The sequence below is a fragment of the Staphylococcus sp. HMSC055C03 genome, assembly GCF_001809385.1.
In the GTDB taxonomy this organism is placed as follows: domain Bacteria; phylum Bacillota; class Bacilli; order Staphylococcales; family Staphylococcaceae; genus Staphylococcus; species Staphylococcus simulans.
In genome coordinates this window covers 1-57,671 of the sequence record NZ_KV797494.1, presented here as the reverse complement: position 1 = coordinate 57,671, position 57,671 = coordinate 1, and the positions used below count along the sequence as shown (strand labels likewise).

Below are 57,671 nucleotides of genomic sequence, written 5' to 3'. Positions count from 1 at the left end.
CCAAAAACGGCAACCTTACTCATATACTTCATCCTTTCAATACTAATTTCGCTTTCTTGGAATTATTTTGATTGGTGTTCCTTCGAAACCAAATGCATCTCGAATCTGATTTTCTAAGTAGCGTTTATATGAGAAGTGCATTAGTTCTTCATCGTTAACAAATACCACAAATGTTGGTGGTTCAATAGCAACTTGTGTTGCATAGAACACTTTTAATCTGCGACCTTTATCAGTCGGTGTTGGATTCATTGCGATAGCATCTGTGATGACTTCATTCAATGTTGAGCTTTGAACACGTTTTTTATGGTTTTCGCTCGCTTCATTGATTAATGGGAACAATGTACGTAAACGTTGTTTTTCTTTCGCAGAAACAAATGCGATTGGTGCATAATCTAAGAATTGGAAGTTTTTACGAACTTCGTCTTCGAATTTTTTCATGGTTTTACTGTCTTTTTCAAGCGTATCCCATTTATTTACTACTATAACAATAGCTTTACCCTCTTCGTGTGCATAGCCTGCAACACGCTTGTCTTGTTCAATAATACCTTCTTCGGCATCTAAGACAACAAGTACGACATTAGAGCGTTCTATGGCCTTTAATGCGCGTAATACAGAGTATTTCTCTGTTGATTCATATACTTTACCTTTTTTACGCATACCTGCTGTATCAATTAAGACATAATCTTGTCCTTCATAAGAATATTCTGTGTCAATGGCATCGCGTGTTGTTCCGGCAATATTAGAAACAATAACACGATCTTCCCCAAGAATTGCATTGACTAAGCTGGATTTACCAACATTAGGACGTCCGATTAAAGATAATCTGATAGTGTCTTCATCATAAAGATCGTCGCCTTCATCTTTGAAGTGTTTAGCTACTTCATCTAACAAATCCCCTAAACCAAGTCCATGTGAACCTGAAATTGGGAATGGTTCTCCGAAACCAAGTGCATAGAAATCATAAATGTCTGCTCTCATTTCTGGATTATCAACTTTGTTGACAGCTAAAACGACAGGTTTATTTGTTTTATAAAGCATCTGCGCAATCATTTCGTCAGTTTGTGTTAATCCTTCACGTTGGTTAACCATGAAAATAATAACATCTGCTTCATCAATTGCGACTTCAGCTTGTGCTCTGATTTGTGTTTGGAATGGTGCATCAGATAATTCAATACCGCCTGTATCAATAATATTGAAGTCATGTGTCAACCATTCACCGCTAGAATAGATGCGGTCTCTTGTAACGCCGGGTGTATCTTCTACAATCGATACACGCTCTCCGACAATTCTATTGAATATTGTGGATTTACCGACATTCGGTCGACCTACAATAGCAATAACAGGTTTAGTCATAAGCTAACTTCCTCTCTTTCATATATCTAGTTAATTTTATCACATGGCTTATTTAAAGCAAAAGAAATTTAGGCAATAAAAAAGTCAAGACTGTAAAGTGTGAAGTTAGGACACTTACTACAGTCTTGACTGATGTTAGCGAATTACTTATTAAAATTTAAGGTTTTTCAATTTGTCGCCGAACATTTCACCTAATGTTGGGTTATCATTGTCTTCTTCTTCATGTTTACCTTCAACATAGTCACGTGATTCGTCATCGTCGATTTGAAGTACTTCTTCTTCAGCTGGTACAGCTGCTTTGATAGAAAGTGAAATTCTTTCATTTTCTTCATCAACGCTTAGTACTTTCACAGTAACTGTTTGGTTAGGTGCTAGTACATCGCTAGGTTTAGCGATATGTTTGCGACTGATTTCTGAAATATGAACAAGTCCTTGAACGCCAGCAGCAATTTCTACAAATGCGCCGAAGTCAGTTAATCTTACCACGCGACCTTCAATTACTGAATCCGCATGGATTTCACCTTTAATACTTTCGAATGGGCTTGGTAAAGTATCTTTAATTGAAAGTGAGATTCTTTCTGAGTCTCTTTCAACAGATTTTACTTTTACGTTAACTTTTTCGCCCACTGAAACAACGTCTTCTGGTTTATCGACGTGTTCGTGAGAAAGTTCAGATACGTGAACTAAACCATCAACACCGCCGATATCTACGAAAGCACCAAAGTTAGTTAAACGTGCGATTGTACCTTCAATTACATCGCCTTCATTAAGAGATTCTAGTAATTCAGCTTTTTTAGCTTCATTACGCTCTTGTTCAACTGCTTTACGGCTAAGGATGACGCGATTATTTTCTGGATCAAGTTCTTCAACACGTAGTTCTAAAACTTGTCCATCAAAGCTTGAAAAGTCTTCAATGAAATCAGTAGAAATTAATGAAGCTGGGACAAACCCTCTTTGTCCTACGTCTACAACTAAACCGCCTTTAACGACTTCAGTTACTTTTGCTTCGATAATTTCGTTATTTTCTTGTTTCTCTTGTAAATATTGATAAGACTTCTCTTGTTCTAATTGACGAATTGAAAGGATATATGCACCTGTTTCATTTTCTTCGTCATTTTCTACCTTAGTCACATAAGCTTCTACCGCATCTCCTTCTTTGACAACCTCATTTGGGCTATCAATATGATGAGTAGATAATTGACTAATCGGTACAATACCGCTAAATTTGCCACCGTCGACATCAACAATCACTTGTTTTTCTTCGACTTTTTGGACTTGTCCAGAGATTTTATCTCCTTCTTTAATTTCATTAATCATTGATTCATTGAATTCTTCAGTCATCTTGTATGCCTCCTTGTACACTACATAATTATAACATCTTACAAACTGACAGAATTGTCAAGAAATTCACCTCTATTCACAAAAAGTGAAGAATTCTCTCAAGTTCTGCAGTAAAAAAGTATTATTTTTACGTTCCAATGTACGTATTTATTCTCACTATAATATATACCACAAAAACTCATTTATTATTCACAGTATGGCATAATTATTTGAATCTGTTAGCATCGCCATAGAATGATTATGAATTTTTATAATCAAATTAATATAATTAACATCAGCCTAACATCTTAAATTATGACTGCTTGTTTTGTGTTTCACTGATAAGTTGATTAATTACTTCAGCTACTTCTTCGATAGATTTTCCAGTTGTGTTCACAGTAATTGCATCATCTGCTTGACGTAATGGAGATATTTCACGAGACATGTCGTATTCATCACGTGCTTTGATTTCTTTTTTTAATTGATCTAAAGAGGAAGGAATTCCGCTTGCTTCATTTTCTTTTTGTCTGCGTTCAGCACGTTCATCAACAGATGCAATCATATATACTTTTAATTCAGCATCTGGTAACACTACTGTGCCAATGTCACGTCCATCCATCACAATCCCTTTCTCAGCAGCTAATTGTTGCTGTACTTCAACCGCAAATGTTCTAACTGGTTCTTTAGATGCTACGTAAGAAACATTTTGTGTGACTTCGTTAGAACGTAAGAAATCTGTAATATCTTCATCGTTTAACAACACACGTTGACCTTTCACATCATCATAAACCAATTTTAATGTTACATTTTCAATAAGAGATTGAAAGTCTTCTGGTTTACCTTCTTTTAAATATTTATAGGTAATTGCACGATACATCGCGCCTGTATCTACATAGATCATAGAATGGCTTTCAGCAACCTTTCGTGCAATGGTACTCTTGCCCGCTGCTGCAGGGCCATCAATAGCTATATTAATTAAACTCATATCTAGAAAACCTTCCCTTGTCGTTTATTCATATTTATTTTATCATAAAAACGTATTATAGAGATAGGAGCGATGACATTGAAAAAGATTTTAGTCATGCATACCGGTGGTACAATCAGTATGTCTGAAGATGAAAGCAATAAAGTAGTAGAAAATGAAGAAAATCCCATTTCAAAGCACCATGATATTATCAAACAATATGCAGACGTTACTGAGATTAACACTATTAATCTGCCGTCTCCCCATGTGACAATTGCAGATGTTGTTAAGCTCAGGGATGTTATTGAAGAAAACAGCAAGCATGATCAATACGATGGTTTTGTAATTACACATGGTACAGATACTTTAGAAGAAACAGCATACTTATTAGATTTAATTACACAAACTGACAAACCTATTGTAATCACAGGTGCAATGCGCTCCTCTAACGAAATCGGTTCAGATGGATTGTATAATTTCATTTCAGCACTTCGTGTGGCTGCTTCAGATGATTCATCTGATAAAGGTGTAATGGTTGTATTTAATGATGAAATTCACACTGCGCGAAATGTAACTAAAACACATACATCAAATACGAATACTTTCCAAAGTCCTAACCATGGACCATTAGGTGTATTAACAAAAACGAGTGTACAGTTTCACCATAAACCGTACAGACATAAAATTTTAGATAAAATCAATCCGAAATTAGATGTACCTATTGTTAAAGCTTATATGGATATGCCGAGTGATATTTTCTTGTTTTACAGTGAAAGAGCAGTTGACGGTATTGTAGTTGAAGCCCTTGGACAAGGTAATTTACCCCCTACTGCTTTAAAAGGATTAATGGCTTGTTTAGATAAAGGTATTCCTGTAATCCTGGTATCAAGATCATTTAACGGTATTGTTGGTCCTATCTATGCTTACGAAGGTGGCGGATACGATTTAGCACAAAGAGGCGTCATCTTTTCAAATGGTTTGAATGGTCAAAAAGCACGTCTTAAGCTCCTTGTTGCGATGAGCAATCATTATGATAAAGAACAACTTAAAGCATACTTTGATGCACAAGTATAATTGGATATAACTAAAAACCGAGAAGCAGCTAGTACTGTTTCTCGGTTTTTTGAGTATTGAATTAAGATTCAAGCGGTGTTTGTTTTTTAGAAACAATATTTTGTGCAATAATGCCACCGTGGAACTTGCCATTTTCAATGAAAATAGTATTTGCATCATTACCAGCTGCAATAACACCTGCAATATAGCAATTTTCTACATTTGTTTCGTACGTTTCTCTATCATACACAGGTGCAGTACCGAATTCATTTGTATTAATATCGATACCAATCGTTTGTAAGAAGTCATAGTCTGGATGATAACCGATCATCGCAAAGACATAATCGTTAGGAATTGTATATGATTCGCCTTCTTGTTCAAATGTTAGGCTATCCTCATCAATCTTAGTCACGTTTGCATTAAAATGCATATCGATTTTTTCATGTCTTACTAATGATTCGAAGTTAGGTAAAATCCATGGTTTGATTGCTGATGAATAATCTGAGCCACGGTAAAGTACTGTCACATTTGCACCTGCTTTTTCTAGTTCAAGCGCCGCATCAACTGCTGAGTTTTTACCTCCAATAATCACAACGTTTTGGTCAAAATAAGGATGTGCTTCTTTGAAGTAATGGAAGACTTTTGGCAATTTAGCACCCTCTACTTCCAATTCGTTATGTTGACCGTAATAGCCTGTCGCAACAGTCAAGAAACGACATTGATACGTATCTTTAGTTGTTGTAATTGTGAAGCGTTTACCCATTTTTTTAACTGTAAGCACTTCTTCAAATGCATGAATATTTAATTGATGATACTTAACAACTTCTCTATAGTACACCAACGCTTGATTTCTTCTTGGTTTATACTCTTCAACGATGAATGGTACATCGCCGATACTTAATTTATCACTAGAAGAAAAGAATGTTTGATGCGTAGGGTAATTATAAATAGACTCTACAACATTCCCTTTTTCTATTACTAATGTTTCAATTCCTTTTTTCTTTTGTTCAATCGCAGCACTTAACCCACAAGGTCCGCCGCCGATAATGATACTTTCTACTGTTTGCATACAGTTGACCTCCTTCTTCACACCCCTAATATTATATCAGTCATACAAATTTTTAAAAGGTATTCATCTTTTTTCATCTAAGAAAGATTAGAAATTGTGAAGCATTAATGAAAGAAAAAACCTCACTACCATTTTGTAGTGAGGCTAATATTATTATTGTGGAATAACTAGTTGTTGTCCATTTGAAATATTATTGTTGCTTAAACCATTTGCACGTTTGATTTTTTCAACATTTTCTGGTGTACCTTCACCATAGTATTGGATTGCAATTCTATATAAGTTTTCTTTACCATATACTGTATGTGTTTGGCCACCTTGATTATGTTGTTGTGCTTGTTGCGCTTGTTGGTTTTGGTTGTATTGATTGTTTTGTTGACCTTGCTGATTTTGATTATATTGACCGTTTTGGTTTTGTGCAGCGTTTTGTTGTTGATCATAAGCATTTTGGTCTTGATCTTGTGCTTGTGATTCGTCAGTTGCTTCTGAATCTGAAGCGGCATGATGTTTAGAATGATCGTGTTTTGCTTTATCAGATTTTTTATCTTTGTTTTTGTCTGCTGCTTTTTTATCTTTATCTTCATTTTTATCTTTAGCTGCATCTTTATTTTTGTCTTTATCCGATTTTTGTGCAACTTTGTTGTCGTCTTGTGCTTTATGACTACCTTGTTCTGTTAATGCTAAACCAGCAAAAATTGCGATAGCTGCGATTAATAATAAACCTAAAAGTAAAGGAAGTAATTTTTTTAATCCGCCTTTATTCTTTTTAGGAGGTTCTCCGTCATTGCCAGCACTGCCGTTTCCGGAACTACCATTGCCAGAACCGCCATTACCTGCGCCTCCGTTTCCAGAACCTGCATGCGCTGATTTGCTTGCAGCAGCGCCTCCAGCTACACCGGCAGCACCGGCAGCAGCAGCTTTTTTACCAGAGTTGTCTTTTTTCGCAGTGTCTTTCTCTTTAGGTTGTTCATCAGCTTTTTGTTTTTCGGCCTTTTTCTTATCAGAATGTTTTTGAGCGGCTTTACCAGCAGCAGCGCCTCCAGCTACACCAGCTGCACCAGCAGCTGCAGCTTTTTTACCAGAGTTGTCTTTTTCAGTATTTGTGGGTTCTTCTTTTTTGATATCTTTATCTTTCTTATCATCTTTAGATTCAGAAGCTTTTTCATGATTTTTTTCTAGATCTTTACCGATAATACCGCCGCCAACACTGCCTGCTGCTGTACCTGCAGCTTTTTTCTTGCCGTTTTGTTGACCTTTTACAGTTTCAGAAATATGACCTTTTGACTCTTTTTTCGTTGGTTCTTCTTCTTGGCTATGTAAGTCATTTGGTTTTTCTGTCTTTTCTTCACGTTGATGTGTTGCAGTAGCACGTCTTCTTTGACGTCTTTTATGCGCATTTCTCGGTGGGAAATGTTGTTCCTGCTTTTCTTTTATAGGTTCTTCTTGATGATTTGTTTCTGTGTCAACTGACTCGTCTAAATGATCAGGCTTTTTATGAGATGGTTTGGGATCAATCGATTGACGGTTGCGTTCAAAATCATCTTTGAAATTGTTGTTTGACAACGTCATCATCCTTTCTATATTAAAAATATTTTTATTTACATATGTAGTGTTCATACCCTAAATGAAGAGGTTGAAAAACACATCTTGTAAGTTAATTATAACTTGCAATACATACTAAGCAAAGAGAATTATACCCTATCTGCAACTTGTTTTTCAAAATAAAGTATCCATTTAACTACGTTGTCACAAGTTTATATTATTTCTACTAATATCTCTAGGATGTAAGTGGTTATTCACTAACCATAACATTAAATCAAAGGATAATGATTAATATTAAGTAAATATTTGGTTTAATTTTTCTAAATAATCCATTTTTCTTGCGACTTTCTTTTTATTCAATACATTTATAGGTTGAATTGTATTATCATTGTCACAACATTTTTCTGTCGGAGTGATCGTTTCTCCGAAATATGACATTAAATAATGACGTCTGCAAGTTGTTAAGTTTTTGTATCCCATCATGGTTAATAACCCTTCTTTTTTGCGTTGTTCTGAGATTGAGAAAATCGTTTTTATTTGTTCGATTGTATATTGAGTTGCTAAAACATCAAGAATTTCTGCCTTTTGTTCAGGTAAGTTGGCACCTTGATCAAATGCATCAATATCAGCTTCAGTTATGATATCCGCAAAAAGAATAGTTTCTAATAAGAAATAGTCGTCTGGTTGATAAAGACTGATAGCTTGGCTAAGTTGTCCATCCCTTCCGGCACGACCAATTTCTTGAAGGTAACTTGAAGGGCTGACCGGTAAATGATAATGAATGACTGTGCGGATATCAGGTTTGTTAATTCCCATGCCAAATGCACTTGTTGCGACAATCATAGGAATTTTATTTTGTATGAATTGTTGTTGTACAGTTTGTCTTTCTTGATATGATAAATCACCATGGTATATGCCGGTAAGGTAACCTTCATCATAAATCATTTGCGCTAGTTCCCTACACTTTTTCTTTGAAGATACATAAATAATAGTTGGTCCTGAATGTTCTATGAAAGATTTTAACCATTCATTTTTCTCGGCGTTATTTTCAAAGTTTAGATGAGATAACATAATATTATCTCTGCTCATTTTGGTTTTGACCACCTTCAATTTTGTCTGTACGATATCTTCTATATCCTCTTGTAAATGTAATGGTGCAGTTGCAGTCAGTGCGAGCAATGTCGCTTTTGGAAATTTTTTAGTGATCCTGCCAATTAACGCGTAATGCGGTCTGAAATCATAACCCCACTCTGTAATACAGTGTGCTTCATCAAGCACAATCATACCCAAATCTATCGAATCAATCCATTTAATATTATCTTGATGCAAGATAAATTCAGGACTTAAAAAGATAAACTTTGATGATTTCAATTGTTTTAAATTCTTCATCTTTTCTTCATAACTCATACCAGAGTGAATGTAACTGACAGAACGTTCTCCGTTCTTTCGCATCTGCATAACTTGATCATCCATTAATGAAATTAGAGGAGAAATGATAAGTGTGGGTTTTTGTTTAATATAAGTCGGCAGTTGATAGCACAAACTTTTACCACTACCAGTAGGTAAAATGCCTAAAGTGTGCTGATGATTCAATACATTTTCGATAATAGGTTTTTGACCTTCTTTAAATGAATCAAAGCCAAACCATTTTTTTAAAGCTTCTTCCAGCATCAAATCCCCTCCCTCGCTAATATGGTAATCGCAAGTTTAATTTCGAAATAGCTCATATTAGGAAACGCTGCCTTAAAATTTCGTAATCGTTCTTCTTGGCGGTCAATATAAAATGTTTTAAATTCATTTAAATCTTCCTTATCCAAATACAAGCTGTAATCAGTAAAATATCCTTTAACATATAGCTCAATGATATGGTCTTCAATTGTATTTAATTTTACGCCTTCTTTTTGTGCAATTGCTTCTAACGATAAACCGTTATTTACTAACTTTAATGTATCTTTAGTATTGATAGAAAGCGCAGGTAAGATAATAGCTTGGTGCAAGGTAGGAAAAGTCTCTTGATCTTCCAATAAATGCATCATCTCGACTAAATCATTCATTTTAATGATGGCTAACTCTGACATTTTTAAATTTTCGATTAAGCTGACTTGTTGGTTCGTATACATGACTTCATCATAACCTTGTAAGAAATAATGCAATATAGAACGCGGCTGTGCTTGGTTTAATAGTTCGAAAAGCTGATATATCTCTGTTTTAAATGCATCTAAGCTTTGCTGTGCTTCAAGCTTAAAATAAATAGTTTTTACTCGCTTTTGTACTTTACTGATTTCTGAAACGGGTATAAAAGAAAGCGTGTGATGTTGTTTGAATGAAATGGTTTGTATTAACAACTGCAAAACTTGAAAAGTCTGTTGGATACTTTCAAAGGTATAATGTGTTGAAACTTTTAACGGAATTGATGATAAATCTTCGTTATTCTGATGATAGATTCGTTCGAATGACGTATATTTTAAATCAGGTTGACTATGATATAATGATAAAAGTTGTTGGCTACATGCATCAAAGTAGGTTTGATGCGTTTTAGCACCAATCAGTATATTGTAGATACTTTTGTCAGTTTTATAATGAAATGCATGTTTTTTTATGTATTGAATTATTTCGTTCAAATCCATCATCACCTATGACTTATAGTATTGAAAAAAGATAAACTGGTGTTAAAATATAAATTACGTTATCAGTGTAGCATTTTTAGAGAAGGAGGCGAAGTAAATTGGCTAAATATACGATTGTAGATATGGATACATGCATTGCTTGCGGCGCATGTGGTGCTGCAGCACCTGACATTTATGATTATGATGATGAAGGTATTGCATATGTTATCTTAGATGATAATGAAGGGACAGCGCCTGTTCCAGAAGAATTATACGAAGACTTAGAAGATGCAGACGAAGGTTGCCCAACAGATTCTATTAAAATTGCAGACGAACCGTTTGATAGTGATGCATTAAAATTCGAATAGTATCAATCGTGAGACCAGTTGGCTGTCTTCGCTTAACATAGATTGATAAAACAAGACAGATGATGTCTTAAAAAATCCCCCGGAAAAATATTTCCGGGGGTTTCTTTAGTTTGTTATTAATAACGCAGTGCTTTCTTTAATCGTTTATATAACAATAAGAAAACAATAGATACTACGATACCTTTAATAATATTGAACGGTATAATACCAGATACTATTATGATTTTTAAGTTTTTCATGACATCGCTTAAGTTCATAATCATACCGTAAAGCGGTAATAATACGAAGTAGTTTAAAACACTTAATACCAATGTCATGACGATTGTACCTACAATGAGGCCAATGATGATATTGAAGCGGCTTTTAACTGCTTTGCTGACATAGTACGCAGTTAATAATAAACTTACTGCTGCTACAAAGTTTGCTAAAGGCCCAATAGGATCTCCCATGTTAAATAAGAAATTCAATAAGTTTTTAATCAATTCGATGATGATGCCTGCTATAGGTCCAAAAATAAAGGTTGCTAATAAAGCAGGTACATCACTAAAATCTAAAGTTAAGTACGGAGGCAAAAATGGTAAAGGAAATTTGATAAACATCAAAATAAAAGCAATTGCACTCAACATACTTATGACGATGAAACGTTTGTTGTTTTGTTGATTCATAAAGGCTCCTTCCATTCATCTACGTGAATAGGAGGATTTCATTGCACAACAAATAAACCCTCCATCTTCTCCCATCCAGACTATACTGTCGGCTCTAGAATCTCACTAGATCAGCCATATCTATCAATCGATAAATACAGGTCGCAGGCTTAAATTACTGCCGGTTGGGAATTGCACCCGACCCCGAAGATGAATTTCATTAATATTTTATTTTCCTATTTATTGTAGCCGATTTATCTTAAAAGTTCAATCCGATTGCTTAACTAGGAAAATAAAAAAACTTGGGCGAAACGCCCAAGTTAAATGATTATGCTTCATGATGATGTGGTTTTGGTAATTTAATAATGAAAGTCGTGCCTTTACCTAATTCACTCGTTAAATTAATTGTACCTTCTTGTGCTTCAATAATCATACGACTGATGAATAGACCAAGTCCTGTTCCCTCTTTGCCGCGTTTTCTAGAAGCATCTACTTTATAGAATCTATCGAAAACTAATTCTACATGTTCAGGTGCAATACCACTGCCAGTATCTGAGATATATAAAATATCGTAATTATCATCTTCGCCAGTTGTGATTTTAATGGAATCTCCAGGACCAGTATATCTTGTCGCATTATCGACTAGGTTTGTAAGTACTTGTTCCATTCGATCCGAATCATAGAACCATAATTGGTTGTGTGTCTCTGGCGCGAGATCTATATCAATTTCTAATTCACTTGCTTGTTGACGATATTTCAACTGCATGCGATCAAGCAATTGGCTGATAGGTTGCACTTCTTTGTGAATAGATAAGCCTTCAGCATCCATTCTCGCAACATTTAACAACTCATTGACTAATCGATTCAAACGTTGTGTCTCATCTAAGACAATAGAAAGCGAATCTCTAATTTCTTCAGGTTCTGAAACTACACCGTCTACAATCGATTCCGTATAACCTTGCAATAAGGCAATTGGTGTTCTGAGTTCATGTGAAACTGTCGCAATAAAGTCTTTTTTCATTTGATCCAGTTTGTGTTCATTTGTCATATCTCGAATGATTGCGACAATACCACTGCTGCCGTTTGGTTGGAATTGATCAATATAACTCATAATTACCACATAATAACGGTTATTGACTTCATATTCTTCAAACTGTGTTTCCTTATCTGTGAAAGTATTATTCATTTGTTCAACGAATAATGCTTTGTTTTCTCCATCAAGCTCATTTTCCATTTGCTGAGCGAGTTGGTTAGATAGGATGATTTCCCTTTTCTCATTAATACCCAATACACCTTCAACCATCGAATTGATTAAACTTTCTCTAATATTTTTAGAGGCTGAGATTTCATCAATATGACGTTGGATTTCGTTGCTCATCAGGTTGAATGAGTGTGCGAGTTCACCTATTTCATCTTTTGTATGAATATCGTTCACTAAAGAATAATTGCCTTTAGAAACGCCGGTTGCTTGGGTTCTGAGTTGGCGAAGCGGTTTTGTGATTCGTGATGATAAGAAGAATGCGAATACAGTGGTCACGATTAAGAAAATAACCGCTGTAACAAGTATGATAATGGTAATAACATTATTTGTATCATCGATGCTTTTTAGGTCTTGGTAAATAAAGACTGCACCATTAGGATGTGTGTTATCAACTTTTGTTGGATATCCTACTAAAACATACGTATGTTTTTGACCATCAACAGTCATTTTAATATGTTCAGATGCTTTTTGTTTATTGTCGAATACTTGCGCAAAGTCTTTATCTTTTTGAATCACATCCATCATTTGTTCTTTGAATTTTGAATGTGAGTTATAATATTCATCCTTTTTATTTTTCATTATAATCAAACCGCTTGGGCCTTCGATAAGCATTTTACTATGTTTGATAGCTAATGATTTATTATCTGACTCCTCTAGCAGATTACTGATACGATGTGCATCGTTGACTAAAGAATGTTCAGTATCTTGCGTATAATACTGTTGGATGAATGTGATTAATGCAGCACTAAGTAAAATTAAAACTGTCGTTACTATTAAAATAATAGTTAACCACAGTTTTATGACGACATTATTGAGTCGTTTCATCGTTGTTGTCGACCTCAAATTTATAACCAACGCCCCATACAGTTTGAATCATTTGAGCTGCATCTTTTGAGACACGGTTTAATTTTTCTCTGAGTCGTTTAACATGAGTATCTACAGTACGCAAGTCTCCATAGAACTCATAATGCCAAACATCTTTTAATAATTGTTCACGGTCGAATACTTTGTTAGGTGTTTTCGCTAAGAAAATTAATAATTCGTATTCTTTAGGTGTTAAATTGACTTGTGTACCATCTGCAAGTACACGGTGTGCATCATTATCAATAACCAAATGCTTAAATTCGATTAAATCTCTAGCATGTGGTTCATTTTGATCTGAAGTTGCTGTTAGCGTGCGTCGTAATAAAGCTTTTACTCTAAGTACGACTTCTCTTGGAGAGAATGGTTTGACGATATAATCATCTGCACCTGATTCAAATCCTTCTACACGGTTCGTTTCTTCCCCTTTTGCAGTTAACATAATGATTGGAGTTTCTTTGTACTCTCTCAAACGGTTTGCAACTTCAATACCATCGATTTCGGGAAGCATCAAGTCTAACAAGATACAAGCATAGTCATGATTTAAAGCTAAATCTAATGCTTCTTTGCCGTCTCGAGCTTCTTCGATATCAAAAGATTCTCGTTCTAAATATAATTTTAATAGTCTGCGAATTCTTTCTTCATCATCAACGACAAGAATTTTTGTCATAATTTTATGTACCTCCCATATGAGCATTCAACAATAGTTGTCCAATAAGATAGACAGACAAGTCCTAAAACATCATAAACATCATGAATGATTTCCTGTATTGATAAAATATCTGTCATAACTTTCTCGGATTTAATAATTTGAGTATCGTCTTCGTATTTTTATTATATATAAAGGTTGTAAAAAAAGACGATTTTTCACTACAAAGCATATTATAACATAAGCATATATCAACAAGTTAATTGTAACCTTGTGAATAAAAATAGATTAACATAATTTGTGCATAATTTCACAAACTTTTATGCTGTTGCTACAAGTTTTAACCATTTGCGGCTAAATTGCGAAGTTTTTTTACTTCATGTGGCGTTAAGACACGTCCTTCTCCAGCGTTCAAGCCTTTTAATGTCAGACCACCCATTTCAATACGCGTCAATTTTGTTACTTCATGACCGAAATGTTCGAACATACGACGTACTTGTCGATTTCTACCTTCTGAAATTGTAATTTCAACAAGTGTTGTATTTTTTTCTTTATCTTGATTTTTAATTTTAACTTCTGCTGGATGTGTTTTTCCGTCTTCTAATTGAATTCCTTTTTCAAGTTGTTTCACTTCATCGCGCATCAAATAACCTTTTAATTTAGCTACATATTTCTTTTTAATTTTATAACGAGGATGTGTCATTAAGTTTGTAAACTCGCCATCATTAGTTAAGATAAGCAATCCAGATGTATCGTAGTCTAAACGGCCAACTGGATAGATACGTGTTTCTAAATCCTCGAAATAATCAGTTACGACTGTTCTACCTCGATCATCAGATACACTTGTGATAACTTGTGCTGGTTTGTAGAATAAAATATAAAGTTTGTCTTCTTGTTCTAATTTAACGCCTTCAACTTCAACATTATCTGAAGGTTTTACTTTAGTACCTAATTCAGTTACAGTTTCCCCGTTCACTTTAACTTTACCTTCTGTAATTAATGTTTCTGCTTTTCTTCTAGACGTATAACCGCTATTTGCGATACGTTTTTGTAATCTCTCTAATTCTTTACTCATTATTATCTCCTTTTTGGTTAATTAAATTGTTGAAGAATGATTCTATTTCTTCTTCCTCTTCTTCGGTCGTTGGTAATTCATCTATATTTTTCATGCCGAATACATTTAAGAATAACGGCGTAGTATATAATTGTTGGCTTCTTGAATTGTCTTCATCTTTAGCTTCGATTAACCCTCTAGCAATCAATGTTTTGGCAGCACCATCAGAATTAATTCCTCGTATGACTTCAATATCACTTCTTGTGACAGGTTGGTTGTAAGCAATGATTGAAAGGACTTCCATGGCTGCTTGAGACAGTTTCATATTAGATTGTTGCTTCACAAGTTGTTCGATATAATCAGCTAATGCTTGTTTAGTTGTCAGAACTAATGTGTTTCCATATTGATGAATCATGAGTCCGGGTGATTCATAGTCAGCTACTAATGCAATCAATTCTTCCTCAGAGACATTTAATATGTCTTGCAGCTGAGTTATTTCTAACCCCTCATCCCCTGCTGTATATAATAAACCTTCTAATATTCCGATTTGCTTAAGCGCCATAATTTACACCTCGAGTTATATTAATGTCTGCGAATTCTTTATCTTGTGTAATTTGAATAATGCCTGATTTAGACAATTCTAAAATTGCTAGAAAATGTGTAACGACATGCTCTGTTGTCTCTTTAAAAGTGAACAAACTGAAGAAATTAAATGACGTTGCTTTTGCCAAACGTTCAGACACTTGTGTTGACGCTTGTTCAATCGTAAATGTTTCTTTTTGGATAGTAACTTGTCTCGGCGTGTCAAATGAAGCTCTAGTCTTGATACGTTGATACGCCATAATTAATTCAGTAAGGTCAATCGTATGGTTTTCATCCCATAATTCTGCAGTTTCTAAATGACTTAAGTCAGTTGGATGTTTACTATAGTACTGTTCTCTTTGAACTTTCATTTCATTTAGAAATTCAGTATATTCTTTGTAGTTTTGATATTCTATTAATCTTCCTACTAGATCTTCACGAGGATCGTCTAAATCTTCATCTTCTAGATCTGGTTGTTGCGGCAATAACATTTTGCTTTTAATCATAAGCAGCTCTGATGCTACAACTAGGTATTCACTTGCAATATTAATTTCTAATTGTTTCATCGCATGAATATAATTCATATATTGTTCGGTTAAAGCTTTCATGGGAATATCATAAATATCAATTTCATATTTATGTATCAAGTGTAATAATAAATCGAGCGGCCCATTAAAAGCATCTAGTTTAACTTCGTACATCCATTTGTATCTCCTTTAATTGCAAGTCGCATTTGTCATTCAGTACAATATTATACATCAATCATTATAAGAATTAAACGAGAAACAAGGAGCGCTTAACAGATGAAACAAGCATTAATCGAGTTTTACTATCAGTTCCACACTAAACAACATTATTTTTTGTGCCATGATATTTTAGAAGACGCATGGAAAGCTCAATCTCATTTCACGAAACAAGACGCTGTAGTGAGTTTAATTTTGTGTGCGACCGGATGCTATCACTATAGACGCGCAAATTATAAAGGTGCACATACATTATTTAATCGTGCTTATCGAGCAGCTCATGCGAATTATGCTAAATTAGATCAATTAGGATTAGAAAGCAGAAGTTATCTAATGTTATTACGTGAGTTAATTGAAAGTACTAATCAGGAGCTACTATTTAAACCAGTAGAATTACCTTTACTCTCAACAATGAAAAAACAAATCAAACGCATTTATCCTGATTATGCAATCATGCATCAAATTAATACACTTCCTTATATCTGCGACCATCACATGTTAAGAGATCGTCATGAAGTTGAACAAGCAAGATTAGAAGCATTAAAACAAAACCAATTGAAACATAAAAAATAGTGCATGAACCAAATGATCATGGCTCATGCACGTGGGTGGAATTCGTTGTACATTTTTCTGATTTGAGATTTCGAAACATGCGTATAAAGTTGTGTAGTTGAAATATCAGAATGTCCTAACATCTCTTGAACTGCTCTTAAATCTGCCCCATTTTCTAGTAAATGTGTCGCAAATGAATGACGTAATGAATGGGGTGTCAGCTTTTTAGATATATTGGCTTGGACACCATATTGTTTAATGAGTTTCCATATTCCTTGTCGTGATAAAGGTTTGCCGTGCATATTTAAAAAGAGTACGTCCGTAACTGTACGCTTTAATAATTGCGGACGAACAGTTTCGATATACTTTTTCAAATAATCAATCACCGTTTCACCTAAAGGGATAATCCGCTCTTTGCTTCCTTTACCGAATACGCGGACAAAGCCCATAATCAGATTGACATCCTCGACTCTGACATGAATCAACTCTGTTACACGCATGCCCGTTGCATAAAGCAACTCTAGAATAGTTCTGTCACGATAGCCGTTGTTTTTTCCTAAATTCGGCGTTTCTAACAACGCTAAAACATCATCGACATCTAACACATCTGGTAATCTGCGTTCATATTTCGGAGTTTCAATTAAAACTGTCGGGTCTTTTGCGGCATAGCGTTCTCTGAGCGCAAATTGATGGAAGCTTCGAACAGTGGAGATAAAGCGTGCGATTGATTTTGCGGAATGACCCTCATCGTGTAAATATCCTAAACATTGTTGAATCGTTTCTCTATCAATAAAATCTATATGTTTAACCTTTTTTAATTCTAAATAGGCTTTATATTTATTTAAATCACGACGATAGGCCCCAATGGTGTTAACACTTAAACCTTTTTCAATTTGGATGAACTTTAAATATTCCTCAATAATATTTTGAAAATTCGTTTCCAATCCGTTCACCTTCTAACCTAAACTAACTCTCTTTTTTCTTTTGTTGGCACTCACGACAAATACCATGAAATGTCAAACGGTGGTCTAAAATTTTGAAATGAAATTCAGATTCTACTCTTTCTTCGACTTTTGGCAATAAGTCTTCGACAATTTCTTCAACTTTACCACATTCCATACATACAAGATGGTGATGGAAGTGCTTTTCGCCTTCTTTTTTCAAGTCGAAACGTGAAACGCCATCGCCAAAGTTGATTTTATCGACGATTTTAAGTTCAGCAAGCAGTTCTAAAGTACGATAGACAGTTGCTAAACCAATTTCTGGTGCTTTGTCTTTTACTTTTAAATAGACATCTTCTGCACTGAGATGATCTTCTTCGTTTTCAATAAGCACTCTTAACGTTGCTTCACGTTGTGGAGTTAATTTGTAGGATGATTTTTGTAACTGTTGCTTCACGCGTTTTAAACGTTCTTCCACGGAAGCCTCACTCCTCTACTAATAATTATTATCATTGTAATGTAACTTAATGACTCATCTATAAATTACCAGTATTTGAGGCAAATTGCAACACATTCTCATTTGTTATTTAGAATGATTATAATGTGATAATACGTGTTGTAACGCGATTAAAGTTTTGGCATCTTCAATTTTATGATTTTGTACTAAATCATTGATTTCATCGAGACTCAACTCTACTTGTTCAACAAATTCATCTGGGTCTAGATGGACCTCGCCTTTTACTAAATCGTCAGTGAAATAAATAGCGATTTTCTCATTTGCGAATCCAGGAGAGGTATAAATATCAGCAATCAATTCTAAACTATTCGCTTTATAACCTGTTTCTTCCTCTAATTCTCGTAAAGCTGCTGATTTTGGTTCTTCCCCTTTTTCTAACTTGCCTGCTGGGATTTCTAACAATACTTGTTCAATCGGTTTACGATATTGTTTAACGAAAACTACTTTGTTTTCGTTAGTTAATGCACATACTGCAACTGCACCTGTGTGATTAACAATTTCACGTTTTGAAGTCTTGCCATTTGGTAATTGTACTTCATCTACATCTACTTCAATAATTTTACCTTTGTAGATAGTTTGTTTATTTAATGTTTTCTCTGTTAAATCCATTTGAATCACGTTCCTTTTAACTATATTGAAATACTGATAAACTAGCAGTGTTAGACAATTAAAGTGTATCGAAAGGAGTCACAACATGCAAAAGAATGTTTTGAATAGCGGTTTAGAGATTTCTGAATTAGGTTTAGGGTGTATGAGTCTTGGTACAGAAAAGAAACATGCACAAGCCATTATCGAACGTGCCATTGAATTAGGAATAACATATTTTGATACAGCAGACATGTATGACAAAGGCATCAATGAAAAGTTAGTAGGAGAAATTTTGAAACCGTATCAAAACTCAGAAGATATCGTTATCGGAACCAAAGTCGGTAATCACCTTCAACCAGATGGTACGACATTTTGGGATCCTTCTAAGAAACACATCAAAGAAAGTGTCAAACAATCATTAAAAAACTTAGGTGTCGATCAAATAGATTTATATCAATTACATGGCGGAACAATTGAAGATCCGCTTGATGAAACAATCAGTGCTTTTGACGAATTAAAACAAGAAGGATTAATTCGTGCCTATGGTATCTCTTCTATTCGCCCTAATGTTATTAAATATTATTTAGAGCACAGTCAAATTGACACTTGGATGGCACAGTATAATTTGATTGATAATCGTCCTGAAGATTTAATTCAACAAGCACATCAAAAAGGTGTTAAAATGCTCGCGCGTGGACCATTATTTAAAGGGTTACTGACAGCTGAAAGCAATACAGCGTTAGACCAAAAATTTGCGGATGGTATTTTTGATTATAGCTATCAAGAACTTGGCAGTACAGTCGCATCGCTTAAAGAAATTGAAAATAATTTATCAGCACTCACTTTCAATTACTTATTAACACAAGACGTTTTAGGTTCAATTGTGGCAGGTGCTAGTAGTGTTGAACAACTAGAAGAAAACGTGAAGAATTATCAAACACATGTGGATTTAACACGTTTACATGCCGCAAAAGAACGCGTAAAAGATTTGCATTATACAAATCATCTCAACTAAACCACTAAATCATAAATAGGAATATAAATGAATAAGACTTGTCATCTCCTCAAAATAACGTAACGTTGTTACTGAGAACTATTTTGGACGGATATGACAAGTCTTTTTATTATGAGTTTTTATTATTAAATAATTGCGGTGCCAACCTTTCAAGTGTTCTTGGTGATAATTGATAGATTTTCAAAAGTTTGTGCAACCATTTAGGGCGATTAACTTCAGCCTTTCCTTTTAACATCGCAGAAATGATATCTCTCGCTAGTACATTAGGATCTAACATAAACTTATCAACTTGTGCAGCATAATTTAGTGTAGGATCTGCTTTAGCATGAAATGGTGTACGTATCGGTCCTGCATTTACTACTGTCACTTGATAATCTGGCTGTTCCAATCTTAATGTGTTTAATACTTGATTAAATCCTGCTTTACTTGCTGCGTAGTGACCACTTGCTGTTTGGGTAGAAAAAGCTGCTAAACTACTGACACCGACTATAAAAGGATGTTGTGTAAAATAAGGTGCAAGTTGAGATAATAATAAGTTGAAATGAAGGACATTAATGGTATACGTTTCTATCATTTCCTGTTCACTATGTTGCAGTATAGGTTTAAAATATCCCAACCCTGCACTATGTATTAATCCATCGATTGGTTTTGAAAATGTGAGTTGATGAATATCTGTTGCATCATTTAAATCACAATACTTTGAATCTAATAAGTGTTGATTGACTGGAAAATGTGTTTCATTAAATTTTTCTATGTTTCTTACTAGTAAAGTTACATGAGTACCTTTGGCTAAAAGTTGTTGCGTAAGTGCATAGCCAAGTCCACTCGTGCCTCCTGTTACGATAAAATGCTTTCCTATTATCTGTTGCATTATAATCCTCCGCTCTGTATGAGTTGTATATCCGTTGAAATTATAGCCTCAAATTAACATTGTTGTGCAAAATGATTGATATTGCTATGATAAGTGTATCAATTATCAAAATATAGGGAGTGCTATTCAAAATATGAAAATTGTATTCTATGGTTCAGGCAACATGGCTCATGCTATTTTTGCAGGAATAATTGCATCTGAAGTAATCGATCCTAATGATATTTATATTACAAACCGTTCTAATGAAGCGGTCTTAAAAGGCTATGCTGACGAATTAGGCGTTAATTATAGTTATGATGACGCCGCATTATTAGCAGATGCTGACTTTGTCTTTTTAGGAACGAAACCCTATGATTTTGAAGCATTAGCTGATAGAATCCGTCCATATATTACAGATAAAAATAGATTTATTTCCATCATGGCTGGTATCTCGATACAGTATATCAGAAAACAACTTGACCATGATAACCCAATTGCACGTATTATGCCTAATACGAACGCACAAGTCGGTCATTCAGTCACAGGTATCAGTTTCTCAGAAAACTATAAGCAAGAAGATAGAAAACAAGTTATTGATATTGTCCATGCGTTTGGTTCAGAAATTGAAGTTCAAGAAGATGCGTTGCATCAAGTCACTGCGATTACTGGCAGCGGCCCTGCTTTCTTGTATCATGTGTTTGAACAATATGTAGAAGCGGGTGTCAGACTTGGTTTAGATAAAGAAGAAGTTGAAGAATCTATACGTAACTTGATAATCGGAACTGGAAAAATGATTGAGCGTTCTGATTTAAGTATGGAACAATTAAGACAAAACGTGACTTCTAAAGGTGGAACGACGCAAGCAGGCTTAGATGCTTTAGCTCAACACGATATTGAAAGTATTTTCGAAGATTGCTTCAATGCGGCAGTAAAAAGAAGTAAAGAGTTATCGAACGACGAATAAGTTAAAATTGATAAAAGAAATGCTGAGACAGTTAAATTATCTGCCTCAGCATTTTTATATTTCAAACGCATCAAAGTCTCTTACGAATTTAAATTTTAAATGTGGATAATGCTCTTGTAATTCAGCATACAACACGTCGATATCACTCAGGTTATAACGGTTACTAATATGATTCAACAATGCTTGTTTCGCATGAGAATCTTCTAATAGTTTTAATACATCTGAAATATGGCTATGATGATGACTATCCGCTAATGTTCTATCACCATCAATATATGTAGCTTCATGAACAATCACGTCAACATCTTCAGAAAGTAAATATTCATTTTTACAAGGCATGGTATCGCCGAATATTGCGATTTTAGGACCTATTTTATCTGAACCTTTAAATTGTGATGAGTCATAAGTTTGATTGTTGAATACAAAAGTATTTTGTTCTTTGACTTCTTGGTATTTTGGTCCTGGTTCCATACCGATAGCTTTTAATGCAGCGACATTTATTTTACCAGGTGTGGTTGGTGCTTCAATACGGTAGCCGAATGATGGTACACCATGATTCAAAGCATATGCACTGATTGTAAAACCTTCGTGATGGTAATGTAATTGTTCATCAATTTCTATAAATGTAATTGGATAATTTAATTTAGATAATGAGGCTTGTAATGTCATTTCAACATAGCTTTTAATACCTCTTGGCCCAATGATTGTTAAGGGTTTATCTTCCCCGCCTTGGAAAGAACGGCTTGTTAATAAGCCGGGTAAGCCGAATATATGATCACCATGCATATGGGTGATGAAAATATGGTCTACTTTTCCGAGTTTAATCGAATGATGCAAGATTTGATGTTGCGTTCCTTCTCCTACATCGAATAGCCATATTGAATTTGAATAGGGTTCTAAGTTGAGCGCTATTGCTTGTGTATTGCGTTCTTTGGTTGGCAACGCCGCTCCAGTACCTAAAAATGTAATTTCCATTATAACGCTCCTCTCTACACGTTAGTGTACCATATCTAAAATGACAAACACGAAGAAATTTAAGCATAAATGTGTTACATTAATTCTTCATAGTTTATAATAATAGCATATCTAATATAGAATTGAGGTTTTGAATCTTGAGTAATAAAAGAAAGCATATACCATGTTTGATTACAATTTTTGGAGCAACTGGTGATTTAAGTCATCGAAAGCTGTTCCCTTCACTATTCCATTTATACCAACAAGATAATTTAGATGAACATGTTGCAATCATTGGTATTGGCCGTCGTGACTATTCGAATGAGCATTTTCGCAACCAAGTTAAGTCATCTATTCAAGCTCATGTAAAAGATACAAAACACCTTGATCAATTTATGGAACATGTATTTTACTTCAAACATGATGTCAGCGAAGAACAAAGCTATGATGATTTATTGCAGTTTAGTAATCAACTCGATTCAGAATTCGGCTTACAAGGAAATCGTCTATTCTACTTAGCTATGGCCCCTAATTTCTTTGGTTTAGTTACGGATTACTTAAAATCATCTGGTTTAACTAAGACAAGAGGATTCAAACGCCTTGTAATTGAAAAACCATTCGGCAGTGATTTGGCTTCAGCTGAAAAATTAAACAAACAAATTAGAAAATCATTTAAAGAAAATGAAATTTACCGTATTGACCATTATCTTGGTAAGGATATGGTACAAAACATCGAAGTGTTACGATTTGCGAATGCGATGTTTGAACCTTTATGGAACAATAAATACATTTCAAATATTCAAGTGACTTCATCTGAGATTTTAGGTGTTGAAGACCGTGGAGGGTATTATGAATCTAGCGGTGCATTGAAAGATATGTTCCAAAACCATATGCTTCAAATGGTGGCGTTGTTAGCGATGGAACCGCCGATCAGTTTAAATAGTGCAGATATCCGTGCGGAGAAAGTAAAAGTGTTGAAGTCGTTGCAACCATTGGATTCTGAAGCGGTTCGTACAAACTTTGTACGTGGTCAATATGATGCTGGTGAAATTGATGGCAAGTATGTTAAAAGCTATCGTGAAGAAGATCGTGTCAGCGAAGACTCAATCACACCTACTTTTGTTTCAGGTAAAGTCATGATTGATAACTTCCGTTGGGCTGGTGTACCATTCTACATCCGTACTGGTAAACGAATGAAACGTAAATCTATTCAAGTCGTGGTTGAATTTAAAGAAGTACCTATGAACTTATATTACGAAAAAGATAAGCATTTAGATTCCAACTTATTGGTTATTAACATCCAACCTAATGAAGGTGTTTCTATTCATTTAAATGCGAAGAAGAACGTACAAGGTATTGAAACTGAACCAGTTCAACTATCATACTCAATGAGTGCACAAGATAAAATGAATACCGTTGACGCCTATGAGAACTTATTGTTCGACTGCTTAAAAGGTGATGCAACAAACTTTACACACTGGGAAGAATTAAAATCAACTTGGAAATATGTTGATGCAATTCAAGAAGAATGGGATCAAGTTGAACCTGACTTCCCTAACTACAAATCAGGTACTAACGGTCCATTAACAAGTGAATTGTTATTAAGTCGTGATGGATTCCACTGGTGGGACGATATACATTAATATCAGTTTAAATTTATGAAGACAAGACAGTGTCACAACATTGATACTGTCTTGTTTTTTTAACGTCTTTTTGTAGGAAAGTCATAGAAGAATACGGTATAATATAGGACAATAGTTATTTTAGGAGTGAGCAGTTTGGACGTTATCAAGCAAATACAACAGGCCATTGTTTATATTGAGGACCGTGTTTATGAGCCTTTTCATTTGCAAGATTTAAGCGATTACGTTGGCCTTTCTCCCATGCATCTAGATCAGTCTTTTAAAATGGTTGTCGGCTTATCTCCTAGTGAGTATGCAGAAGCTAGAAAATTAACGAAAGCAGCTGAAGATGTGATTGTAGGGGCTTTTCGTTTAGTAGATATCGCTAAAAAGTATCATTATGAAGATACAAATGATTTTGCTAATGCATTTAGTGATTATCATGGCATTTCCCCTATTCAAGCAAAGCTGAAGCAAGATGAGTTGAAAATGCAAGAAAGATTATATTTAAGAATAGCAACAACGGATCGTCCACCTTATACGTATAGATTAGAAAAATCTGAGGATCACGCATTAGTCGGTTATGCTAAATTTGTGAATACAGAGGACTTAAGCAATCCATTTCTTGTTGCTGATTTTTTAGAGGATTTATTAGTAGATGGTAAAATTAAAGAACTTGAACGTTATAACGATGTAAGTCCTCATGAACTATTTGTTGTAAAATGCCCACTGGAAAATGGTGTTGAATTGTTTATAGGTGTACCAAGCGAACGGTACCCCGCTCATTTAGAAAGTCGATTTTTACCCTCTAGACAATATGCTAAGTTTAATTTACAAGGTGAGATTGATTTTGCGGTTAATGAAGCATGGCACTATATTGAAACAAGATTGCAGCTGACGATGCCTTATGAAACTGAAGCTTTGTATGTAGAAGTTTATCCATTTGATATTTCCTTCGACAATCCTTTTACTAAAATTCAATTATGGTTGCCTGTTGATTTAGATGAATAATTAAAGTGAAAAGCACACTATCAGAAATGATAATCTGATAGTGTGCTTTTTATAGATTTATAAAATTATTTTTCTTCAGCCCAATGTGTATGGAATGTACCTTCTTGGTCTTTACGTTGATAAGTGTGCGCACCGAAGTAGTCACGTTGTGCTTGAATTAAGTTTGCTGGTAAGTTTTCTGAACGATAGCTGTCAAAGTAATTAATGCTCGCAGCAAATCCAGGTGTAGGAACACCATTTGCAACACTTTCAGCAACAACATCACGTAATGCTGATTGATAATTTGTTACGATATCTTTGAAATAAGGATCCAATAATAAGTTTTGTAATTCTGGATTATTATCATATGCCTCTTTAATTTTTTGTAAGAATTGTGCACGAATAATACAACCTGCTCTCCAAATCATAGCTAAATCGCCAAGTTGTAAGTTCCATTCGTTTTCTTCACTTGCTTTACGCATTTGCGCAAAACCTTGTGCATATGAACAGATTTTACTCATATAAAGCGCCTTACGGATTTTTTCTAAGAACTCATCTTTATTACCTTCAAATTTTGGTGATGGGCCAGTTAATTCTTTAGAAGCAGCGACGCGCTCATCTTTCATTGATGAGATAAAGCGTGCGAATACAGATTCAGTAATAATTGTTAATGGTACACCCAGTTCTAATGCATTAATAGAAGTCCATTTACCAGTACCTTTTTGACCTGCTTTATCCATTACTTTTTCAACTAATGGGGAACCGTCTTCATCAAGTTTGTTGAAGATTTCACCAGTAATTTCAATTAAGTAACTTTCAAGTTCGCCTGCATTCCATTCTTTGAATGTATTTGCGATTTCAGTATGTGACATATGCAATGCATCTTTCATTAATGCATAACTTTCAGCGATTAATTGCATGTCAGCATATTCGATACCATTGTGTACCATTTTAACGTAATGTCCTGCACCGTCTGGACCAATGTATGTTACACAAGGCGCACCATCGTCAGCTTTAGCAGAAATTGCTTCTAAGATATCAGCAACTTTGTCATATGCTTCTTTTTGACCACCAGGCATGATTGAAGGACCAGTCAATGCGCCTACTTCTCCTCCTGATACACCTGTACCAATAAAGTTAATGCCGCTTTCTGCTAATGCTTTGTTACGACGAATCGTATCTTGATAGTTTGTATTACCACCATCGATTAAAATATCACCATCATCTAATAATGGTAATAAACCTTCGATTGTCGCATCCGTTGCCGGACCTGCTTTAACCATTAAAAGAATTTTACGTGGACGTTCAAGTGAATTCACAAATTCTTCTAAAGAATAAGTTGGGTGAATATTTTTGCCTTTTGATTCTTCGACCATTGTGTCAGTTTTTTCTTTTGAGCGGTTATAAACTGAGACTGTATAGCCACGAGATTCAATATTCCAAGCTAGGTTTTTACCCATTACGGCTAAACCGACTACACCAATTTGTTGCGTCATATTACTTACCTCTCTTTGATAAAATTTTCTATTTTATTGTATCACAATTAGCGTTCCTGCTCACTTATTCAAGCTTAAAATCAATCGCTAGTTAATTCTACAATTTTAAGTAGTTGTTCAGCTAATAAATTTAAAGATTGAATTTCCATTCTTTCTTCAGTTGTATGGATATTTTGATATCCGATACCAATAATCACAGTTGGAATACCTAATGCGTTGATAATATTTCCATCAGAGCCGCCTCCGGCAACCACTGTATTTCCACTTAATCCTAAACTTTGTGCACTTTTTACTGCATATTGTGTCACTTTAGCATCTTCAGCTACTTTAAAACCTTGATAACTTTTACTTGTAAATACATCAGCACTGCAACCATAAGCTTCGGCAGTTTCCTCAAATACTTGTTTCATATGGTTGATTTGGGCTTCGATTTTGTTATTGTCATGTGATCTGGCTTCTGCATGTAATGTGACTTCGTCAGCGACTATATTCGTTGCTGAACCGCCAGTAAAACTACCGATATTGGCAGTTGTTTCATCATCGATTTTACCTAACTTCATTTTACTGACTGCTTTCGCCGCAATATTAATAGCACTTACACCTTTATCCGGTGTGCTGGCATGTGCTTTTTTACCATGAATTACTGCACTAAGTTTCATCTGTGTAGGTGCACCCAATACAGTTGTTCCAATTGGTGCACTAGCATCTACTGCGTATCCAAATTGTGCATCTAATAATTCAGGATTAAGCGCCTTAGCACCTAGTAAACCAGACTCTTCACCTACTGTGATAACAAATTGAATTTGGCCATGTGGGATTTGATTTTCTTTTAATACTTGAATTAATTCAAGTAAAGCAGCAATCCCTGCTTTGTCATCTGCGCCTAGTACAGTTGTACCATCTGAATAGATATATCCATCATCTTTGACGATAGGTTTAACGCCAATACCAGGTGCAACTGTATCCATATGACTTGTAAAATAAATTTTTTGGGTTTTATTGTGATTTTCTGTTGCCGCAAGTGTACAGATTAAGTTGTTTGCACCTAAGTCGGGCTGTTCACCTGCATTATCTTCTTTTACTGTTAAACCTAAACTTTCAAATTTTTCTTTGAGAATTGGTTGAATGATTTCTTCATGACCTGTTTCTGAGTCGATTTGTACCAATTCTAAAAATGTTTCTAGTAAACGTTGTTCGTTAATCATGTTCTAACCCCTTCCTATACTATGTTTAGTGTATACGATTTATCTGCTTTGTAAAACATATATGTTCTAAAAAATAGGTTAAAATCATGATATAATAATTTGTAAGCGTCAAGTTGAAAACATAACCATATTGATTTAAAATAAAGTACTATATTTATAATTAAGAAGAAAGTTTATCTGGAGGAGAATAACGTGTTTAAAGGCAAAGTCTCAAAAGTTGTTATCATCGTTATGTTGGTAGCAGTAATCGTTGCACTGATATTATCAAGTTTAGCACCATTGATGCAGTAATAAAAAATGAGGATGATCTGTAAAAAAGATCACCCTCGTTTTTTTATATTTCATCGTATAATTTTAACGATCCAAAATGAGATTTAATTTGTAAATAACGTTCTAGTTCACTAACAATTTGTATTTCGTTTGCACGATTGATTAAGGCTTCTTTCGACTGAGGCAGAGATTGATCATAAAGATCAATATGTAAATCATAAAGTGAATACAGACGCATCGCAGTATAATCATTACTATTAACGTTCTTAGCTATTTCAGCAAACAAATTACCTAAACGATGCATCATTTTATCTTCTGATTTTATATTCTTCAGCAGGTGTTCAATACGCTCTATTATTTCCAATTGTTCTTCTCTCATATCAAAATAATGATAATAAGAGTTTTCGTTACGAACAAAGTGATTTTTTACGTCTCTGAACGCATAAGATTTCGCTTTTTGGATTTCGAGTTCAATGTTTTTGAGTGGCACATCTACTGGATAATCTAAATCAAAACATGATTTACTGAATGCATTGAAAGTCTCAGTAAACTGTTTCTTTATTTTATGTTTATATTCTTTTAATTGTTTATCTAGACTTGGCATAATTAAGTTCATAATAAAAGCGATACCTAAGCCAACGATTAACAGTAAAACTTCATTGATAAATAAATGTAAATCAATAACTTTAGCATTAAAAACATGTAGCAATATAACGCAACTTGTAATAATACCTTCTTGTACCCCTAATACTACTGTTAAAGGTATAAAGAATAATACGATTAAACCTAATACAATTGCATTTTGACCAAGCAAACTAAAAACGATAGATCCTAATATCAATATAAGAATACAGGATACAAAACGAGAAACAATTGCTTGTAGGGAATGTACTTTTGTATGTTTAATACATAAAACAACTAAAATGGCACTTGAAGAAAAATTATCTAAACCAATTAATTTGGCAATAATTATTCCAAGTGCCATTCCTACAGCAGTCTTTATCGTTCTAAATCCTATTTTATAGGGATTAAAACGCATCATCTGCTTTACCTCTTATCGTTCTTCACAATATTTTTCGAATAAATTTTGAAGCTGTGTAATAACATCCATAATGTCATGGCCTTCTATTTGATGACGTTCAATCATTTCAGCAATTTTACCATCTTTAACTAACGCAAATGATGGACTTGAAGGAGCATAACCTTCAAAATAATCTCTCGCTTGTTGTGTCGCTTCTTTATCTTGTCCTGCAAAGACTGAAACTAAGCGATCAGGTAGTTTATCATAATGTAATGAATGTTCAGCAGCTGGACGTGCAATACCTCCAGCACAACCGCAAACTGAGTTAACCATAACAAGTGTAGTACCGTCTTGTTTTAATACAGCATCTACTTCTTCAGGCGTTGTAAGTTGTTCATAACCTGCTTTTTCTATCTCGTTACGTGCTTGTTCTACAACATCGTTCATATATAAATCGAAATTTAAATCCATATCGAAATCACCTTTCAGTTCTTAATAACGTTCTATTTTATTCTACTAATTAATTTAGTAATCTTCAACAGGATTAACTTTAACATTAAGAACAGTTTAATAAATATGCGTATGTTCGATTGTAAATTGTTCTACTCTATTTTTGATTGTGTTCATGAAACGACCAGCTTGTAAGCCATCTAAAATACGATGATCAATCGAAATACATAAGTTCACCATATTACGAATTGCAATCATATCATCAATCACAACTGGTTTTTTTACAATGGATTCTACTTGTAAAATCGCAGCTTGTGGGTGGTTAATAATGCCCATCGAAGAGACAGAACCGAATGTTCCAGTATTATTTACAGTAAAAGTTCCACCCTGTAAATCAGCTTGTGTTAATTTATTTTGACGTGCTTTTTGAGCTAATTCATTAACTTCGCGTGCAATTCCCTTAATTGATTTTTCATCTGCATTGTGGATGACTGGTGTATATAATTTATCCTCTACAGCTACTGCAATTGAGATATTGATATCCTTATGAACTTTAATTTCAGAGCCTTGCCAACTACTGTTTAACATTGGAAACTCTTTTAATGCTTCTGCAACTGCTTTAACAAAGAATGCGAAGAATGTTAAATTATAACCTTCTTTTGCCTTAAATTGCTTTTTATGATGATTTCTAGTTTTCACTAAGTTTGTTGCATCAGCTTCAACCATCATCCATGCATGAGGAATTTCTGAAACACTTTGAACCATATGTTTAGCAATCGCTTTACGCACACCATTTACAGGAACAGAATCAGCTGGAACAGTTGATTGTTCTGTAGATGCAGAAGGTTGGATATTTTCTTTTTCAGCAGGTTTATTTTGAATTGGTGTTGACCCAGCTTGAGTTGAGACAGCTTCTGGGTGAGCAATTACATATTCAATATCTTTTTTTGTCACACGACCTTCAAAGCCTGTCCCTTTAACTTGTGATAAATCAATTTGATGTTCAGAAGCTAATTTAAATACAACAGGTGAATATCTACCATTATTTAGTGGTTTATCAGAGGTAGCGTTCTTAAAATTTTGTTTAGATTCAGTTTGGGTTTCTGTTGATGTATTTTCATTTTCGGGTTTTTCTGTAGTTGCTGTTGATTCTGGTTTTGAATCAGATTCTGAAATCTCATCTGATGAACCTTCAGCATCAATTTCACAAATTGGAGTCCCGACACTAATAGTTTCCCCAGCTTCAACTAGGATTTTGGTAATTGTACCAGCTTCAGTAGACGGTACTTCCGCTGTTACTTTATCTGTAATAACCTCACAAATAGGCTCGTATTCTTCAATAGTATCGCCGACTTCTACTAACCATTGTTCAATTGTACCTTCATGTACACTTTCTCCGAGTTTCGGCATTTTGATTTCCATTTGATAAGCCTCCTATAATTTAGAAACGTGCAAGTTTTAACATTTTTGCTTTGATTTTATCTGGATTCATCATGAATTCATCCTCTAATGGTGGCGAGAATGGCATAGATGGCACGTCTGGACCAGCAAGACGCATGATTGGAGCATCTAAATCAAACAAGCAATTTTCAGCGATGATTGCTGATACTTCTGACATAATGCTGCCTTCCAAATTATCTTCAGTTACAAGTAAAATCTTACCTGTACGTTTTGCACGTTCAATAATCGTTTCTTTGTCTAATGGATAAACTGTACGTAAGTCGACAACTTCTACATCTATACCTTCTTCTGCTAAAACATCTGCAGCTTGTAAGCTGTAATTAACACATAAACCATAAGTAAAGACTGTAATATCATTGCCTTCACGTTTTACATCCGCTTTACCTAGTGGGACTGTATAATATTCTTCAGGTACTTCCTCTTTAAGTAACCGATACGCTTTTTTATGTTCGAAATAAAGTACAGGATCATTCGATTCAACTGAAGCTAATAGCAGACCTTTCGCATCATATGGTGTAGATGGAATAACGATTGTTAATCCAGGTGTAGATGCAAAAACACTTTCTATACTTTGAGAATGATATAAAGCGCCATGTATACCTCCACCAAAAGGTGCACGAATAGTGATTGGTGAACTCCAATCATTATTTGAACGGTAACGCATTTTTGCAGCTTCACTCATAATTTGGTTAGTCGCTGGTAAAATATATTCAGCAAATTGAATTTCAGCAATTGGGCGCTTACCTAACATAGATGCTCCGATAGCTGTACCAACGATATTTGATTCGGCTAATGGTGTATCGATGACACGTTCAATTCCGAATTTTTCTTGTAAGCCTTGAGTAACACCAAATACGCCACCTTTTTTACCGACGTCTTCTCCTAATACAAATACATCAGGGTCTTTTTCCATAGCCTGATAAATTGCTTGTTTGATAGCTGCTAAATAAGTGAGTTTAGCCATTATTCAAGCCCTCCTTCTTCGTAAACAAATGTATATGTTTCACTTGGATCTGGATAAGGAGAAGCTTCTGCTTCTTTTGTTGCTTTGTTGACGATTGATTTATTTTCTTTTTCAATTTCGTCGAACCAAGCTTGATCCGCAATGCCTAAATCCATCAGATGTGCTTTAAATTTAATATTGCAATCTTGAGATTTTAAGCCTTCTCTAATTTCAGGACTACGATATTGGTCATCATCATCAGAAGAATGTGCAGTCATTCTAGTACACATTGCTTCTAATAAAGTAGAACCCTCGCCACTTAATGCTCTTTCGCGTGCTTCATGCATAGCTTTATACATTGCAATTGGGTCATTTCCATCTACTCTTTCTCCGTGGATACCATATCCAAGCGCACGATCAGAAAGTTTTTCAGCAGCATATTGTAAGTGTGATGGGACTGAGATTGCATATTCATTGTTTTCAATCACACAAATAAATGGTAATTTTTGAACCCCAGCAAAGTTTAGTCCCTCATGGAAATCGCCTTGGTTAGATGTTCCTTCACCTAGTGTTGCCATAGCAATATTAGGTTTGCGATCCATTTTTAATGCTAAAGCTGCACCTACACCTTGTAATACTTGCGTGCCTACTGGTGAACTTTGTGATAAAATATCGACAGATTTTTTACTGTAATGTGAAGGCATTTGTTTACCTCCAGAGTTGATATCTCCTTTTTTACCAAAAGCTGACATCATTGTTTCAGCAGGTGTAATACCGAGATATGTGATTAATGCTAAATCACGATAATAAGGTGCTGAAACATCTCCTTTTTCCATCGCAAACGCCATACCGATTTGTGCTGCTTCTTGACCTTGGCAACTAATTACGAAAGGAATTTTGCCTGCACGGTTTAAGAGCCACATTCTTTCATCTAATTTGCGGCCAAGATCCATCCATTTATACATTTCTTTTAAATCATTTTCGGTCAGACCGGCAGATTTATAATCCATCATTTTCTATTTCCTCCTCATATTACGCATGAACAGAGCGTTTTGCTGCTTTAAGTCCAGCTTCCATTAGAACTTCTGAAAGTGAAGGATGTGCATGTGTTGTTAGTCCTAATTCAAGCGTAGATCCATTCATAAATTGTAGTAAAGCAACTTCGTTGATTAGTTCTGTTACACGTGGACCTATCATACTTAATCCTAATACAGAATCTGTTTCTTGGTCTACCACTACTTCACAAAAACCATCTTGTTGATTAGCATCTTCAATCACAGCTTTACCAATAGCTTTAAAAGGAACTTTAAAACTACGTGCTTTTTTATAATCTGCGGCTTTAGCTTGTTCTACATTCATGCCGATTGATGCGATTTCAGGATAAGTATAAACACATTTTGGAATTGCATTATAATCAACTGGAATTACTGAGTCTTCAAACATTGCTTCTACTGCAGTTGTCCCTTCTTTAGAACCAGCGTGTGCAAGTTGTAATTTACCGATGCAGTCTCCAGCTGCATAAATATGTTGTTCTTGGGTTTGTTGTTTGTTATTAACTTCAATAAAACCTTTTTCGTCTAAATTAATTTTTGTATTGTTTAAGCCGATATCCTCTGTATTTGGTTTGCGACCTACTGCTAATAAAATTTTATCTACTTGCAGTGTTTCATTTTCTAGTTTGATTTCAGCTGAATCATCACTAATTTGAATTTGGTCTTCAGATAATTGAATATTTTCACGAATCTGCACACCTCTATCATTCAAGTGTTTTTTTAATGTTTGTGTAACTGATTTATTTTCACTAGGTAAAATGCGTTCACCTGCTTCTATAACTGTTACATCAACACCAAAATCATTTAATAATGAAGCAAATTCCATACCAATAACACCACCGCCAATAATAGCAATGGACTGAGGAAGCTCTGTCATTTTTAAAATGTCATTGCTTGAAAGTACAACTTGGTGATCAAATGATAAGAAAGGTAATTCCGCTGGTCTAGAACCTGTCGCGATCAGCACATAATCATTCGGAATAAGTTCAGATGTACCATCTTCGTATTCAACAGATATTGTACCTGGTTGAGGTGAAAAAATTGATGAACCCAGAATACGTCCAGTGCCGTTGTAGATATCGATATGGTTGTGCTGCATTAAGTGCTTAACGCCAGTATGCATTTGTTCAACAATATCATTTTTTCGTTCATATACTTTATTATAATTCAAATTAAATTGTTCTGTTTCAATACCATATGCCGCAGCATGTTTAACTGTATGTAATACTTCAGCTGACTTTAACAAGGCTTTAGTCGGAATACATCCTTTATGCAGACATGTACCGCCGAGTAATTGATTTTCAACAATCGCGACTTTTTTGCCCAATTGAGATGCGCGGATGCCTGCGACATAACCTGCAGTGCCACCACCTAGAATAACTAAATCATATTGTTCTTCTGCCATGATTGATCTCCTAACTATATATTTTTACTTCTTCGCGTAAATTAACTGCTTCATAAACTTGATTTGCAAGAGCTTCCATCTCTAACTCGCCTGGATATACACTAACAGGAGCAATCCATTCTACATATTCTTGAATTTTATCCGTGATGAGTTGACTGTGTGCAATTCCGCCTGTTAAAAGAATTTGATCGATATCGCCTTTAAAAATAACAGCCCTTTCGCCAATTGTCTTCGCAATTTGGTAAATCATTGCATCTAAAATTAAATGAGTTGTTTTATTTACGCTATATTCATTCACTAACTGTTTCATGTTATTAGTAGAACATAAATTAACGAGTCCTGCTTTCTTGCTAATAAAGTGTTGAAGTGCTTCAGGTGAATACCCACGCTCAACTCCAAATTGATAAAGCATATCATTCGGAATTGTGCCAGCACGTTCTGGACTCATTGGACCTTCGCCGTATAAGCCTTCATTCACATCCACAACTTTACCTTGTAAATGCGCACCTACTGTAATACCTCCACCCATATGAACCACAATAACATTGACTTTGTTATAAGGCTTTTGAATGGACTTTGCATATTGACGTGCAACTGCCTTTTGATTTAAAGCATGAAAAACACTTCTACGCTTAATATCCTTTATACCTGTTATCCTTGCGATATCAATTAATTCATCAACAACTACAGGATCAACAATAAATACAGGTATATTTAGTATTTCTCCTAATTTATACCCTATAATCCCACTTAAATTGGAAGCATGTACACCATATTTGAAAGATCTTAAGTCTTCATACATTTTAGAATTCACTGTATATGTACCGCCAGCTATGGGTTTAAGTAGACCGCCTCTACAAGCTATCGCATCGATACTTTGCATCCCTGGAGTCTTTTCTTTTATAAATGATTTTATGGAATCAATTCGATATGATTCTTGATCAAGTAAAGGTTTTTGTGAGATGTTCAAATCATGATGAATCGTTTCCATTGAAACACAATTTTCATCTTGATAAAAGCCTATTTTTGAAGAGGTACTACCTAAATTTATGACTAAAATATTGGTCATATATTTCACCTGCTTTATATTGCATTCATGATGCAGTATTCATGTTTTCTCAAAACTACCCTTTATATTTTACCTTAATCTAGTATTCAATTAAAAGTAATCCCCTATAAAAGTAATGACTTGTTACCCTCAAATAGTTATTTTGCAGTTTAAATCTCTAAAAACAAAATAAAAAGTACGACTTTCACTGACAAATGAAAATCGTACTTTTTAATTTATTAGCCTTAAACGTTATAGAAACCTGAATATCACATAATAGATTTGTATGTCATGATTTAATTTTGATACAAAAGATTAGTTATGACGAAAACCTAATATGAGTCTGAAAATGATGGATATCATAACTATGGCTATTCCAACAATTGAGAAATTGAATAGATTAGTAGGTTTCATTATAGAAGAAAACACCCAAGTTCCTAACGGCATAAATAGTATTGCAACTGAAAATATAATCCCAAAAACTCTTCCTAAATATATGTCTTCAACATTTCTTTGAGTATATGAAAAAATTTGCATGTTAAACATTGTTAAAAATAAATTGAAAATTAATGGTATGAGTAGAATCACAAAATAGATATGTAGTAATAAGTATACAATTGGGCAAACACTTAATGAGGTTCCTGAAATTCCTAATAAAGTCATCAATTTCTGAATTGGTAGATCTTTTTTGATATTCCTATTATTTATGCGCCAATTATTTCACCAATAGCTTCAGCAGTTAAAAATGAACCATATAAACCTATTGCTATATCAGGAAATATTTGATTACTAAATGGCAGTAGTAAGTTATAAGCTGCAAGAAAAAAGTTTACAAGTACAGAAAGTACAACTATCAAAAAAATCTCTTCATGGTGCAATAAATATTTAAAACCTGAAATTAAATCGTTAAAAGGATTTATTTGAAATATCTTTGCTTTTAAGAAAAATCGTACTATATTCTGAGGAATTGATACTATTATTCATGAAAATAGGAACAGAAATGAATTTACTCATCCTGTTCCTATTTAGTAAAAAGTTAGATTTCAATGGAATTTTTCATATGTCTATTTTAATGTATGCAGTGCCAAAATAGCTGAATTAACTTTGTTTTGTATAGAATCTGCTCGAGACGTTAAAACAATCGGGAATTTCGATCCTAAAATTAAATTAGCCGTTTGGGCATTTGCAAAATAAGTTAATGATTTATAGAGTGTGTTGCCGACGTCAAGATGTGGAACAATCAACGCGTCAACATCACCAGCGATTTCAGATTCAATACCCTTTTCAATTGCACTTTCTTTATCAATCGCGTTATCAAAGGCGAATGGTCCTTCAACCTTTAAAAAATTATGTTGTTTAAAGTGTGCGGCAATTTCTGCAGCATCTACTGATGAAGGAATTTTGGTTGTGGGATGCTCTAATGATGATAATAATCCCACATTTAAACTTTTATAACCAATATTCTTCGCAAAGCTTTCAATATTTTCAATCATATGAATACGATCATCTATGCTAGGCTTTACATTTAAAGCAACATCACTAATGATTAACATTTTGTGATATGAAGGAATATCGAAACATGATACATGATTTAAGAAACGTCGTTCATCCATAAATGACTTATGTTTTAGTACAAAAGATAAGATTTCTGATGATGGTAAGTTACCCTTCATTAAAACATGAGTTTGTTCTGAGTTTAAATCATCTGCACACTTCTTAAAGACATCCTCACGCTCGTGAAATGTTCGTAAGTGTATACGACTTAATAAGTCCCCTTCTATATTAAAAGAACGTATTAATTCAGTTGGATCTTTAGTACCGTAGAGCGTAACATGGCATTTTGTTTGTTTAAGCAATTGTACAATCGCAGCTATTGTTTTCTCGTCATTCGCAAATAAAACACCAATGTTACCTTGTAACTCTTTAGTATTAGAGATCAATGTTTCGAATTCCATAGTTAATCTCCCCTCATTTCAAATAGATTACAGCGCATGATTTTGCTCTATCATTTCTTTAGCATTTTCTCTTGTCAATTTCGTCACATTAGCACCAGAAATCATTCGTGCAACTTCATCTATACGATTTTCTCCAGTTAATTCTTCAACATGTGTTGTTGTTCTATCATCTTGTGATGCTTTGCTGATTAGTAAGTGATGATCACTCATAGATGCTACTTGTGGTAAGTGTGAGATACATATAACTTGAATATATTCAGAAATTGCACGCATTTTTTCAGCCATTTTTTGAGCTGCAATACCAGAAACACCAGAATCAACTTCATCAAATAGTATAGCAGTTTGACCTCTAGATTTAACAAAAATACTTTTTAAAGCTAACATGATACGAGATAATTCTCCGCCCGAAGCAATTTTAGCCAAGCTTTTAAGTGGTTCCCCTTTGTTAGGGCTGATTAATATTTCTATTTTTTCTATACCCTCTGCATTCGGTTCATCTAAAGGTTTGAATGAGATTTCGAGATTGGCATCTTTCATTTGTAAATTTTGAATTTCTTCTACAATATGATCTCTTAGTTCACGCGCCACTTTTCTTCTTTCTTTTGAAAGCATTTGACCTTCTTTATTTAATTGTTTTTGTAACTGAGTAATCTCTTCTTTTAAGTTTGCTGTACTTTGCTCATAATTTTCTATTTTGTTAATCTCATCATCTAGTTTAGCTTGATACTGTATTAAACTAGAAATATCTTTACCGTATTTTCTTTTAAGATTATTTAGTAAATTCATACGAGATTCTAGTTCATTTAAATACTGTTCATCAAATTCTGTATTTGATAATTCATCATACAACTCATGCTTAGCATCCTCTAACGTATAGTAAAATTGGTCGACTTGCTCTTTAAGTTCGGTGAACTTTTTAGGAATAATTTCATCAATGTTCGCAAGTTGCAGACTCAATTCATATAAACGATCCGGGATAGCTTGTTCATCTGTTAAAGTTGCATGTGCAGCATTTAAAGCCAAACTTAAATTTTCAGAATTCTGAATGCGTTTAATATCAGCTTCAAGTTGTTCAACTTCGCCTTCTTGTAAATTGGCTTCAGATAGTTCATCAGCTTGGAACTTCATTAGATCTAACCTTTGTAATAAAGCTTGATCAGCAGATTCCAACTCATCGAGTTCACGTGTTTTATCTTTAAAAGTTTGATACGTATTTTGATATTGTTTTAAAATATCATCATATTTGCCATCTGAATATGAATCAATCAGTTGAAGATGGTACTTTTGTTTTAACAGTGATTGTGTCTCGTGTTGACCATGGATATCAAGTAATTCTTGCATAATTAAACGTAAATCATGCAATGTTACTGTTTGGTTATTTACTTTGCACAAACTTTTACCTGAACTGAAGATCTCCCTTTTAACGATTAAGAAATCTTCATCAGCATCAACTTCTAATTCGTTCAAGGTTCTAATCACTTCGGGATTATTATCAATATCAAAGATACCTTCTATGGTTGCTTTTTTTTCGCCATGACGAACAAAATCTGAAGATGCACGCATGCCTATAAGTTGTCCAATAGCATCGATGATAATAGATTTCCCTGAACCTGTTTCACCGCTTAATACGGTTAATCCGTTTCCAAAGTTAATTTCTAATTCATCAATGATAGCAAACTGTTTAATTGTTAGTGTTTGTAACATGGCTTATCGCTTCCTTATAACAAATTAAAAATACGTGTTTTGATAGCATTTGCAGCATCCTCATCGTGACAAATGAGTAAGCAAGTATCATCACCACAAATAGTGCCGAGTACTTCATCCCAATCGATTTGGTCTAAGATAGCACCGATTGATTGAGCATTACCTGGAAGTGTTTTTAATACTAATAAATTACCTGTACCCTCAATATTTACAAAGGAATCCATTAAATAACGTCCAAGTTTCTCTAACGGATGGTATTTTCTATCATTTGGCAAACTATAAATATATTGACCTGTCGGGGCAGGTACTTTGATTAACTGTAATTCTTTAATATCTCGTGAAACCGTTGCTTGTGTCACATTCAGATCAAATGAATTTAAACGTTTTACTAATTCATCTTGAGTTTCAACCTGCTCAGTGGATATGATTTCTCTAATTTTTATGTGTCTTACTGATTTTTTAGCCACTTTTCTTACACCTCAAATTACGAATATTTATACATTCATAGTATCACATGTTCAAACAAAATGCTTTTATTTTCTTCTTATATCGCTTATTAATATCCAATAATAGTGCATATTTATAAAAAAATCATAAATAGAAATAAGCTAAGTCTAAATTGAATATTAGGACTCAGCTTATAATTTTAGTGATCACGTTTATAGAACAACTGTGTCAGACTTTCAAGCTCAGTTGTATCATATTGTTTATCAGATAATTGTTTCAAACATTGGTTCGCTTGCTCAACGTGATATTGAAGTCGTTGTTCTGTTTTTTCTAGACCAAGTAAAGTCACATAAGTGCTTTTATGATTTTTCTCATCGCTGCCAACAGGCTTACCTAATTTTTCAGCATCTCCATAGACATCGAGTAAATCATCTTTAATTTGGAAAATTAAACCTAAATGTTCACTATACTTATCAAGAATCTCGGATACTTCAGTATCAACTTTTGCGATTGTTGCTGCGGCATTGATTGCGAAAGACAGTAAAGCACCGGTTTTTTCACGATGGATTTGTTGTAAAGTCTCTAAAGATATTTTTTTATTTTCACTTTCCATATCTAATGTTTGTCCGCCAATCATACCTAAATGACCACTCGCATCAGAAAGTTGGGATGTTAAAGCTACTTTAGTTTCAGCATCAATTGCATTATCTGTGCTTATTAAGTTAAATGCTTTTGTTAATAACGCATCCCCAGCTAATAATGCTTTCCACTCACCGTATACTTTATGATTTGTTAATTTGCCTCTACGATAATCGTCATCATCCATAGCAGGCAAATCATCATGTATGAGCGAGTATGTGTGCACCATTTCTAACGCTAATGCGGTACGAATACCCTTAGTGTAAGTATGGTTTTTAGACAGCATTTTTAAAGTTTCTAATAATAGGACTGGTCGTATACGTTTTCCTCCAGCTTCAAGAGAATAACGCATACTTTCTTCTAAATTAGTGCCGAGAGCTGAATCAGGAATTGTTTCTAGTAATTGTTGGTTGATTAGTTCAATCATTTTATTCATTTTCATTCTCAGCTGATGTCTCAGCTTGTTCTCCATCATTAGATTTCATGAGTTCATTTACTTTCTTTTCAGCATTTTTCAATGTTTCATCACAAGATGCTGAAAGCTTCATCCCTCTTTGATATAAGTCTAATGCTTCTTCCAAAGAAACTGTTTCATTATCTAATTTTTTTACGATGTTTTCTAACTCTACCATCATATTTTCGAAACTTTGCTCATTACTCATCTTTATTGCACCTAACTTTCTTAACTATTGCATCAACTTCGCCATCTTTCATGGTTAAACTGATGTGGTCATTAGTTTTTAATGATTGCGTACTTGTAATAACTTGTTCATCTTTATTGACAATCGTGTAACCGCGCAACATTGTATTGGTTGGACTTAAATTATTTAAATTTTCTAATCGCTGTGCCAACATCGTTTTAGCATTACTCAAAATATTATTTATTGATTTGTTTAATACCTTATCAAGTTGAGATTTGTTTAAAATAGCTTGTTGCGTATGTTGTTTTAAATCTCTAACATTTATGCGACTGTTTAGCAAATCAATACGTTGTCGTAAATGAGTCAAATGATTAGTCATCGCAAGACTTAGTTGTTTTTCTAATTCATCTCGTCGTTGGATTTGTTGATCATACAACAACGATGGCTGTTTAAATTTATAATAAGAAGCTACATGTTCTAAATGTTTTTTCTTATTATTAATTAATTGGACGATGTGTCTGGATAGACTTAACTCTATTTGTTTGATGTATTGTGTCAGCTCAACTTGATCAGGTGTTGCAATGACAGCAGCTTGAGTTGGTGTAGCAGCCCTTACATCAGCTACAAAATCGCTTAATGTGAAATCTGTTTCGTGACCTACTGCTGAGATAACAGGAGTTTGTGTATTAAAGATTGCTCGTACTACATCTTCTTCATTGAAATTCCATAAATCCTCAATAGATCCTCCACCACGTCCTAAAATGATGACATCTGCACCAAGAGTATCAGCATATTGTAATTTTTCTACAATATCATTTTTAGCTTGTTCGCCTTGAACTAATGTACTAATTTGAATTTGTTCTACTAATGGAAATCGACTGTTTATTGTTGAGTGAATATCTCGTATTGCTGCACCTGTACTCGCGGTAAGGACTGCAATTTTTTTAGGGAACTTAGGAATCGGCTTTTTGTGGCTCATATCAAATAAACCTTGCTTAGTTAAGGCCTTTTTAAGCTCTTCTAGACGTTGATATAAGTTGCCAATTCCGTCTAGATGCATTTTATTTACATAAATTTGATAATTCCCACGTCTTTCGTAAACACTTACGCGTGCTTCTATTAAAACTTCATCACCTTCTTTGGGTGTGAAATCTAGTTTATTAGCTTGTGCTTTAAACATCATAGCGTTTACGACGCTATGATTATCTTTTAAATTAAAATATAAGTGACCGCTACTATGACGTTTAAAGTTTGATAATTCACCTTTTAATAAAACCGATTGCAGATGCGGATCTTGGTCGAATTTATATTTGATATATTTAGTTAAGGCTGTAACGCTTAAATAATCGGACATACTTATCACTCTATCCTATTGATTTAAATTACTTAATACACCGTTGATAAAACGATAATGGTCTTCGTCACTAAATTGCTTAGCAAGTTCAACAGCTTCGTTAATAACCACTTTTGGTGGTGTATCACTATGCTCTAGTTCAAAAGCTGCAATTCTTAAAATGATACGGTCTGATTTCAATAAACGAGAGATTTTCCAATCTTTTAAATTCTCTTGGATTTTTTGATCGAGTACAGGTTCATGATCTTTTACGCCTGATACTAACCAATGAATAAAATCGAATTCTAAATCTGGGTAATCATCTTTAATAAAATTAATGGCTTCATCTATAGATAAATCTGTATTCTTCATTTCAAGTTGAAACAGTGCTTGAAATGCTTGGCTTCTTGATTCTTTACGACTCATTGAGCGTGCTCCTTTGTTACTTATTTCTTGTTATTTTCAACTTCAATATGCGTAATATGAACGTTGACTTGTTTAGGAACTATAGTTGTCATATTGCTGAGGGAATTGAAAATTGTTTGTTGAATTTTCAATGCTGTTTGAGAGATGTTGATACCATACTTAAACTCACAGAATACATCTATATAAATTCCATCTTCTTTTGTTTCAAGTTTAATACCTTTAGTTAAATTTTTACGATTCAACTTTTCAGGTGAAGCATTTTTGATTTCAGCAAAGTGTCCAGTTAATCCATCTATTTCAGATGTTGCAATACTTGCAATTGAGATTAGTACTTCTGGAGAAATTTCTACTCTGCCTAAATGTGCATGTGTATCTTCGGATACTTTAACCATGTGAATGCCTCCTTCTTAATCTTCTTTCATAATATCATTTTGCTCTAAGAATTTAGTGCTATATTGTCCACTATTGAAAATTTCGTTTTCTAATAAACGAATATGGAATGGTATTGTAGTGTCTATGCCTAATACTAAGAACTCGCTTAAAGCACGTAGACCTGCCATAATTGTTTCTTCACGTGTAGGTTCATGCACAATTAATTTAGCAACCATAGAATCGTAATAAGGTGGAATAGTATAGTTTGTGTAACAAGCTGATTCTATTCTTACTCCGTAACCGCCTGGTGCTAAATATTGTGTGATTTTACCTGGTGATGGCATAAAGTTTTTATAAGGGTTTTCAGCGTTAATACGAAATTCCATTGCATGACCATTGATTTTAATATCATCTTGAGTGAAAGGCAATGGCTCACCCATAGCAACTAATAATTGTAATTTGACTAAATCAATCCCGGTTACCATTTCTGTAACAGGGTGTTCAACTTGAATCCTAGTATTCATCTCCATGAAGTAATATTCATCAGTATCTAAGTCATAAATATATTCAATTGTACCTGCATTTTCATAGTTTACTGCTTTAGCAGCTCTGATAGATGCTTGACCCATTTCATGTCTTTTTTCAGGAGTTAATATAGGTGACGGTGCTTCTTCGACAAGTTTTTGCATTCTTCGTTGAATTGTACAGTCACGTTCTCCTAACTGAATCACATTACCAAACTGGTCACCAATAATTTGGAATTCGATATGACGGAAATTCTCAATGAATTTTTCAAGATAAAGTCCGCCATTACCAAAGGCAGTTTCTGCTTCTTGTTGTGTCATTTTGTAGCCATTTTCTAATTCTTTTTCATCTCTAGCTACACGAATACCTTTACCACCACCGCCTGCAGTAGCTTTAATGATAACGGGATAACCGATTTCTTCCGCTGTTTTCTTAGCGTCTTCGATTGAATCTACTAGTCCGTCACTACCTGGAACAACTGGTACGTTTGCGTTAATCATTTCATCTTTGGCTACGTCTTTGATCCCCATCTTTTGAATAGATTCGTAACTTGGACCAACAAACTTAAGTTGACACGCTTCGCATAATTCTGCAAAATCCCCATTTTCTGCTAAGAATCCATACCCAGGATGAACTGCATCGCATCCAGTAGAAGTAGCAATAGATAAGATATTTGGAATGTTTAAATATGAATCTTTAGATTGTGTAGGACCCACACAGTACGCTTCATCAGCAATTTGAGTATGTAGTGCTTTTTTATCCCCTTCAGAATAAATTGCAACTGTGTGTAACCCTAAGTCTTTACACGCTCTGATGATTCTAACGGCAATTTCACCGCGATTGGCAATTAAAACTTTTTTCATAATTATTTCACCTTAAATAACGGTTGGCCATACTCTACCATTTGTCCGTCTTCAACTAAGATTTCAGTAATTTCCCCAGAAACTTCTGCTTGAATCTCATTAAATAACTTCATAGCTTCTAAAATACATACTGTTGAATCGTTTGATACAGTATCCCCAACTTTTACATAAGCTTCTTCTTCTGGTGACGGTGATTTATAGAATGTTCCTACCATTGGTGCGTTAATTGTTTTCCCCTGATCAGCTTCTGAATTTGCAGCAGAAGAAGCTTCGCTGACAGCTGAATCATTTTGAACAGGTGCTGGCGCAGCTGCTTGTGCAGGGAAAGCTTGTTGAGAAATTTGTGGTGTAATGATTTCTCTTTCTTTCTCTTTCTTTAAATTAATGATACTTCCCTTGTTATCTTCTATATTAATTTCAGTAAGATTTGAATTATCTAGTATTTCAATTAATTCCTTGATTTCTTTAAAATTCATAGTACTGCTCCTTCAGATTGTTTTTACTCTTCTTGTATATTTTACTTGACTGAAATTATCAATTCAAGCATATCACTGTAACTTTAAACTTTCTCATCGTGTAATTTAACGATAATAAAATAAAAGAACCCCTTTCATTCATCGAATCCATCAGCATAAAATTGCTGATAATCATTAATGGATAGGATGTCAGAAAAGGGGTGATTTAAAATTTAGGCTCTTGAAACGTAACTGCCGTCGCCAGTGTTGATTACGAGAACGTCTCCTTCGTTAACGAATAAAGGTACGTTAAGCGTATATCCAGTCTCTACTGTAGCTGATTTAGTTGCACCAGTTGCAGTATCACCTTTAATACCAGGCTCAGTTTCTGTTACAGTAAGCTCAACAGTTTTTGGTAATTCTACACCAATCGTTTCGCCTTCATAAGTTTGGATTTGAACTTCCATGTTTGCTTTCAAGTATTTTAATGCTTCTTCTAAATAATCTCCAGGCAATTCAGTTTGTTCAAATGTTTGATTGTCCATAAATACATGAGTGTCACCATCTGCATATAAATATTGCATACGGTGGTTTTCAATCATTGCTTGTTCTACTTTTTCACCTGCGCGGAATGTTTTTTCTTGAATTGCGCCAGTTCTTAAGTTTCTTAATTTAGAGCGAACAAATGCTGAACCTTTACCTGGTTTTACATGTTGGAAATCAATAACTTTCCAAATACCATTATCAACAGATATTGTTAAACCTGTTTTAAAATCATTAACCGAAATCATTCAGTTTCCTCCTCATATACGCTTTCATTATAAAATAATAAGGTCTTTTGTGCATTTAGTAAAGACTTCATTACCATTTTCTGTGATTAAGATGTCATCTTCTATTCTGATGCCACCCAGTCCCTCTATATAGATACCCGGTTCTACCGTTACGCAATTATTTGGAACTAATACATAATCAGATTGTTTTGCAAGCATTGGTTGTTCATGAATTTCTAAACCAATACCATGACCTGTTGAATGTCCGAAATTATCTCCATAACCGTAACTTGCGATAATATCACGTGCGATAGCATCTGCCTCTTTACCTGTCATTCCTGCTTTAATTTGTGCGACTGCAGCTTTCTGTGCTTCTAATACAATATTATAAGCTTCTACTAGTTTAGGATCTGGTTGGCCGATTGCAAAAGTACGTGTGATATCAGATACATAACCATTATAATATGCACCAAAATCTAAAGTGATCAACTCGCCTTCTTCAATCACTTTATCGCTTGCTACACCGTGTGGTAAAGCACCTCGATATCCTGAAGCAACGATCGTGTCAAATGAAGGGCCGCTTGCTCCTAATTTTAACATTTTACTTTCTAATTCAGCTTTTAATTCTTGTTCAGTCATTCCTGCTTTTGCGATACTTAAAATATGTTCATACGTTTTGTCTACAATATCTGCAGCTTTTTGAATCGTATCAATTTCTGATTGATCTTTAATAGCTCTGATATCTTCAATTACATTACCGACACTTTGATATTCAACGTCTGAATCATTTAATTGTTGGAATGTATCATAGCTTACGATGTGCCCTTCAAATCCTGCATATTTCACTTGGTTTTGTTCGAGAACATCTTTAACTTCGTCAATTAAACCTGCAGAACGATTCACAATTTCAAATTCAGAAGCTTGATTTGTAGCTTGATCGATATAACGGAAATCCGTGATCAAGATGCGACGCTCAGGTGTAATTACTAATGCACCGCTCGTACCAGTAAACCCTGATAAATAACGGCGGTTGTAATCAGATAATACAACTAACGCATCTAAATTTTTTTCTGAAATAATTTGATTTACTTTTTCAATTCTAGACATACATACTCCTCCTATGTCATTCTTAATCATGTAATTTTTTGGAGCTGTGATAGTGACTATATCACTTTTATTATAACCAAAGTTTATCACAAAGCGCATAGAACTATAAGCTTTTATACCTTATATCAAAGAAGAATTCCCAAAAAGTATAAGAAAATTAAAGTGCAAACTGAAATATAAGAATCTGAGAACTAAATATGATAAAATATTGCTATAATATTTGCTTTTGAATTAGGAGAAGGTTATGAAAAAGAAATTTATTTCGATTATTGGAGCAACGATTTTACTAACGGGCTGCGGGAGTCAAAACTTAGGTCCACTTGAACAAAAAACTACTAAATTAAGAGATGATAATCATCAATTAAAATTAGAAAACCAAGAACTAGAGCAAAATATCAGTGATTTAAAAGATAAAGAAAAACAACTCGGCGCTGATAAAAAGAATACTAAAGAAGCAGCACAAAATAGCATGAAAACCAAAAATGCTAACGCGACATCAGATTACTATCAAAAAGTGACTGATACATTAAAGGATTATCACAAAATTGAAAGTGATGTCCAAAAGAATAAACGAAAAGAAGCTGTGGTCAGCAAACTCGATAAAATAGTCACTGATTTACAAAGTGCACATGATAAATACAAAATCGATCTTGAAAAAAGTAGTATGTCTGATAAAGATAAATCTGATAATAAAAACATTGAAGAACTTAATAATAAGTTGGTCAGTGCATTTAAAACTATCAGAGATGGTTACTCTACAAAAAGTGATAAGAAAATAAAACAAGGCCAACAAGAATTAGCACAAATTAAAGTTAGTAAAACTAATTCATAAAGCAAGAAGTATTGAAAGGTGAAAACATGCGTAAAGTATTATTTTATCTCATATTATTAATTGCGCTTATCGGGTTAATATTGAACTTAGATTCAATATTATTTTCCCTTGCAAGAACGATAATTAGCTTAGCTATTATCGCAGGTATTGCTTACTTACTGTATTTCTTCTTCTTTTTAACAAAAGATCAAAGGAAATATAAAATAGCAAAATGGAAATATAGAAACCGTCGTAAATAAAAATGAAATCCCCTGACCACCGTTTAAATAGAGGTTCAGGGGATTTTACTTATTTTCTATAAGTCCACTCTTCAGATTTGTATTTTTCTGCAAGTTCTTTTACTTCAGCTTGTTGTTCTTTAGTAAGTTCTAATGGTTTAAAGTTAATATTCAACCCTTTTTGGAATCCTTTTTCAAATGCTACTTCCATTTCTTCAATCGAAATTGTTTTATCCGAAATATCATTTATCGCAACAGCTTTATCTACAAAAGCTTGCTTCATTTTATCTTTTAAGCGGTCATTTTTAAAGATAAACATATCAAATAAGTCATCAATATCAATATCTTTTAAAATAGAACCATGTTGAAGTATAACGCCTTTTTGTCTAGTTTGTGCGCTACCTGCAATTTTTCTTCCTTCTACGACGAGTTCATACCAGCTTGGAGCATCAAAGCAAACAGAACTTCTTGGTTGTTTCAATTTTTCTCTTTCTTCTTTACTTTTAGGAACAGCAAAATAAGCGTCGAAGCCTAATAACTTAAATCCCTCTAATAAACCTTGTGAAATGACTCTGTATGCTTCTGTAACTGTTTTAGGCATATTAGGATGAGACTCAGGAACGATTACGCTATATGTTAGTTCTTTATCGTGTAATACGCCTCTTCCACCTGTTTGTCGTCTTACTAAGCCATAGCCTTTTTCTTTGACCTTTTCAATATCAATTTCTTTCTTTAATCTTTGGAAATAACCAATAGAAAGCGTTGCTGGATCCCATGTATAAAATCTGATGACAGGATCGATTTCACCTCTGGATACAAAGTTTAATAAAGCTTCATCCATAGCCATATTATAAAATGGGTCATGACTGCCCGAATTAATAAAATTCCATGTTTCTGTCAATTTTAAAATCTCCAATCACCTTGTATTTAACTATATGTATGTATATTACCATACATACAGCATATTTGATTAATATTCATGGCTGGATTTTCTTCAGTAAATATTAAATCTGATTTGCATTTTTGTACAAAATGAAATCTCGGTTCATTTCTGAGAAAAACTTTTTGATAAATGAGTGAAACAGTCTTATAATTGTAGTATCGGTAAATATAGGAGGAAGCAAGATGAATAGCTTTTGGATAATCATTTTAGCTGTTTTAGTTATTATTGCTGTATATATGTTAATCCAATTTTTCATCAATAAAAGAGCTGTAACAGAATTAGATCAAGAAGAATTCCATAAAGGTTTACGTAAAGCTCAAGTGATTGATGTAAGAGAAAAAGTTGACTATGATTATGGCCATATTATTGGTGCCAGAAACATTCCTATGACGCTTTTTAGTCAACGATTTAAAGGTCTAAGAAAGGATCAGCCTATTTATTTATGCGATGCCAATGGTGTAGCAAGTTATAGAGCAGCGCGTATTTTAAGAAAAAATGGATATAGAGATATCTACATGCTTAAAGGCGGTTACAAAAAATGGACCGGGAAAGTTAAATCAAAAAAATAGCATTATAATTAAAATGTAGCAGCGATGAATTGTCATTGCTGCTTTTTTCATGAAGAAAACCCTCGTTCATTAAAAACGAGGGTTTAATCATTATTGATATTAAAGTTTTTCTTCGTGTAAGTTTTCGAATTTCAAGACTGGATGTCTAGCTGCCTTAGTCTCATCAAGTCTATCGATTACTGTATTATGAGGTGCTTCAAGCACTTTATCTGGATCTTCTTTTGCTTCTTCAGCGATTTGAATCAATGCATCACAGAAGTAATCTAATGTTTCTTTAGATTCTGTTTCTGTAGGTTCAATCATCATACCTTCTTCCACATTAAGCGGGAAGTAAATTGTAGGTGGATGAACACCGAAGTCTAATAAACGTTTCGCCATATCTAATGTACGAACGCCTTCTTTTTTCTGCTTAGATCCACTTAATACGAATTCGTGTTTACAATATTGGTTATATGGAATTTCAAATGCATCTTTCAGACGTGCTTTAATGTAGTTGGCATTAAGCACTGCTGCTTCTGAAACTTCTTTAAGACCAATGTTACCCATTGTTCTAATATACGTATAAGCACGTAAGTAGATTCCAAAGTTACCGTAGAATGGTTTAACACGACCGATAGAATCTTTAATATCGTTGTCATATTTATAAGTGTCGCCATCTTTGATTACCATTGGTTTTGGTAAGAAGCTAGCAAGTTCTTTTTTAACTCCAACTGGACCTGAACCTGGTCCACCACCGCCGTGAGGCCCAGTGAATGTCTTGTGTAAGTTCAAGTGAACAGCATCAAAGCCCATGTCTCCAGGTCTTACTTTATCCATAATCGCGTTTAAATTTGCGCCATCATAGTATAATAAGCCGCCAGCATCATGAACAATTTTTCCAATTTCCATAATGTTATGTTCAAAGATACCTAAAGTATTAGGGTTTGTTAACATAATTGCTGCTGTATTTTCATTAACAAGAGTTTTTAAATCTTCTACGTCTACTTCGCCGTTTTCATCAGATTTAACTGTAACTGATTTGAAGCCAGCGAAAGCTGCAGAAGCAGGGTTTGTACCATGTGCTGAGTCAGGTACAATGACTTCATCACGGTGACCTTCACCGTTTTTTTCATGATAAGCTTTGAAAATCATTAATGCAGTCCACTCACCATGTGCACCTGCTGCAGGTTGTAATGTTACTTCATCCATGCCTGTAATTTCTTTTAATTCTTCTTGTAAGCTATGAATGATTTCTAAAGAACCTTGAATTTGAGATTCTTCTTGTAATGGATGTGCTTCAGCAAATCCAGGAATACGTGCTGCTTTTTCATTGATTTTAGGGTTGTACTTCATTGTACATGAACCTAAAGGATAGAAACCAGTATCTACACCGAAGTTCTTGTTAGATAACTCAGTATAGTGTCTTACTAAGTCTAATTCTGATACTTCAGGGAATTCTGCTTTGTTTTTACGGATAAATTTATCATCTAATAATTCTTCAACTGCATTTGTATCAATCTCTTTTTTCGGAAGAGAGTATGCATATCTTCCTGCTCTTGAACGTTCGAAAATTAATGGACTTGATTTACTGACCATTAATCTCACCCACTTTCTTCACAAAAGTATCAATTTCATCTTTTGTTCTTAATTCAGTGACAGCAACTAGCATTGCATGTCCCATATCGTCATTGATTTCAGTTAAATCGAAACCGCCAATAATGCCCTCTTCTAATAATTGACCATTTACTTCTTTAACAGGTTTGTCCAACTTAATAACGAATTCATTATAAGATGTACCTGGTAATACTTCTACACCTGCTTTTTCAAACTCTTTCTTAGCATAGTTAGCATTTTCAAAGTTTTGTTCAGCAATATCTTGAATACCTTGTTTTCCTAGAGCTGACATAGCAATTGAAGATGCTAGAGCATTTAAAGCTTGGTTTGAACAGATGTTTGAAGTTGCTTTATCACGACGGATATGTTGTTCACGCGCTTGTAGCGTTAATACGAAACCACGATTTCCATGATCATCATTCGTTTGACCAACTAAGCGACCTGGGATTTTACGCATTAACTTTTTAGTTGTTGCGAAGAAACCACAGTGTGGTCCACCGAATTGACTTGGAATACCAAATGGTTGTGTATCACCTACAACAATATCTGCACCGAATTCACCTGGAGGTGTTAACAAGCCAAGTGAAAGTGGATTTGCATAGACAATAAATAATGTCTTTTTACTTTTAATAAATGATTTAACTTTTTCTAAATCTTCGATAGAACCATAGAAGTTAGGATACTGAACAGCAACAGCTGCTGTATCTTCATCAATAGCTGCATCTAATTTTTCTAAATCAGTTACAGTACCGTCTAGATCAACTTCTACAATTTCATATTCACTTCTAACTTTTGAATATGTGTGAAGTACTTGTAATGCTTGATAATGCAAACCTTTAGATACAACAATCTTATTCTTTTTAGATTGACTTAATGCTAAAATACATGCCTCAGCAAATGCTGTGATTCCATCATACATAGATGAGTTTGCAACATCCATACCTGTTAATTCACAAATTAAAGTTTGGAATTCAAAGATTGCTTGAAGTTCCCCTTGTGAAATTTCTGGTTGGTAAGGCGTATAAGCTGTATAGAATTCTGAACGTGAAATCATAGCATCTACAACAGCTGGTGCATAATGGTCATAAACACCCGCACCTAAGAATGAAGTATGATCTTCTTTTGTAATGTTTTTATTAGCAACTCTGCTAAGACGTTTGAATAAAGTAGTTTCATCTTCTCCATTTGGAATATCTAACTCTCTATCCAATAAAATTTCTTTTGGCACATCTCCAAATAATTCTTCAATTGAGCTTGCGCCGATTGTTTCTAACATTTCTTTTTTGTCTTTTTCAGTTAATGGTATATAACGATGACTCACCACTGCCACCCCTTCATTAAATTATTTACTGATTTGATTTTTCTTGACAATTTTAGCTTTGACTTGACGTTTTCTTACTTGAACGATGACTTCTTTGCCCATTTCGAATTCATCACGGTCAATCATTGCTAATGCAATGCCTTTTCCAGTTGCTGGCGATTGCGTACCAGATGTAACTTGCCCAATTTTGTTACCTTCTAAGTCTAGCACATCATAGCCAGTTCTTGGGATACCTTTTTCGATCATTTCTAAACCAACTGATCTAAGTTTTGCTCCATTTTCTTTTTGATCTTTTAACACGTCTTTACCAATGAAGTCTGCTTCAATCAATGGTTTAGCAGCAAATGCAATACCACCTTCATAAGGTGTGATATCTTCTGATAACTCTTGTCCATGTAGAGGTAAACCTGCCTCTAAACGTAAAGTATCACGTGCACCTAATCCAGCTGGTTTTAAATCAGCATTTTCTAAAAGGCCATCCCAAATATCTACGACGTCTTTAGAGTCGCAATAAATTTCAAAACCGTCTTCACCAGTATAACCTGATTGAGATAAGATAACATTTTTTCCAAAGATTTCAACATCTTTTTTGAATTCGAAAGGTTTCATTTCAGAAACATCTACATCAACCAAACTTGCAACATAGTCGCGTGCTTTTGGTCCTTGAACTGCTAATTGACCGTATTGATCAGAAACATTTTCAACATTTACATCAAATTTGTCTGAGTGAGATTTAATCCACTCATAGTCTTTATCTGTATTTGCAGCATTAACCACTAATAAAAATTTATTATCATCTAATTTATAAGTGATTAAATCATCAATCACGCCGCCTTTTTCATTGCAAAGTGCAGTATATTGCGCTTTGTTATCTGATAATTGATCTGTATCATTTGAAAGCACATATTGAATGAATTCTGATGCTTCTTTGCCTTCAATTAACACTTCGCCCATATGGCTGACATCAAAGATTCCCATAACTTCCCTTACTGCGTTATGTTCTTCTTTGATACTAGAAAATTGAACAGGCATTGCCCATCCACCGAATTCAACAATTTTTGCTCCGCTTTCAATAAAACGGTCGTATAATGGTGTCTTTTTTAAGTCGTTTGACATCTTGCAACCCCCTATATGTGATTAAATATTAAAAACAGGATAGCAAAGCCAATTGCTATCCTGTAGTTACCTTCAGGAATGCGTCACAGTATTATCCTTTTGCCTGAGAGATTCGATATAACATCTTGCACCTTCGGCGATGAATACAAGCTAAAACACAAATAATGTTTTAGATAATTCATTCTCTCCAATACTGATCATTCGCTATAATGATATTCATCAAATTTTGATGTAATAAACTCAAATCATTGTCTGTATCCATTCTGCTGAATGCGATTTCATTATATCGTGAAACCCTTGATAAATACAACCTTTTTAATTCATCGAATGCTTTATTTGCAGCGTTAGGTCGATTACTATCGTTTTTAATTCTATCGTATATAAGTTGAATGCTTGCATCTAACCAAATTATAAATTTATAGTGGGATAAAATTTCCATAGAATCAGGGCTTTCAATCACACCCCCACCAGTAGAAATGATGTCATATTCATTAATAGCTTCCTGTAAATATTGTGTTTCTAATTTTCTGAAGCCACTCTCCCCTTTTAATTCAAAGATTTCAGGGATTGTTTGATGTGTTCGCAATTGGATAAGTTGATCTAAATCAATAAAACTCTTACCCTCTTTTTCAGCGATGTATTTTCCTAATGTTGTTTTGCCCGTTCCCATAAATCCTATAAAAATAATGGGTTCTTTTTTAACTTCCTTGTTTTTCATATTTCTCATCCTTCTCAACAATTTGTTCTAGTTGTTGTTTGTAGTAGATGTTAAGATTGTGTATTGTCTTTAATTTTAAGCTATATTGATAGCTATAGGAAGTCAAAATAAGAATAAAAATCATAAAAATTATTGTTGTAAACGATAACAGGTAACCTTTCAGATTATAAGTATAGTACTTTGTAATATTTTTCTTCGTTTTCAATCAGAGTCATTTCCACCTTTAAGTATTTATCGTCAATTTTTGTTACTTTGAAGTCACTTATATCCTGTATCAGCGTTATATTTCCGCGTGAATTTATATTTTTATAAATTTTCCGATTAGAAAAGATATACGCTGTTTGTTTGCTATCTTCTTGTATCGTTATGCGTCTATTACTGACATTGATTTTATCTATTGGTATATGTTTAATCTCTCTAGATATGTCTTGTGCAAAAAATTCATAGTGAATCAAAGATGCATCATCCATGTGTTTATTTAATGTTTTTACAGATTTGAATAAAGGTGGTATTAGACTCATTGTAATTGAAAAAATACATAACGCAAAAATCATTTCGATGAATGTAAAGCCTTTAATTCTTTTTTGATTTAACTTTAAAACAGTAGTGACTATCAGTTTCATTGCTTTTAATACAAATAGATTGTTCAATCTTTTCAATGGTATAATGCTCCAGTTGTATCCCTTGTTGAATTTCATTTATGTTAAAACGATTAATTACCGTTATTAATGTGCGATACATATCTGCTTTTTCAATTTCTTTACGAAACTGTAAATGCTGATTAATTAATACAGGTAAGAAAATTAGAAGTAAAGTAATGATAAGAGAAAACGAAGTCAATGCATCAAGCATAAAAGATCCCTTGATATAATTTTTACTACGATGTCTTTTCAATTCTTAAACTTCCTTTCTCAATATGGAAAATAAAGCGAAATGTTGTTTGATTAAACTTAATGTAAACAGATCCAAACCGATTAAACTCACCTTCTGGACTAATAACAACAATATCCATATTGTTACTTCTTACTATTTCTCCTTTTGTGATTGTTATATAACTTACTTGATGATTTTGATTTATTACTTTGATTCTATTGCTGCCACGATTAAAAAATAGTATAACATCATCATGATTTTTAATAGCAGTAGATTTCATGTATATTATTTGCGCAGCAAGATTTTTAGCTAATAATTCATTTTCCACGTCTTTTAAATGTGTTGGGCTTTTAACATTTAAACTTAGATATGTTAAAAGGCTAATAATCGCAAGAACTAGCAAAGTTTCAATCATAGTAAAAGCTTTCATGACTATTGACTAACGGTAGCTTCGCCGTCGCTGATTGTAATCGTTTTTCCAGATTTACATGTTTTTTGACCTTCTTTTAAAAATCCTTCACTAACTAATTCATCGATTGAAGAAGGCGCTCTATTTTTATTCAGAGTAAAAGCTTCTATTTGGCTATTCACCATTTTTTGTTGTGCTTCACACCCAGTATCTTGAACATGCTTAGATTGTTTAGCGATATTTGGAATAATGAGTATCAATAAAACGCTGATAACTAAAAGAACTAAAAGCATTTCTAGTAAAGTAAATGCTCGTAAATATTTATGTTTTAAGTTTTTGACAAGGTTTTTCATAGGTTTCTCCTTCTTTGTTATTTGATGGATTGAAGCATGTCGAACATTGGCAACATAATGACTAGATAAAGTGAAATAATTAGAAATCCTAGCAATAAAAAGATAACTGGTTGAATAAACTTTATTTGTTTGTTCATTTGACGCTCGATTTGACTTAGAAGAATCTGTGCGTAGATGCTTAATTCTATATCAATTTTTCCGCTCTTTTCACCTTGTTCAATAAAATGAATAAGTTCTTCTTGAAAACAACCAACTGCTTGTAAAATTTCAGGTAATCGCATCCCTTTTTCAATATTTTTAATCATGAAATCACCAAGGTAATTTAAAAACAAATCAATCTTCTGTTCTGTGTAAATATTTGATATCTGCTGTAAAACAATACCATTTCGAAAAAACAACGATAATTCATTTGTAATTTGATAAGTTTTAAAGAGCTTGTAGTAGGTGTTGATGAATGGGAGTTTAATAATAAATTTGATACGTTTTTCTATTGGCAGCTTTCTTATATATTGGAATAGAATTAGGAAAATTATTGATAAAAATGCAATAAGGGAAAGAATGATGTGAGGAAAATGTTGGATTGTATAATTGAGTATCTTTAAAAGCGGAGACAATTGAATGTCCATTGTGGTATATATTTGTTGGAATTCAGGTAGTATAAAATAATTGATACCAAACAGCATGCACATAAATACACCTATTAGTATCACAGGATATTGAATTGTTTTGATCAAGCGCTGTTTTGATTCGCATTTCTGTTTTAGAAATGTATATGACTCAGTTAAGCTGTCAGACAGCCTTCCGAACTTTTCGGAAAAATATATTTGAGTCACAATAGTTTGAGGATAGTTTAGAAACGAGAGGATAAAATGACAATTCTTACCATCTTTTAAAGATTTTATAATCGTATGGCGCGTTTCTTTATCTTTATAATCAATGTGCATATTCAAGAATTCAAATGATTCTATCAAAGTAAATCCATGATCAAGTAATATTTTCAATCTGTTTAATAATATGAGTTGATCTTTGTCACTTATTTGTTTCTTATTACGAATCTTGGAATTAAGTATATCTTTTAAACACTTCTTCACAAATAACGCCTTCTTTGTTCATCTGACTAAGTACTTTGCTTAATTTTATAAAATGTTTGGGCAGCATATGATTGTTTTTAAAAAAGTATTGAATATCTGATTGATATAATGTCTCATATGCTAGTTCACGATGTCCTGATTGATTTGTAACTAGCCTTTGATTTGATATTAAGGCTATGGCTTGTTGCGCCTCTTGCGGTGTTATGCCCATTTCTAGTAAACGTAACAAGGCACCCTCGCAATCATTAGAATGTAATGTAGACAACACCAAATGTCCGCTTAATGAGGCTTGAATAACACATTTAGCAATAGATGCTTCACGAATTTCTCCGATAAGGATAATATCTGGATCACATCGTAAAATAGCTTTGAAAGAACTTTCATAGTTGATACCGGCTTTTTCATTTACAGAGATTTGAGTTATCCCAGGAATCCTCTTCTCTACTGGGTCTTCGACTGTAATAATGTTTAGGTTTAATTTTTCTTTCGCAAAAGAAACCATTTCATACATCATAGTACTCTTCCCTGAACCCGTTGGACCTGTAAATAAAATTAAACCTTGTTTTTTATTCATTAAGTGATGAAAGTGTTTTGGACCTTCACATTCAAATTCTTGAGTAAAATACTGTGGGGAAACTCTAATAACGCAGCTTTCCATTCCTAATGAGAGCGGCAAAGTAGATACTCTTAAATTGTAAAGCATTTGATGCTTGAAAGTTGTTTGGCCACTTTATGCTTGGTGATAAGTAGAAACATCCAAGCCAGATAAGAACTTCATAAAAGTAAGTAACTTCTGATACGTTGTAATCTCAATGGATTCATAATTTAATAACATATCATTAACTCTGAACTTAATAAGTACGGCATGTTCTATTGGTATAAAATGAATGTCTGATACGCGTTGTGCGATTGCGTCGATTAAAATTTTTTCAAATAGCCTTTTCATAAAAAATCGGGGCTGGGACATAAATACAGTCCAAAATAAAAT

Annotated in this window: 60 protein-coding genes, 1 pseudogene and 2 riboswitches (1 of these 63 running past the window's edge); of the genes and pseudogenes, 10 read left to right on the top strand and 51 right to left on the bottom strand. The window is 34.0% G+C overall.

Translation table 11 applies throughout. The features are described from left to right. The 4 genes from HMPREF2603_RS07775 to cmk form a co-directional block, all read right to left on the bottom strand. Positions 1–23: the 5' end (the start) of an NAD(P)H-dependent glycerol-3-phosphate dehydrogenase gene (locus tag HMPREF2603_RS07775; RefSeq protein ID WP_023015188.1), read on the bottom strand. Its footprint begins 976 nt before the window's first position; 23 of the gene's 999 nt are visible here — the first part of the coding sequence; the start codon lies at positions 21–23; its stop codon lies beyond the left edge, outside the window. Between the two features lie 19 nt (positions 24–42). After that, positions 43–1,353, bottom strand: a complete 1,311-nt coding sequence (gene der, locus HMPREF2603_RS07770; protein ID WP_002480980.1) for a ribosome biogenesis GTPase Der — start codon at positions 1,351–1,353, stop codon at positions 43–45. A 150-nt stretch (positions 1,354–1,503) separates the two neighbouring features. Further along, positions 1,504–2,694, bottom strand: a complete 1,191-nt coding sequence (gene rpsA / locus HMPREF2603_RS07765; protein ID WP_070463607.1) for a 30S ribosomal protein S1 — start codon at positions 2,692–2,694, stop codon at positions 1,504–1,506. A 292-nt stretch (positions 2,695–2,986) separates the two neighbouring features. Beyond that, the gene (gene cmk, locus HMPREF2603_RS07760) at positions 2,987–3,658 is read right to left on the bottom strand and encodes a (d)CMP kinase (RefSeq protein WP_023015186.1); all 672 of its coding nucleotides are present in this window, start codon (positions 3,656–3,658) and stop codon (positions 2,987–2,989) included. A 78-nt stretch (positions 3,659–3,736) separates the two neighbouring features. Here cmk and HMPREF2603_RS07755 point away from each other — a divergent pair, with 78 nt between their 5' ends. After that, positions 3,737–4,711 (top strand): asparaginase, encoded by a 975-nt coding sequence (locus HMPREF2603_RS07755; RefSeq protein WP_060804303.1) that lies wholly within the window; start codon positions 3,737–3,739, stop codon positions 4,709–4,711. A gap of 61 nt (positions 4,712–4,772) precedes the next feature. Here HMPREF2603_RS07755 and ypdA read toward each other — a convergent pair whose 3' ends face one another. The 4 genes from ypdA to HMPREF2603_RS07735 all read right to left on the bottom strand — a co-directional run bounded on the left by ypdA (position 4,773) and on the right by HMPREF2603_RS07735 (position 9,925). Next, positions 4,773–5,759 carry a bacillithiol disulfide reductase YpdA gene (gene ypdA / locus HMPREF2603_RS07750; protein WP_070463609.1) on the bottom strand — a complete coding sequence of 329 codons (987 nt, stop codon included), beginning with the start codon at positions 5,757–5,759 and terminating at the stop codon, positions 4,773–4,775. Positions 5,760–5,912: 153 nt separating this feature from the next. After that, complete coding sequence (locus tag HMPREF2603_RS07745) at positions 5,913–7,319, bottom strand: LysM peptidoglycan-binding domain-containing protein (protein ID WP_083283828.1); 1,407 nt, start codon at positions 7,317–7,319, stop codon at positions 5,913–5,915. A gap of 273 nt (positions 7,320–7,592) precedes the next feature. After that, positions 7,593–8,969, bottom strand: a complete 1,377-nt coding sequence (locus HMPREF2603_RS07740; RefSeq protein ID WP_002480986.1) for a RecQ family ATP-dependent DNA helicase — start codon at positions 8,967–8,969, stop codon at positions 7,593–7,595. After that, the gene (locus tag HMPREF2603_RS07735) at positions 8,969–9,925 is read right to left on the bottom strand and encodes a helix-turn-helix domain-containing protein (RefSeq protein ID WP_083297515.1); all 957 of its coding nucleotides are present in this window, start codon (positions 9,923–9,925) and stop codon (positions 8,969–8,971) included. Before HMPREF2603_RS07735 ends, HMPREF2603_RS07740 begins: the two co-directional genes overlap by 1 nt. 98 nt (positions 9,926–10,023) lie before the next feature. Between HMPREF2603_RS07735 and HMPREF2603_RS07730 the strand changes: the two genes are divergently transcribed. Then, positions 10,024–10,272: a ferredoxin gene (locus HMPREF2603_RS07730; RefSeq protein ID WP_060804307.1), complete on the top strand. Its 249-nt coding sequence runs from the start codon at positions 10,024–10,026 to the stop codon at positions 10,270–10,272. A 116-nt stretch (positions 10,273–10,388) separates the two neighbouring features. Here the strand turns inward: HMPREF2603_RS07730 and HMPREF2603_RS07725 are convergent, their stop codons facing one another. The 6 genes from HMPREF2603_RS07725 to HMPREF2603_RS07700 all read right to left on the bottom strand — a co-directional run bounded on the left by HMPREF2603_RS07725 (position 10,389) and on the right by HMPREF2603_RS07700 (position 16,024). Then, the gene (locus tag HMPREF2603_RS07725) at positions 10,389–10,937 is read right to left on the bottom strand and encodes an ECF transporter S component (protein WP_060804308.1); all 549 of its coding nucleotides are present in this window, start codon (positions 10,935–10,937) and stop codon (positions 10,389–10,391) included. A 59-nt stretch (positions 10,938–10,996) separates the two neighbouring features. After that, a riboswitch (FMN riboswitch) is annotated at positions 10,997–11,132 on the bottom strand. 112 nt (positions 11,133–11,244) lie between these two features. Continuing rightward, complete coding sequence (locus tag HMPREF2603_RS07720) at positions 11,245–13,002, bottom strand: ATP-binding protein (RefSeq protein WP_060804309.1); 1,758 nt, start codon at positions 13,000–13,002, stop codon at positions 11,245–11,247. Next, positions 12,986–13,708: a response regulator gene (locus HMPREF2603_RS07715; RefSeq protein ID WP_002480991.1), complete on the bottom strand. Its 723-nt coding sequence runs from the start codon at positions 13,706–13,708 to the stop codon at positions 12,986–12,988. The genes HMPREF2603_RS07720 and HMPREF2603_RS07715 overlap by 17 nt, the downstream gene beginning before the upstream one ends. Positions 13,709–14,027: 319 nt before the next feature. After that, a complete protein-coding gene (locus tag HMPREF2603_RS07710) occupies positions 14,028–14,762 on the bottom strand; it encodes a pseudouridine synthase (protein ID WP_023015179.1) in 735 nt (244 codons plus the stop codon). Further along, on the bottom strand, positions 14,755–15,303 hold the full coding sequence (scpB, locus tag HMPREF2603_RS07705) for an SMC-Scp complex subunit ScpB (protein WP_060804310.1): 549 nt from the start codon (positions 15,301–15,303) through the stop codon (positions 14,755–14,757). The genes HMPREF2603_RS07710 and scpB overlap by 8 nt, the downstream gene beginning before the upstream one ends. Further along, entirely contained in the window at positions 15,293–16,024 is a 732-nt protein-coding gene (locus tag HMPREF2603_RS07700) for a segregation and condensation protein A (protein ID WP_023015178.1), read from the bottom strand. The genes scpB and HMPREF2603_RS07700 overlap by 11 nt, the downstream gene beginning before the upstream one ends. A 102-nt stretch (positions 16,025–16,126) precedes the next feature. Between HMPREF2603_RS07700 and HMPREF2603_RS07695 the strand changes: the two genes are divergently transcribed. After that, on the top strand, positions 16,127–16,639 hold the full coding sequence (locus HMPREF2603_RS07695) for a DUF309 domain-containing protein (protein ID WP_060804311.1): 513 nt from the start codon (positions 16,127–16,129) through the stop codon (positions 16,637–16,639). A gap of 23 nt (positions 16,640–16,662) precedes the next feature. On the opposite strand, the gene xerD is transcribed toward HMPREF2603_RS07695, so the two are convergent. The 3 genes from xerD to HMPREF2603_RS07680 all read right to left on the bottom strand — a co-directional run bounded on the left by xerD (position 16,663) and on the right by HMPREF2603_RS07680 (position 18,685). Then, positions 16,663–17,562 carry a site-specific tyrosine recombinase XerD gene (gene xerD, locus HMPREF2603_RS07690; RefSeq protein WP_002480996.1) on the bottom strand — a complete coding sequence of 300 codons (900 nt, stop codon included), beginning with the start codon at positions 17,560–17,562 and terminating at the stop codon, positions 16,663–16,665. Between the two features lie 22 nt (positions 17,563–17,584). Beyond that, complete coding sequence (locus tag HMPREF2603_RS07685) at positions 17,585–18,037, bottom strand: ferric iron uptake transcriptional regulator (RefSeq protein WP_002480997.1); 453 nt, start codon at positions 18,035–18,037, stop codon at positions 17,585–17,587. 105 nt (positions 18,038–18,142) lie between these two features. After that, entirely contained in the window at positions 18,143–18,685 is a 543-nt protein-coding gene (locus HMPREF2603_RS07680) for an NUDIX hydrolase (RefSeq protein WP_023015176.1), read from the bottom strand. Positions 18,686–18,770: 85 nt separating this feature from the next. Between HMPREF2603_RS07680 and HMPREF2603_RS07675 the strand changes: the two genes are divergently transcribed. Further along, the gene (locus HMPREF2603_RS07675) at positions 18,771–19,679 is read left to right on the top strand and encodes an aldo/keto reductase (protein ID WP_002480999.1); all 909 of its coding nucleotides are present in this window, start codon (positions 18,771–18,773) and stop codon (positions 19,677–19,679) included. 109 nt (positions 19,680–19,788) lie between these two features. Here the strand turns inward: HMPREF2603_RS07675 and HMPREF2603_RS07670 are convergent, their stop codons facing one another. Further along, positions 19,789–20,550 (bottom strand): SDR family NAD(P)-dependent oxidoreductase, encoded by a 762-nt coding sequence (locus HMPREF2603_RS07670; RefSeq protein ID WP_186822228.1) that lies wholly within the window; start codon positions 20,548–20,550, stop codon positions 19,789–19,791. 133 nt (positions 20,551–20,683) lie between these two features. Between HMPREF2603_RS07670 and proC the strand changes: the two genes are divergently transcribed. Next, a complete protein-coding gene (gene proC, locus HMPREF2603_RS07665) occupies positions 20,684–21,493 on the top strand; it encodes a pyrroline-5-carboxylate reductase (protein WP_002481001.1) in 810 nt (269 codons plus the stop codon). 54 nt (positions 21,494–21,547) lie between these two features. Here the strand turns inward: proC and rnz are convergent, their stop codons facing one another. Next, positions 21,548–22,468: a ribonuclease Z gene (gene rnz, locus HMPREF2603_RS07660; protein ID WP_060804312.1), complete on the bottom strand. Its 921-nt coding sequence runs from the start codon at positions 22,466–22,468 to the stop codon at positions 21,548–21,550. Positions 22,469–22,605: 137 nt separating this feature from the next. On the opposite strand from rnz, the gene zwf reads away from it, so the two are divergent. Continuing rightward, positions 22,606–24,090: a glucose-6-phosphate dehydrogenase gene (gene zwf / locus HMPREF2603_RS07655; protein WP_002481003.1), complete on the top strand. Its 1,485-nt coding sequence runs from the start codon at positions 22,606–22,608 to the stop codon at positions 24,088–24,090. 135 nt (positions 24,091–24,225) lie between these two features. Continuing rightward, entirely contained in the window at positions 24,226–25,080 is an 855-nt protein-coding gene (locus HMPREF2603_RS07650) for an effector binding domain-containing protein (protein WP_023015172.1), read from the top strand. Between the two features lie 65 nt (positions 25,081–25,145). Here the strand turns inward: HMPREF2603_RS07650 and gndA are convergent, their stop codons facing one another. From gndA to HMPREF2603_RS07545, 22 genes are all read right to left on the bottom strand, one after another. Then, positions 25,146–26,555, bottom strand: coding sequence for an NADP-dependent phosphogluconate dehydrogenase (gndA, locus tag HMPREF2603_RS07645; protein WP_002481005.1), 1,410 nt, complete (start codon positions 26,553–26,555; stop codon positions 25,146–25,148). Positions 26,556–26,635: 80 nt separating this feature from the next. Then, positions 26,636–27,760, bottom strand: a complete 1,125-nt coding sequence (locus HMPREF2603_RS07640) for a M20/M25/M40 family metallo-hydrolase (protein ID WP_057510486.1) — start codon at positions 27,758–27,760, stop codon at positions 26,636–26,638. Between the two features lie 334 nt (positions 27,761–28,094). Beyond that, positions 28,095–29,072 (bottom strand): aromatic acid exporter family protein, encoded by a 978-nt coding sequence (locus HMPREF2603_RS07635; RefSeq protein ID WP_070502040.1) that lies wholly within the window; start codon positions 29,070–29,072, stop codon positions 28,095–28,097. A gap of 12 nt (positions 29,073–29,084) precedes the next feature. Next, positions 29,085–29,522, bottom strand: a complete 438-nt coding sequence (brxB, locus tag HMPREF2603_RS07630; RefSeq protein ID WP_002481008.1) for a bacilliredoxin BrxB — start codon at positions 29,520–29,522, stop codon at positions 29,085–29,087. 96 nt (positions 29,523–29,618) lie between these two features. Next, positions 29,619–30,923 carry a dihydrolipoamide acetyltransferase family protein gene (locus tag HMPREF2603_RS07625; RefSeq protein ID WP_060804314.1) on the bottom strand — a complete coding sequence of 435 codons (1,305 nt, stop codon included), beginning with the start codon at positions 30,921–30,923 and terminating at the stop codon, positions 29,619–29,621. A 19-nt stretch (positions 30,924–30,942) separates the two neighbouring features. Next, the gene (locus HMPREF2603_RS07620; protein ID WP_060804315.1) at positions 30,943–31,926 is read right to left on the bottom strand and encodes an alpha-ketoacid dehydrogenase subunit beta; all 984 of its coding nucleotides are present in this window, start codon (positions 31,924–31,926) and stop codon (positions 30,943–30,945) included. Beyond that, the gene (locus tag HMPREF2603_RS07615) at positions 31,926–32,918 is read right to left on the bottom strand and encodes a thiamine pyrophosphate-dependent dehydrogenase E1 component subunit alpha (RefSeq protein ID WP_002481011.1); all 993 of its coding nucleotides are present in this window, start codon (positions 32,916–32,918) and stop codon (positions 31,926–31,928) included. Before HMPREF2603_RS07615 ends, HMPREF2603_RS07620 begins: the two co-directional genes overlap by 1 nt. Positions 32,919–32,937: 19 nt before the next feature. Further along, on the bottom strand, positions 32,938–34,362 hold the full coding sequence (gene lpdA / locus HMPREF2603_RS07610) for a dihydrolipoyl dehydrogenase (protein ID WP_060804316.1): 1,425 nt from the start codon (positions 34,360–34,362) through the stop codon (positions 32,938–32,940). Positions 34,363–34,372: 10 nt separating this feature from the next. Then, positions 34,373–35,431, bottom strand: a complete 1,059-nt coding sequence (gene buk, locus HMPREF2603_RS07605; protein WP_057510481.1) for a butyrate kinase — start codon at positions 35,429–35,431, stop codon at positions 34,373–34,375. Positions 35,432–36,114: 683 nt separating this feature from the next. After that, positions 36,115–36,267: a hypothetical protein gene (locus HMPREF2603_RS13375; RefSeq protein ID WP_156423347.1), complete on the bottom strand. Its 153-nt coding sequence runs from the start codon at positions 36,265–36,267 to the stop codon at positions 36,115–36,117. Between the two features lie 207 nt (positions 36,268–36,474). Continuing rightward, positions 36,475–37,365, bottom strand: coding sequence for a phosphate acyltransferase (locus tag HMPREF2603_RS07600; protein WP_002481015.1), 891 nt, complete (start codon positions 37,363–37,365; stop codon positions 36,475–36,477). A gap of 27 nt (positions 37,366–37,392) precedes the next feature. After that, positions 37,393–39,069, bottom strand: a complete 1,677-nt coding sequence (gene recN / locus HMPREF2603_RS07595; protein ID WP_057510479.1) for a DNA repair protein RecN — start codon at positions 39,067–39,069, stop codon at positions 37,393–37,395. A gap of 14 nt (positions 39,070–39,083) precedes the next feature. Continuing rightward, positions 39,084–39,536, bottom strand: a complete 453-nt coding sequence (ahrC, locus tag HMPREF2603_RS07590) for a transcriptional regulator AhrC/ArgR (protein WP_002481017.1) — start codon at positions 39,534–39,536, stop codon at positions 39,084–39,086. Positions 39,537–39,715: 179 nt separating this feature from the next. After that, on the bottom strand, positions 39,716–40,591 hold the full coding sequence (locus tag HMPREF2603_RS07585) for a polyprenyl synthetase family protein (protein ID WP_031262522.1): 876 nt from the start codon (positions 40,589–40,591) through the stop codon (positions 39,716–39,718). Beyond that, positions 40,584–40,817, bottom strand: a complete 234-nt coding sequence (locus HMPREF2603_RS07580) for an exodeoxyribonuclease VII small subunit (RefSeq protein WP_060804317.1) — start codon at positions 40,815–40,817, stop codon at positions 40,584–40,586. Before HMPREF2603_RS07580 ends, HMPREF2603_RS07585 begins: the two co-directional genes overlap by 8 nt. Beyond that, positions 40,810–42,150 carry an exodeoxyribonuclease VII large subunit gene (xseA, locus tag HMPREF2603_RS07575; RefSeq protein ID WP_060804318.1) on the bottom strand — a complete coding sequence of 447 codons (1,341 nt, stop codon included), beginning with the start codon at positions 42,148–42,150 and terminating at the stop codon, positions 40,810–40,812. The genes HMPREF2603_RS07580 and xseA overlap by 8 nt, the downstream gene beginning before the upstream one ends. Before the next feature lie 15 nt (positions 42,151–42,165). After that, the gene (gene nusB / locus HMPREF2603_RS07570) at positions 42,166–42,555 is read right to left on the bottom strand and encodes a transcription antitermination factor NusB (protein ID WP_002481021.1); all 390 of its coding nucleotides are present in this window, start codon (positions 42,553–42,555) and stop codon (positions 42,166–42,168) included. A gap of 20 nt (positions 42,556–42,575) precedes the next feature. Next, the gene (locus HMPREF2603_RS07565) at positions 42,576–42,947 is read right to left on the bottom strand and encodes an Asp23/Gls24 family envelope stress response protein (protein WP_023015159.1); all 372 of its coding nucleotides are present in this window, start codon (positions 42,945–42,947) and stop codon (positions 42,576–42,578) included. Between the two features lie 15 nt (positions 42,948–42,962). Beyond that, positions 42,963–44,315: an acetyl-CoA carboxylase biotin carboxylase subunit gene (accC, locus tag HMPREF2603_RS07560; RefSeq protein WP_060804319.1), complete on the bottom strand. Its 1,353-nt coding sequence runs from the start codon at positions 44,313–44,315 to the stop codon at positions 42,963–42,965. Between the two features lie 2 nt (positions 44,316–44,317). Beyond that, a complete protein-coding gene (accB, locus tag HMPREF2603_RS07555; protein WP_002481024.1) occupies positions 44,318–44,791 on the bottom strand; it encodes an acetyl-CoA carboxylase biotin carboxyl carrier protein in 474 nt (157 codons plus the stop codon). 212 nt (positions 44,792–45,003) lie between these two features. Continuing rightward, complete coding sequence (efp, locus tag HMPREF2603_RS07550) at positions 45,004–45,561, bottom strand: elongation factor P (protein ID WP_002481025.1); 558 nt, start codon at positions 45,559–45,561, stop codon at positions 45,004–45,006. Positions 45,562–45,588: 27 nt separating this feature from the next. Next, the gene (locus tag HMPREF2603_RS07545; protein ID WP_057510476.1) at positions 45,589–46,647 is read right to left on the bottom strand and encodes a M24 family metallopeptidase; all 1,059 of its coding nucleotides are present in this window, start codon (positions 46,645–46,647) and stop codon (positions 45,589–45,591) included. Positions 46,648–46,891: 244 nt separating this feature from the next. On the opposite strand from HMPREF2603_RS07545, the gene HMPREF2603_RS07540 reads away from it, so the two are divergent. Together HMPREF2603_RS07540 and HMPREF2603_RS07535 are read left to right on the top strand one after the other, a co-directional pair. Next, complete coding sequence (locus HMPREF2603_RS07540; protein ID WP_002481027.1) at positions 46,892–47,479, top strand: hypothetical protein; 588 nt, start codon at positions 46,892–46,894, stop codon at positions 47,477–47,479. A gap of 26 nt (positions 47,480–47,505) precedes the next feature. Continuing rightward, on the top strand, positions 47,506–47,718 hold the full coding sequence (locus HMPREF2603_RS07535; protein ID WP_060804320.1) for an SA1362 family protein: 213 nt from the start codon (positions 47,506–47,508) through the stop codon (positions 47,716–47,718). A 49-nt stretch (positions 47,719–47,767) separates the two neighbouring features. Here HMPREF2603_RS07535 and HMPREF2603_RS07530 read toward each other — a convergent pair whose 3' ends face one another. Beyond that, on the bottom strand, positions 47,768–48,598 hold the full coding sequence (locus tag HMPREF2603_RS07530; RefSeq protein ID WP_002481029.1) for a lipoate--protein ligase family protein: 831 nt from the start codon (positions 48,596–48,598) through the stop codon (positions 47,768–47,770). 224 nt (positions 48,599–48,822) lie between these two features. Between HMPREF2603_RS07530 and HMPREF2603_RS07525 the strand changes: the two genes are divergently transcribed. Beyond that, positions 48,823–49,209 carry a rhodanese-like domain-containing protein gene (locus HMPREF2603_RS07525; protein WP_002481030.1) on the top strand — a complete coding sequence of 129 codons (387 nt, stop codon included), beginning with the start codon at positions 48,823–48,825 and terminating at the stop codon, positions 49,207–49,209. Between the two features lie 99 nt (positions 49,210–49,308). On the opposite strand, the gene gcvPB is transcribed toward HMPREF2603_RS07525, so the two are convergent. From gcvPB to comGA, 9 genes and pseudogenes are all read right to left on the bottom strand, one after another. After that, positions 49,309–50,784, bottom strand: coding sequence for an aminomethyl-transferring glycine dehydrogenase subunit GcvPB (gene gcvPB / locus HMPREF2603_RS07520; RefSeq protein WP_060804321.1), 1,476 nt, complete (start codon positions 50,782–50,784; stop codon positions 49,309–49,311). Then, positions 50,774–52,123: an aminomethyl-transferring glycine dehydrogenase subunit GcvPA gene (gcvPA, locus tag HMPREF2603_RS07515; protein WP_057510473.1), complete on the bottom strand. Its 1,350-nt coding sequence runs from the start codon at positions 52,121–52,123 to the stop codon at positions 50,774–50,776. The genes gcvPB and gcvPA overlap by 11 nt, the downstream gene beginning before the upstream one ends. A 21-nt stretch (positions 52,124–52,144) precedes the next feature. Next, on the bottom strand, positions 52,145–53,239 hold the full coding sequence (gcvT, locus tag HMPREF2603_RS07510; RefSeq protein WP_023015155.1) for a glycine cleavage system aminomethyltransferase GcvT: 1,095 nt from the start codon (positions 53,237–53,239) through the stop codon (positions 52,145–52,147). A gap of 81 nt (positions 53,240–53,320) precedes the next feature. Beyond that, positions 53,321–53,440: riboswitch (glycine riboswitch) on the bottom strand. Further along, the gene (locus tag HMPREF2603_RS07505; RefSeq protein ID WP_156423348.1) at positions 53,418–53,957 is read right to left on the bottom strand and encodes a shikimate kinase; all 540 of its coding nucleotides are present in this window, start codon (positions 53,955–53,957) and stop codon (positions 53,418–53,420) included. (Overlaps the previous riboswitch by 23 nt.) Before the next feature lie 164 nt (positions 53,958–54,121). Next, a complete protein-coding gene (gene comGF / locus HMPREF2603_RS07495) occupies positions 54,122–54,616 on the bottom strand; it encodes a competence type IV pilus minor pilin ComGF (protein WP_060804323.1) in 495 nt (164 codons plus the stop codon). A 218-nt stretch (positions 54,617–54,834) separates the two neighbouring features. Then, entirely contained in the window at positions 54,835–55,260 is a 426-nt protein-coding gene (comGD, locus tag HMPREF2603_RS07490) for a competence type IV pilus minor pilin ComGD (RefSeq protein ID WP_002481037.1), read from the bottom strand. A gap of 2 nt (positions 55,261–55,262) precedes the next feature. Beyond that, on the bottom strand, positions 55,263–55,592 hold the full coding sequence (comGC, locus tag HMPREF2603_RS07485) for a competence type IV pilus major pilin ComGC (protein WP_002481038.1): 330 nt from the start codon (positions 55,590–55,592) through the stop codon (positions 55,263–55,265). 17 nt (positions 55,593–55,609) lie between these two features. Then, a complete protein-coding gene (gene comGB / locus HMPREF2603_RS07480) occupies positions 55,610–56,683 on the bottom strand; it encodes a competence type IV pilus assembly protein ComGB (protein WP_023015153.1) in 1,074 nt (357 codons plus the stop codon). Further along, positions 56,655–57,629 (bottom strand): annotated as a pseudogene (gene comGA, locus HMPREF2603_RS07475) (competence type IV pilus ATPase ComGA). The gene comGB and the pseudogene comGA overlap by 29 nt, the downstream one beginning before the upstream one ends. Positions 57,630–57,671: the final 42 nt, after the last annotated feature.

Excerpts from the sequence above, each read along its gene's own strand:
- der (WP_002480980.1), bottom strand. The coding sequence starts at position 1,353 with ATGACTAAACCTGTTATTGCTATTGTAGGTCGACCGAATGTCGGTAAA.
- rpsA (WP_070463607.1), bottom strand. The coding sequence starts at position 2,694 with ATGACTGAAGAATTCAATGAATCAATGATTAATGAAATTAAAGAAGGA.
- cmk (WP_023015186.1), bottom strand. The coding sequence starts at position 3,658 with ATGAGTTTAATTAATATAGCTATTGATGGCCCTGCAGCAGCGGGCAAG.
- ypdA (WP_070463609.1), bottom strand. The coding sequence starts at position 5,759 with ATGCAAACAGTAGAAAGTATCATTATCGGCGGCGGACCTTGTGGGTTA.
- HMPREF2603_RS07740 (WP_002480986.1), bottom strand. The coding sequence starts at position 8,969 with ATGCTGGAAGAAGCTTTAAAAAAATGGTTTGGCTTTGATTCATTTAAA.
- HMPREF2603_RS07735 (WP_083297515.1), bottom strand. The coding sequence starts at position 9,925 with ATGGATTTGAACGAAATAATTCAATACATAAAAAAACATGCATTTCAT.
- HMPREF2603_RS07725 (WP_060804308.1), bottom strand. The coding sequence starts at position 10,937 with ATGAATCAACAAAACAACAAACGTTTCATCGTCATAAGTATGTTGAGT.
- HMPREF2603_RS07720 (WP_060804309.1), bottom strand. The coding sequence starts at position 13,002 with ATGAAACGACTCAATAATGTCGTCATAAAACTGTGGTTAACTATTATT.
- HMPREF2603_RS07715 (WP_002480991.1), bottom strand. The coding sequence starts at position 13,708 with ATGACAAAAATTCTTGTCGTTGATGATGAAGAAAGAATTCGCAGACTA.
- HMPREF2603_RS07710 (WP_023015179.1), bottom strand. The coding sequence starts at position 14,762 with ATGAGTAAAGAATTAGAGAGATTACAAAAACGTATCGCAAATAGCGGT.
- scpB (WP_060804310.1), bottom strand. The coding sequence starts at position 15,303 with ATGGCGCTTAAGCAAATCGGAATATTAGAAGGTTTATTATATACAGCA.
- HMPREF2603_RS07700 (WP_023015178.1), bottom strand. The coding sequence starts at position 16,024 with ATGTACGAAGTTAAACTAGATGCTTTTAATGGGCCGCTCGATTTATTA.
- HMPREF2603_RS07695 (WP_060804311.1), top strand. The coding sequence starts at position 16,127 with ATGAAACAAGCATTAATCGAGTTTTACTATCAGTTCCACACTAAACAA.
- HMPREF2603_RS07680 (WP_023015176.1), bottom strand. The coding sequence starts at position 18,685 with ATGGATTTAACAGAGAAAACATTAAATAAACAAACTATCTACAAAGGT.
- HMPREF2603_RS07675 (WP_002480999.1), top strand. The coding sequence starts at position 18,771 with ATGCAAAAGAATGTTTTGAATAGCGGTTTAGAGATTTCTGAATTAGGT.
- HMPREF2603_RS07670 (WP_186822228.1), bottom strand. The coding sequence starts at position 20,550 with ATGCAACAGATAATAGGAAAGCATTTTATCGTAACAGGAGGCACGAGT.
- proC (WP_002481001.1), top strand. The coding sequence starts at position 20,684 with ATGAAAATTGTATTCTATGGTTCAGGCAACATGGCTCATGCTATTTTT.
- rnz (WP_060804312.1), bottom strand. The coding sequence starts at position 22,468 with ATGGAAATTACATTTTTAGGTACTGGAGCGGCGTTGCCAACCAAAGAA.
- gndA (WP_002481005.1), bottom strand. The coding sequence starts at position 26,555 with ATGACGCAACAAATTGGTGTAGTCGGTTTAGCCGTAATGGGTAAAAAC.
- HMPREF2603_RS07640 (WP_057510486.1), bottom strand. The coding sequence starts at position 27,760 with ATGATTAACGAACAACGTTTACTAGAAACATTTTTAGAATTGGTACAA.
- HMPREF2603_RS07635 (WP_070502040.1), bottom strand. The coding sequence starts at position 29,072 with ATGATGCGTTTTAATCCCTATAAAATAGGATTTAGAACGATAAAGACT.
- brxB (WP_002481008.1), bottom strand. The coding sequence starts at position 29,522 with ATGGATTTAAATTTCGATTTATATATGAACGATGTTGTAGAACAAGCA.
- HMPREF2603_RS07625 (WP_060804314.1), bottom strand. The coding sequence starts at position 30,923 with ATGGAAATCAAAATGCCGAAACTCGGAGAAAGTGTACATGAAGGTACA.
- HMPREF2603_RS07620 (WP_060804315.1), bottom strand. The coding sequence starts at position 31,926 with ATGGCTAAACTCACTTATTTAGCAGCTATCAAACAAGCAATTTATCAG.
- HMPREF2603_RS07615 (WP_002481011.1), bottom strand. The coding sequence starts at position 32,918 with ATGATGGATTATAAATCTGCCGGTCTGACCGAAAATGATTTAAAAGAA.
- lpdA (WP_060804316.1), bottom strand. The coding sequence starts at position 34,362 with ATGGCAGAAGAACAATATGATTTAGTTATTCTAGGTGGTGGCACTGCA.
- buk (WP_057510481.1), bottom strand. The coding sequence starts at position 35,431 with ATGACCAATATTTTAGTCATAAATTTAGGTAGTACCTCTTCAAAAATA.
- HMPREF2603_RS07600 (WP_002481015.1), bottom strand. The coding sequence starts at position 37,365 with ATGGAATTCGAAACATTGATCTCTAATACTAAAGAGTTACAAGGTAAC.
- recN (WP_057510479.1), bottom strand. The coding sequence starts at position 39,069 with ATGTTACAAACACTAACAATTAAACAGTTTGCTATCATTGATGAATTA.
- HMPREF2603_RS07585 (WP_031262522.1), bottom strand. The coding sequence starts at position 40,591 with ATGAATAAAATGATTGAACTAATCAACCAACAATTACTAGAAACAATT.
- HMPREF2603_RS07580 (WP_060804317.1), bottom strand. The coding sequence starts at position 40,817 with ATGAGTAATGAGCAAAGTTTCGAAAATATGATGGTAGAGTTAGAAAAC.
- xseA (WP_060804318.1), bottom strand. The coding sequence starts at position 42,150 with ATGTCCGATTATTTAAGCGTTACAGCCTTAACTAAATATATCAAATAT.
- nusB (WP_002481021.1), bottom strand. The coding sequence starts at position 42,555 with ATGAGTCGTAAAGAATCAAGAAGCCAAGCATTTCAAGCACTGTTTCAA.
- HMPREF2603_RS07565 (WP_023015159.1), bottom strand. The coding sequence starts at position 42,947 with ATGGTTAAAGTATCCGAAGATACACATGCACATTTAGGCAGAGTAGAA.
- accC (WP_060804319.1), bottom strand. The coding sequence starts at position 44,315 with ATGAAAAAAGTTTTAATTGCCAATCGCGGTGAAATTGCCGTTAGAATC.
- accB (WP_002481024.1), bottom strand. The coding sequence starts at position 44,791 with ATGAATTTTAAAGAAATCAAGGAATTAATTGAAATACTAGATAATTCA.
- efp (WP_002481025.1), bottom strand. The coding sequence starts at position 45,561 with ATGATTTCGGTTAATGATTTTAAAACAGGTTTAACAATATCTGTTGAT.
- HMPREF2603_RS07545 (WP_057510476.1), bottom strand. The coding sequence starts at position 46,647 with ATGTCTAGAATTGAAAAAGTAAATCAAATTATTTCAGAAAAAAATTTA.
- HMPREF2603_RS07540 (WP_002481027.1), top strand. The coding sequence starts at position 46,892 with ATGAAAAAGAAATTTATTTCGATTATTGGAGCAACGATTTTACTAACG.
- HMPREF2603_RS07535 (WP_060804320.1), top strand. The coding sequence starts at position 47,506 with ATGCGTAAAGTATTATTTTATCTCATATTATTAATTGCGCTTATCGGG.
- HMPREF2603_RS07525 (WP_002481030.1), top strand. The coding sequence starts at position 48,823 with ATGAATAGCTTTTGGATAATCATTTTAGCTGTTTTAGTTATTATTGCT.
- gcvPB (WP_060804321.1), bottom strand. The coding sequence starts at position 50,784 with ATGGTCAGTAAATCAAGTCCATTAATTTTCGAACGTTCAAGAGCAGGA.
- gcvT (WP_023015155.1), bottom strand. The coding sequence starts at position 53,239 with ATGTCAAACGACTTAAAAAAGACACCATTATACGACCGTTTTATTGAA.
- HMPREF2603_RS07505 (WP_156423348.1), bottom strand. The coding sequence starts at position 53,957 with ATGAAAAACAAGGAAGTTAAAAAAGAACCCATTATTTTTATAGGATTT.
- comGD (WP_002481037.1), bottom strand. The coding sequence starts at position 55,260 with ATGAAAGCTTTTACTATGATTGAAACTTTGCTAGTTCTTGCGATTATT.
- comGC (WP_002481038.1), bottom strand. The coding sequence starts at position 55,592 with ATGAAAAACCTTGTCAAAAACTTAAAACATAAATATTTACGAGCATTT.